This is a genomic window from Rhodococcus sp. NS-SX18, assembly GCF_057367935.1.
Window position 1 is genome coordinate 857,009 of the sequence record NZ_CM170633.1, and the last position, 56,130, is coordinate 913,138.

The window sequence follows — 56,130 nt, forward strand, 5'->3', positions numbered from 1 at the left end:
CGTCGTCGAGGCGGCCACCGAGAAGGTGCTCGGTACTTCCGCTCTGGCGTCCGAGGCCGACATCGACGACGCCGTTGCGGCCGCGCGCACAGCACTCGCCGGCCCGTGGAGCAGGCTGACCGACGTCGAGCGTGCGGACCTGCTCGACAGGTTCGCGGCCGCCCTCAAATCCCGCGGTCGCGACACGTCCCGACTGGTGAGCCGCGAGAACGGCATGCCGATCGCGCTGTCGGGCGGTGTCAACGGTTTCGGCCCCGCAGCGATGCTCTCGTACTACGCCGGGCTGATCCGCAACGCGTCCAACGAGGACGTGCGGCCGAGCGCATTCGGCGGTCGCACCGTCGTGCGACGCGAGCCGGTGGGTGTGGTCGCGGCCGTCACGCCGTGGAACTACCCCCAGCCGCTCGCCGCGATGAAGCTGGCTCCCGCGCTCGCGGCGGGATGCACGGTGGTGCTCAAGCCCGCACCCGAGACGGCACTCGACGCGTTCGCTTTCGCCGACGCCGCGCTCGAGGCCGGTCTGCCCGGCGGTGTGGTCAACGTCGTCCCGGCCGGCCGCGACGCCGGTGCCTACCTGGTCTCGCATCCGGGCGTCGACAAGGTGGCCTTCACCGGGTCCACGGCGGCAGGCCGTGCGATCGGTGAGGTCTGCGGGCGGCTGCTGCGTCCGGTCACGCTCGAGCTCGGCGGCAAGTCCGCGGCGCTCGTCACCGAACAGGCCGACCTCGACGTGTTCGCGAGGAACCTGCTCGAGGTGTCGCTGGTCAACAACGGCCAGACCTGCCACGCGAGCACTCGGATCCTGGCACCGCGTTCCCGGTACGACGAGGTCGTCGACGCGGTCACCGAGACCGTACGGGCACTGACCGTCGGCGATCCGCTCGACAAGGCCACCGACGTGGGGCCGCTGGTCTCGGCGGCCCAGCGCGACCGCGTCCTCGGTTACATCGAGTCGGGCCGCGCCGACGGATACCGCATCACCACCGGCGGCGGCGTCCCCGGCGATCAGCCGCAGGGGTGGTTCGTCGAGCCGACCGTGTTCGCCGGGGTCGACAACTCCGCGCGCATCGCGCAGGAGGAGATCTTCGGCCCGGTCCTGACCATCACCCCGTACGGCGACGAGGACGAAGCGGTGTCGATCGCGAACGATTCGGAGTACGGGCTCGGCGGCACGGTGTGGACGACGGACGAGCAGCACGGACACGAGCTCGCCTCACGAATCCACAGCGGCACCATCGGAGTCAACTACTACGCCCTCGACCTCGCCGCGCCGTTCGGCGGCGTGAAGTCGTCGGGTCTGGGCCGTGAACTCGGACCGGAGGGGCTTGCACCCTACTTCAACGTGAAGTCGGTTTACTTCGGAACTCGCTGATCGAGAACAGCTTTCGCAGCGAACACACTTTGGAGCTCAAGATGGCACTACCACTGCAGGGTGTCCGGGTACTCGAACTGACGGACGGATTCGGCGACACGGCCGGTCGATTCCTCGCCGACCTCGGCGCCGACGTCGTCCGGGTCGAATCTCCCGGCGGCTCGGCGTCGCGAGCCGAGGAACCGATCCGGAACGGCGTGAGCATCCCGTTCGCGCTTCGCAACGCGAACAAGCTCGGCGTCGTCCTGGACCTCGACACCGACGAGGGCCGCGACCGGCTGCGCACCCTGGTGCGCCACTCGGACATTCTGCTCGAGTCGTTCGCCCCCGGATACCTCGCCGCCCGCGGCGTGGGTGCTGCGGACCTGCGCGAAATCAATCCCGCGCTCGTGGTGGTGTCGATCACCGGGTTCGGCCAGGACGGTCCGTATCGCGACTGGGTGGCGACGGAACAGGTGCTCTACGCCCTGAGCGGTGTGCTGTCCCGGTCCGGGGAGCCGGGCGAGCCGCCGCTGCTGCCGCCCAACGGCCTCGTCGCGGAGTCGGTGGGTGTGCACACGGCGTGGTCGGCGCTGCTCGCCTACTTCGATCGGTTGCACACCGGACGGGGACAAACCGTCGATATCTCGGCGTTCGAGGTCGTCGTGCACGGCTTCGACCCCGGATTCGGTGTGCAGGGCTCCGCTGCCGCAGGCCGCTCCGAGGACTTCCCCCGTGGCCGGCCCGACGCCGCCAACTTCTACCCGGTGTACCGCTGTGCCGACGGGCAGGTGCGCATCTGCCTGCTCGCCAGGCGTCAGTGGCGGGGGATGTTCGAATGGCTCGGTGAGCCGGAGGAATTCGCCGATCCGAAGTACGACACGATCCCCGCACGTTTCGCCGCATCCGATCGGCTGAATCCGCTGATCGAGAAGCTGTTCAGCACCTACACCCGCGACGAACTCGTCGCGGAAGGCGCCGCCCGCGGGATTCCCATCGGCGGGCTCAACACGGTGTCGGAGGTCCTGAGGACCGAGCACTTCGATGCATCCGGCACATTCGTCGACGCCGAGATCGCGTCCGGGCTCGCCGCTCGGGTGCCCTCGGGCTACGCGAAGATCAACGGTGAGCGGGCCGGATTCCGCACTTGCGCACCGGAATTGGGTGAGCATAATCGAGTGCTGTTCGGTTCCGTCGCCGACGACGCTCCCGTTCGAATCCCCGCGCCGCTCCGCGAACCGGGTGCCCGTCCGTTCGAGGGACTGCGCGTCCTCGACATGGGCGTGGTGGTGTTCGGCGCGGAACTCGGGCGTCAGTTCGCGGACTACGGAGCCGATGTCATCAAGATCGAGAACTCCAATTTCCCGGACGGTCTGCGACAGTCGAAACGTGGCGCAGCCCTCGCGGCGTCCGTGGCGTGGGGTCACCGCAACCGTCGCAGCTTCGGCCTGAATCTGCGCAGTCCCGAAGGCATCCGCATCTTCAAGCGCCTGGCGGCCGAGGCAGACATCGTGCTCGCCAACTTCAAGCCCGGCACGCTGGCTTCGATGAGGCTCTCGTACGACGAGCTCGCCGCCGTCAACCCGCGGATCATCGTGTCCGAGAGCAGCGCTTTCGGCAGTGTCGGCCCGTGGAACAAGCGGCTCGGTTACGGACCGCTGGTGCGGGCAGCCTGTGGCGTGTCGGCACTGTGGCGGTACTCGGACACGGCCGACGGATTGTGCGACGGCTCGACCGTCTACCCGGATCACATCGCCGGGCAGGTCACCGCCACCACCATCCTGGCCGCGCTGATCGACCGACTGCGGACCGGGCGCGGTGCCGCGATCGAAGTGGCCCAGGCCGACGCCGCGATCGTGCAACTGGGCAACCAGCTCGTCGCCGAGCACCTCGAACCGGGGTCGATCGGTGCGCCCGGCAACGCCGATCCCTACTCGGCGCCGTCCGGCGTGTACGCGTGCGCAGGGGACGACGAATGGTGCGTCGTCACCGTCCGCGACGACGCGGACTGGGCGAGGCTGTGCGGTGTGCTCGGCCGGTCCGATCTCGTCGACGACTCTCGCTTCGCCACCGCCGAGCTCAGGATCGGCCACCGCGCCGAGGTCGACGAGGTGCTGGCGGAGTGGATGCTCCGGCACGCGCCGACCGAGGCGATGGAGACTCTGCAGGCGGCTGGAATACCGGCGGGCGCCATGGTCCGGCTGCCGGAGCTGCTCACCAACCCTCAGCTGATCGCGCGTGGTGCCTACACCGAGCTCGAGCATCCCATGCTGCCCGCTCCGCTGCCGACGGCAAAGCAGGTCGCGCACTTCGCTGCGCTGCCGGACTGGCCGTTGCGGCCCGCACCGCTGGCGGGTGAGCAGACACGTGAGATCGCCGAGGACACCCTCGCGCTGAGCACCGCGGAGATCGACTCACTCGTGCGTGACGGCGTGCTGCAACCGCCCGTGGACGATCGGGCGCTGTCGCCGGTTTCCTCCACGGCGTGACACGGCAGAGAAGGTCCCCGGAGTTTCCTCCGGGGACCTTCTGCTGTTCGGACCGACGTCCCGCGACCGAGCGGGATCAGCGCGACGACGGCGTGAACGTGATCGGCAGCTTCTCACATCCACGGACCTGGGACGAGTGGAAGACCGGGGGATTGTCCGGAACGAGGGCGTAGTCGGGGATCCGCTTGTGAATCTCCTCCAGGGCGAGCCTCAGCTCGAGCCGCGCGAGATGGGAGCCGAGGCAGCGATGCGGGCCGGCGCCGAACCCGATGTGGCGGTTGGGGTGCCGTTCGATCTGTAACTCGTCAGGGTTGTCGAACTCGTCGTCGTCACGGTTGGCGGAGGTCATCACCACCAATAGTTGGTCGCCGGCCCTGATCGAGACACCACCGATCTCGGTGTCTCGGGTCGCGCGACGGCCGCCGCTCGTGGCGGTCTCGATCCGCAGGATCTCTTCCACTGCCGACGGGATCAGCGTCGGGTCGTCGATGATCGCTTCGCGCTGCTCGGGGTTCCGCGACAGGTGGATGAGTCCCCAGGCGAGAGCGCCTTGGACGGTGTGGAGTCCCGCGACGAGAAGCAGGAAGAACATCCGGCACAGTTCCTCGTCGGTGAGCTGCCTGGGTGTTCCTTCGACATCGAGCGGGGTGTCGATGATCTGCGCCGTGAGGCTCTCGGAGTCGTCTTCGCCGGATCGGACCCGGTCGACCACTCGCCCGAAGTACTCGTAGATCTCGCCGGCGGCCTTCGCACGGGCCTCGGCCGATTCCTCCTCGCTCGCCCCGGGGATGCCCTGGAGCGTGATGTCGGTCCACTCCGTGAATCGCGGTGCGTCGCTCAGCGGCCAACCCATGAGCGCAAGAAAGATCCGCGTCGGCAGCTCGTGTGCGAACTCGGAGATGAACTCGCACTCGCCCTTTACTGCGAAGTCGTCGATCAGTGCGGTGATGATGCCCCGGATCTCGGGCTCGAGTGCCTTCATCTGCTTGGGGCTGAAGAGCGGCTGCAGTGCCTGCCGGTAGTAGCTGTGTTCGGGCGGGTCGAGCTCGAGCGGGAGGAACTTGCCCTGCGCCGCGTTCAGGAGATTGTTCGGGTAGCTCGAGAACGTCTCCGGATCCTGAAGGATCTGCAGGGCTTCCTTGTACCGCGTGACGACCCAATGCCCACCGTGGTGGGGGGAGTAGAGGATCGGACCCTGCTTGCGCAGGGCGGCGGCACGCTCCTGGAAGACGTCGCTCGGCACAGCCAGGGACGAGTCGTACACATCGAAGTCGGTGATCAGATGTGCGGGAATATCGATCGGTGTCGTGATCATCGGGGTCCTTCGCGAGGGGTGTGGTCCGGGAGATCGCCTCGGCGGTCGGGTGGTCCTCCGGCGAGTCAGGTGAGACGGCGCTGTGACGAGCGCAGACTGACGTGGGGGAGGGGGGATTGCCTTGGGCCGAAGGTGGATCAGCAGATTCCTACCGGCAACAGCGTATGTGCTCACGTCCGCATTTCGCAGGGAAATTGCCGTCGCGCAGTGCCCCTTGACCGATTAACCGATAGCCTTTAGATTGTTTGGTGTGATGCGCAGCACTCACGGACTGTGGGTGGAGCGCGTACCGCACGCAGCATGCCGTGGTTGTCGCGTGCGCTTGGACTGAGTTGAAATCCGTTATAGAAAAGTCTCTTTCGTTTCTACTCTCGTCTCTCTTCTCGTCACCGTTCGCCGTCGTAGAGCTATCTCCCGAAGGGCAATTATGAGCTTTCGCCGCGTCGTCACAGTCGAACAAGATGGTGTAGCCGTGCTCGTCGGAGACGAGAAGATCGAGAGGTTCGACGCCGCCGGCATCGATCCGATCTGGCGAACCGACTACGTTCCCGCGGTCCCCAATTCCGGGGTGGTGTCCGACACCGTGGGATTTCCGGATCCGGGCGGAGTGTGGGTGATCGGCTGGGTGCTCGAGCCTGGTCGCATCGGCGACAGCGACAACGGAATCGTCGTCATGGACGACGAGGATCCGGGATTCCACCGGACGGATTCCGTGGACGTGCATGTCCTCCTCGAGGGTTCGCTGGTGCTCGAACTCGACGACGGAGTGGAGATCGAACTGAATCCCGGCGACACGGTGGTGGTCAACGGGAACAGGCACCGATGGCACAACCGCGGAGAGGGGACCGCTCGGGCCGTTGTCACCATATGCGGCGCGTCACGCAACGACCGACAGGAGAACTGAAATGGAATCGGCAACCGAGAACATCGGGTCGGACGTGAACTGTGCGCCGGCTGCGAGGAAGGCTCCGCTCCGGTGCGGAGTGTTCCTTCCGCCGTACCACAACCCCCGGCGTAATCCCACGATGGCGATCGAACAGGATCTCCGACATGTCGAGGATCTCGATCGGCTCGGTTTCCACCAGGTGTGGTTCGGCGAGCATCACAGCGGTGGATACGAGGTCGGTCCGTCACCGGAACTGATGATCGCGGCAGCCGCGCAGCGGACCGAGCGCATCGAGCTGTGCAGCGGTGTCATCTCGCTCCCGTACCATCATCCGTTGATGGTGGCCGACCGAATCACGTTCTTGGATCATATGACTCGAGGACGAATCAGGATCGGCGTCGGGCCGGGCGCGCTCGTTGCCGACTCGCAGATGATGGGCATGGACTACAACCTTCTGCGGCCGCGGATGGAGGAATCCCTCGACGCCATCCTGGAACTGCTCGAGACACCGGGACCGGTCGACCGGAAGACCGAGTGGTTCTCCCTCGAGGATGCCCGGGTGCAGCTGGGCCCCTATTCGTACCCCGGCGTGCCGATCACCGTCGCGGCCGCGATGTCCCCGTCCGGGCCCAAGCTGGCCGGCAAGTACGGACTCGGTCTGCTGTCCATCGGAGGCACCAGCGACAAGTCGTTCGAACTGCTCGAGCGGACGTGGGGCATCACGACCCACGAGGCGAACGAACACGGTCGGTCGGTCGACCGTGCCGACTGGGCGATCGTCGGCAACATCCACATCGCCGACACCTTCGAGCAGGCCGTCGAGGACACCCGGTACGGGCTGCGCGACTTCATGGACTACCGCCACGTCGTCACCCCGATGAAAATGATCGAACCCGGCGAGGAAATCGCGCACGAGGAACTGGTCCGGCGCGTCAACAAGTCCGGATACGGCTGCATCGGCGATGCGAACGACGCCATCGACTACATCCAGAAGATCATCGACCGCACCGGGGGCTTCGGCACCTTCCTCGCGACGGCCCACGACTGGGCCGACACCGAGGCCACCTCTCGCATGTACCGCATTCTCATGCGCGACGTCATGCCGCGCTTCACGGGTACCTGCGAACCGCTGCTGAACTCCTATCACTGGACCCAAACGCGCAAGGACGGCTTCAGTGAGCGCTTCGCGACCGGCATCAGCCAAGCGACTCAGGACTACGAGCGTGTGAAGAGTGCACGGTAGTCCGTCCGGAAATTCCCCGCTCGACACCGCTATTTCGAATCCAGGAGAATCGATGACCTCACTCGACGGAAAAGTAGCAGTCATCACCGGCGGAGCTCGCGGTCAGGGTCGCTCGCACGCGCTCACCCTTGCCGCCGCCGGCGCCAAGATCGTGGTCTGCGACGTCGCCGCACCGATCAGGGATGTGCAGTACGCACTCGCGACACCGGAGGATCTCGAGGAGACGATCCAGCTGGTCAAGGACGCCGGGGGTGAGATCGCCGGCATGCAGGCGGATGTGCGGAGCAGTGCGGACATGAAGGCTGTCGCAGATCTGGCGGTATCGCAATTCGGACGGATCGACATCCTGCTGGCGAACGCCGGTATCCACGATCACTGCGAGTCGACGATCGAGATCGAGGACGACGCGTGGCAGACGATGCTCGACGTCAACCTCACCGGAGCGTGGAAGGCGTGCAAGGCTGTCGTACCGGTGATGATCGAGGGTGGACGAGGCGGATCCATCGTGATCACCTCGTCGGTCGACGGACTCGGCGCGTCTCCCTCGTGGGGGCACTACGGCGCAGCCAAGCACGGGCTTCGAGGATTGAAGGACACGCTCGCATTCGAGCTCGCCGAGCACAATATCCGCGTCAACACGGTCAACCCGACAGGCGTGAACTCGCCTATGGCAGAGGGGCTGTCGAAGGTCCTGCCGCACGTCGTACGCAAGTGGAAGCACAACGACCGGACGAATCTGCTGGACGTGATGATGCTCGAACCGCAGGACATCTCCGACGCCGTGCTGTGGCTCGTATCCGACGGCGCGAAGTACGTGACCGGGATCGACCTGCCGATCGACGCAGGCTACCTGACCAAGCACTGACCGACCAGGTCTCCCGCGAGACCCGCCCGCAGGGCGAAGGAGCGACATGCCGATTCACGACAGTGGAGTGATCCGATGACACCGGGTACCGGAGAGGTCCGCGAGTTCCCGGCCACCGCCCTGGCCGGACCGTACGCCGACGGCCTGGATCTGCCCTACTGGGAAGGCCTGCGAGCCGGTGAGCTGCGCCTGCAGAGATGCGACCAGTGTGGACTGTGGATCTGGGGGCCACGCTGGATGTGCGGGCAGTGCCGGACGTTCGATCCGGCATGGGTCGCCGTGGAACCGGTCGGACGGGTGTACTCGTGGTCGCGGACCTGGCACCCCTTCGTCTCCGAACTAGCCGGCGACCTGCCGTTCGTCACGGTTCTCGTCGAACTTCCGCACGCCGGGGGACGACGGGTGCTCGGTCTGCTGGCCGAGAACAGCGAAGCCGACATCGCCATCGGTGACGCGGTTGCGGGAATCATCCAGCAACCTGCCGACGCGCCCTGGCCGGTGCTCCGCTGGCACCGTGCAAGCACGTCGAATGCGACCGGACAGGGAGACAGGCGATGACCGGTACCTTCCTCCGCGGTGCCGCGGCCGTCGTAGGTGTCACCGAGTTCCACTACAAGCGTGGCGAATCGCCCGACAGCGAACTTCGGATGACGTTGCGGGCCATCGTCGAGGCGGCTGCCGACGCCGGGGTGTCGCCCCGCGAGATCGACGGCTTCGTCTCGTACGGCGGCGGTGACAACGACGGGACCGTCGTGGGGGCGTCACTCATGTCCCACCGGATCGGCTGGTCCACCATGATCTGGGGCGGTGGCGGTGGTGGGGCCGCCGCGGCGATCACCAACGCGGCGGTCGCCATCGCAGCGGGGCAAGCACGGTGCGTCGTAGTGTACCGCGCGATGGCACAGCGTGATTCCGGCCGACTCGGCTATGCCAAGCATCATTTCGACGGTCACATGCTCCCGCACGGAGTCGGATCCCCCGCCCAGGCCTGTGCACTGCGCACCCGACGGATGCTAGAGCACGACGGCGTTCCGGAATCCGCGATGAGGTCCCTGGTTCTCGCCGACTACTTCCACGCGCAGCGGAATCCGGATGCCGCGGCATTCGGCCGCCCACTCGACGAGCAGACCTACGAAGCCTCCCGGATGATTGTCGAGCCGTATCGGCTGTACGACTGTTCCCGCGAGAACGACGGAGCCGTTGCCCTGATCCTGGTCGCTGCCGATCGCGCCGAGCAACTCCATCCCAGTCCGGCCTACGTGCTGGCCGGCAGCCAGGGTGCGGTAGGGGGCTACGCCGTCGACACGGAGAACGATCTCGACTACACCTCGGCGGGATTCTCCGGGGCGGCGGGGGTCGCGGAGAATCTGTGGGCAGGTGCCGACCTCGGTCCCGACCAGGTCGATGTCGTCCAGGTCTACGAGAACTTCAGTGGTTCCGGGGTGGCTGCGCTGATCGACCACGGGCTGTGCCCACCCGGTGCCGAAGCCGGCAAGGTCATGACCCTCGAGAATCTGACGGCTCCGCACGGACTGCTCCCGGTGAATACCAGCGGGGGCAACCTCGCCGACTCGTTCGTCAACGGGATGGGGCTGGCAGTCGAGGCTGTGCGGCAGGTGCGGGGAACCTCGACCAACCAGGTTCCCGATGCAAAGGTCTCGCTCTTCATCGGCGGCCCCATGGCCGCGCTGTCGAGTTCGGTCCTTCTCTGCACGCGCGACGTGCTGTGAGCTGAAAGGAAGCATGACGTGAACATCGACGCCGACGGTCTCTCCATCGCCGACCGCATCGTCGGGGCCTGGGAACTCGTCGAGTATTCCACCACCTCCGACAGCGGGAAGGTCGACTACCCACTCGGCCCCGAGGCCCGCGGACTGATCGTCTACTCGGCGGACGGGTACATGTCGGCGCAGATCATGCGTCCCGACCGAACCCGGTACCGCTCGCGAAACGTGCACAGCGGCGAAACGAACGAACGAGCCGAGGCTGCCGGGGGATACCTCGCCTATTCGGGGCCCTACGACGTCGACGAGGACGACTCCGCCGTATGGCACGAGATGGCGGTCTCGCTGTACCCGAACTGGCTCGGTGAGAAACAGAAGCGAACCGTGCGCTTCGACGGTGACCGGATGACCCTGTCCTCGGATCCGCTCGTGTTCCGCACCACCACCCTGTCCCCGGCCCTGGTCTGGCGTCGGACCGCGCCCCGTGCGGAACGGGCCGCACCGTGAACGCGAAGGGCGTCACCGTCGCCACAGGCCTGTCGACACCAGCCGCGCCGGTTCGACAGCACGCCGGCTGAGACCCCACCCAACCATCGAGGGCGGAGGGATCCGTGCGCATCGTTCTCCACCGAAGGTCCGGCGACCCGCAGATCCGGCTCGAGGACACAGGGGAGTTCGGCTCCCTCCGCATCGAACCTGCCGACCCCGAGCACAGCATCTCGACGAATGCACATGCCTGCTTCGGCAGACCACCCCTCGAATGGATCAGTGCTGCAGTCGATATCAGGGTGCACATCGCACCGAGCGGATGAGAGGACGAGACATGTCGACCCGTTCGGACGGCAGCACCGGCCAGGTTACGGACACTCGGGCGCTCCGCGACGCCCTGGGACATTTCTGTTCCGGTGTGACGGTGGTGACGGCAATGGTGGGCGACGAACCGGCCGGATTCACCTGTCAGTCGTTTTCGGCGCTGTCGCTGGATCCGCCTCGGATCCTGCTGTGCCCGAGCCGGCGTTCGACGAGCTGGCCGGCGATCCGTACGGCCGAGACATTCTGTGTCAACGTGCTCTCCTCGGGCCAACACACGCTCAGCGACGGCTTTGCGAGATCGGGTGGATCGAAATTCGAGGGAGTCCGGTGGCGACCGGCCGTGCGCGGTGCGCCGATTCTCGACGGTGCGGCAGCGTGGTTCGAGGCGGCGCTGGTTGCGGAACACGACGGTGGCGATCACCTCGTCGCGGTTGCCGACCTCCTCGACTTCGAATCCGATTCGATCACGCAGCCACTGGTTTTCCATCGGAGCCGATACGGCGAGGTCGTAGAACTGAGGCCTGGGACGATCGAAGGTAGGAAGTGATGGGAAGACCGGCAAGGCCTCTGATCAGCCGGAGCGCGACGATCGCGGCAAGCATCGAGCTCATCGACACCGAGGGTTTCGATGCGTTCAGCCTGCCGCGGGTGGCCAGACAACTGAAGGTGAAAACCTCATCGCTGTACCACCATTTCGCCGATCGCCGTGAGCTCATGACCGAGGTGGCGAAGGAGCTGATGACCGAGGCCACGGTGCCCGAGTATTCACCGGGTACGGACTGGGTGGAATGGTTCGTCGAACTAAGTCTCAATTACCGCGACGCGATTCTTCGCCACCCCGACGCGGCCATCGTACTGGTGCAGTTTCTTCCGCGGGACGTCCTGACGAGAACGTACGAAATGTGTGCGCGAATCCTCGAGGACGGAGGGGTTCCGGCACGTCTGCACATCGTGATTCTGGACGGACTGGAGAAACTGGCACTCGCGACCACGCTGAGCGAACTCACACGCGAACCGGTCGGAAGCACAGAAGTTTTCCCGAACGTCGACGAGCGTAGACACCCGACGCTCGCCCGCGCGCTCGAAGCCAACCGATGGTCGTCGCGTGAGCTGTTCGTGGTCACCATCCGCGGATTCCTTGCCGGAGTGCTGGATTCGGCCCGCACGTCGGTCAGTGACGACAGCCTGCTCGGATCGTGATCGCCGAGTCGTTGCGTCCGACTTTTTCCCGGTACTCGAACGATTCGAAGCACCGGCAGATCCACCAACTCGATGATACGGAGAGAGAGCCCTCGTGACCCTGGACTTGTATGTGGACGGCAGGTGGACTGCGTCCGCGAGCACCGAGCGTATCGACGTCGTCGACCCGACTTCCGAGGAGTGCATCGGGAGCGTCCCCGCCGGAGCCGTCGATGATGTCGATACGGCCGTGGCTGCTGCCCGGCGGGCCTTCGGGCAGTGGTCGCAGACCGCGCCGAGCACACGGGCCGAGTTCGTGTCGCGGCTGGCCGACGAACTGGAGCGGCGACAGGATGAGATCACCGACATCGTCGTCGCGGAGGTCGGCACTCCGCGCAGGGTCGCTCGCTGGGCTCAGGTCGGACTGGGCATCGTCGATCTGCGGGAGGCAGTGGCCGCGGCGAAGGACTTCCCGTGGGAGGAACCGCTCCGCAATTCTCTGATCGTGCGGGAGCCGGTCGGTGTGATCGGGTGTATCACACCCTGGAACTACCCGTTGCACCAGATCACCGCCAAGATCGGCGCTGCGCTCGTGACCGGCTGCACGGTGGTCGTCAAGGCCAGCGAGGTTGCCCCGTTCACCGCCCACGCTCTGGCAGAAGCGGTCGACGCGGTCGGAATCCCCGCCGGCGTATTCAACCTGGTGCACGGGTACGGCCCGATAGTCGGCGAGGCCGTCGCCGTTCATCCGGACATCGACATGGTCAGCTTCACGGGCTCGAACTCGGTCGGTAAGCGAGTGCTCGAACTGGCCGCCGGGACCGTGAAGCGGGTGTCGGTCGAATTGGGCGGAAAGAGCGCTGCTGTGCTGCTCGACGACCTCAGCGACGAGGAGTTCGCGAAGGCCGTGCCGCACACCGTGCGCGCCTGCTACATGAACGGCGGACAGTCCTGCAATGCGCAGACTCGTCTGATCGTACCGCGCTCCCGCTTGGCCGAGGCGGAGGAGCTTGCCGCGAAGGCGGTCGTGGCATACGCGCCCGGCGATCCCACCGACGGCGACACGAAGCTCGGACCCATGGTGACCGCAGCCCAGCGTGAGCGGGTCCTCGACTACATCCGTGCCGGCGTCGAGGAGGGCGCGAAGCTCGTCGCCGGCTCGGTCGACGCACCGGCCCGTACCGGATTCTTCGTCGAACCGACCGTGTTCTCGGAGGTCGACCCGGACAGCACGATCGCACAGGAGGAGATCTTCGGCCCGGTGCTGTCGATCATCGCGTACGACACGCCCGAGCAGGCGGTCGAGATCGCGAACGGCACGATCTTCGGTATCGCCGGCGCTGTGTGGTCCGGCGACGCCGAGCGCGCGAAGTCGGTTGCGCGCAGACTGCGTGCCACGCAGATCGAGGTCAACGGCGGAAAGTTCAACGGCGCAGCACCCTTCGGCGGATTCAAGCAATCCGGCCATGGACGTGAAGGCGGGGCATTCGGTCTCGAGGAATTCGTCGAAATCAAGAGCTTGCAGCTTTAGCGACGTCTTACCGGGGCCCCTGTGGTCCCGCAAAGGAGTGAGCACGATGGTCTACACCGATCTGCCGTACGACGAGGCGACGAAGGCGGGCTTTGCCCGTGCGATGTTCGAGCACCTCGACAACGGCACCACCGATATGGCGCCCGAAATCCTCGAAGTCGACCCGCGCGTCTACACCGACCCGGAACTCGCGGCCCGCGAGCGCAGAGAACTGTTCGGACATGTGCCGATCATCGCCGCGCACAGCACCGAATTGCCCGGCAACCACGACTTTGCGACCGTCCAACTGCCGAACAACGAGATTGTTCTCGTTCGGCAGACAGATGGTGGGGTTCGCGGTTTCGTGAATACCTGCCGGCATCGAGGCGCCCGGCTCGTTCCCGAGGAGAAGGGCTCGAAGCGCTTCTTCTCGTGCCGCTACCACGGGTGGGCGTACGGCAACGACGGCAGCCTGCGGTCCGTCGCGGACGAGCCGACGTTCGGGAGCGTCGATCGTCGCTGCATGAGCTTGCTGGAGGTTCCGGTCGAGGAGCGGCACGGCTTCGTCTGGGTCGTCGACTCCGCCGCAGGGGATCGCACGATCGACATCGCGGAGTGGCTCGGCCGCGAGTTCGACGAGTCCCTCGCCGCCATGGAGATGGACAAGTACCACTGCCATATCGCCCGGAACTTCGATGTGGACATCAACTGGAAGGTGTTGATGGACGCCTTCCTCGACGGCTACCACATCACCTCGACCCACGCCGGGACCGTGGCGCCGTACTTCTACAACAATGCACAGGCATGGGAGCCGATGGGCAGGCACGGACGAATGGTCACCGCCCGCAAGAGCATCGACACGGTACGCGCTGTGGCGCCCGAGGACGCCCCGATCGATCGGCATATCACCGTGGCACATTTTCTGATGCCCAACATGTCGGTTCTGCGACAACCGGACCATCTGGAAGTGCTCAACTTCGTTCCTGCTCCGGGCACGCCCGTCGGGACTCGGATGCAGATGCGTCTTCTCACCCGGCAGCCCGCCGTGACCGACGAGCAGAAGGCGCGGTGGGACAAGAACTGGAACATTCTGATGGCCGTGCTTCGCGACGAGGACCTCGTCGTCAACGCGGGTCTGCAGAAGGCCGTCACGAACACGGACATCGGACCGCTCCATTTCGGGCGAAACGAGATTGCCAACCAGCACTTTCACCAGTGGATGGCGCGTGCGTTCGAGGATCCGAGGAAGTGGGGCTGAGTCTCGAATTGCCCGCTCCGGACTTGTCGCCATTATCGACAAGGATTAGATTAATGCCCGTGTGATGTACGACGTACCGCGGTGGCATGGGGTATCCCGCAACCCGGCCCCTCGACAGTCGCGACGAGGGTGCAATCGAACGATTCTGTCCGGTGTCGACGCACGTCGACAACCATCACCCGCGCGTTCACCGGCATCGAACCCAGTCCTCCCACAATCCGAAGGAACCAACATGTCCCAGATCTCCCGTCCCGGGAAGGAGAGGACCGTTTCGGGCGCCCGATCCGTGGTCCTCACCTGCTTGGCCATTACCATCCTCGACGGTGTCGACCTCATCATGTTCGGCGCGGTGCTTCCGACGTTGCTGGAAATCGAGCAGTGGGGGATCACCACCGCCTCGGCAGGGTTGATCGGCAGTTTGTCGCTGTTCGGCATGATGGCCGGCGCAATGCTGGCCGGCTACCTCACGGATCTCGTCGGCCGACGACCGATCGTGCTCGCCTGCATTGTGAGCTTCAGCTTGTTCACGGGGTTGTGTGCCGTAGCGCCGACTCTGGAGATCTTCGGCCTCTTCAGGCTGCTTGCCGGCCTCGGCTTCGGCGGAGCCCTCCCCACCCTGATTGCGCTCACCCAGGAATACGTGAAGGTAGAGCGTCGGCAGTTCTACAACGGTGTCATCCAAACCGGCTTTCCTATCGGGGGGTGCGTGGTTGCCGTGGCCGCCATTTTCATGATTCCGACCTTCGGCTGGGAATCGATGTTCGCAGTGGGCGGTCTGCTCGGAGTCGTGTTGTTTGTCATCGCCTACCGAAGCCTGCCCGAATCGATCGCCTTCCTCGTGAGCAAGGGCCGGCACGACGAGGCCCGGGCGTTGACGCAGCGGTACTCGGTCGACGACAGTGCCGAATCCGGCCTGGCCTTGGAGGAGCCGACGACCGCGAATGCCGGTTCCGAATCGGGACTGAAGCTTCTGTTCGCACCTGGCTACAGAATCGCGACGATCATGTTCCCGCTCATCACGTTCTTCGGCCTTCTCGTCTCGTACGGCATGAACACCTGGATTCCTCAGATGCTGAGGGCTTCCGGCTATGATCTCGGGTCTGCGTTGTCGTTCCTGCTCGCCTTCAACATCGGTAGCGGGTTCGGCATGGTGGTCATCACCGGTCTCGCGGATCGGTTGGGATCGCGTCCGGTGATTTCCCTGAGCTTTATCGGTGGAGCCCTCGCAGTGTCCGCCCTCACCCTGCAGCCTGCACAGGCCCTCGTGTTCGGGTTGGTTCTGCTGATCGGCTTCTGTGCGTCCTCCACGACGGGAGTCTACGGATTTGTCGGGATCTTCTACCCGCCCGCCGCGCGTGGCACAGCGCTCGGCCTGGCGGTGGGGCTGGGCCGGTTGGGCGGTGTCTGCGGACCGATTCTCACCGGCATTGTCATGAGCTCGTCACTCGGAGCGGACTGGGCCTACTACGCCTTCGCGTTCGCCGGCGTGGCTGCCGCAGTGCTGGTGTCGCTGGTTCCCCGACGAACCGAGGCAGTGCACCGGACGGATGCGACTGTCGAGAAGACCGCGGAGCCTGCCTGAGCAACTCCCGATATACGAGGGGGCCGAGAGCCGGTGGCGCAGTACATCCGGAAACCGTGGCTGCGCGGCGACCGTCATTGCCGGAGCCCTGACGAGACGGACGACGAGGACGCGAGCATTCGGTCCGGATCGGCCCTGTCGACAGCGGACGACCGGTACCAGGGCTCCGGCGGCTTGCGTAACCTATGTACGTTAGATATCGTGCTGTGACGTCGACCACACCAGACCCGGCGCGCCCCCGGCCTCTCGGTCGCCGAGGGCGGACATCGATGTCACCGATCGCGCGGATGGCGCAGAAGGGCCGACCCCTATGAGAGCGAAGACGAGATTGACCTGCCCGTGCGGGACGGTGGTCACGGGTGTGGACGAGGACGACCTGGTTGTGAAGGCCCGGTCGCACCTCGGCGAATCGCATCCCGGAATGGAGTACTCGCGCGACGAGATTCTCTTCATCGCGTACTAGGAGTCGCCTACCGGCGGTGTTGCCTACCGGCAGTGTCGCGTGCTGACGGTCCGTCGCGAATCGTCGAGCGAGTGCTCGTCGGCGACATCGCGGCGGTGAGGTGCCGGTTCCCGCGCACGGGTCCTGTCGACACCTCGATCCGGCTCGGTCATTTAACAAAATACGATTGACGTATCACTTCTCATGACTGTAAGTTGAATCACACGGAGACGCGGCCCTCTCGGAAAGTCGCCTTCCTCCAACATCTTCCATCCCTCTGTCACATGTTCGAACTGAGGAGCTTTGATGAAACTCGAAGGTAAGGTCGCGCTGATCACCGGTGCCGGGTCCGGGTTGGGGCGTGAGGCGTCGCAGTTGTTCGCGTCGGAGGGCGCAAAGATCGCGGTGGTCGATATCGATCCGGAGCGTGCGAAGGGCACGGTCGAGTTGGTCGAGCAGCAGGGTGGTTCGGCCATCGCTGTCACCGCGGATGTGCGGGTCGAGCAGCAGGTGGTCGATGCGGTGGCGGCGACGGTGGCGGCGTTCGGCAAGCTCGACATCGCGTGGGCCAATGCCGGGATCGTCTCGCGTGGTGGTGTGCCGTCCGTTGCGGGTGGTGAGCAGGTCGAATTCCAGGATCTGACGGACGCGGACTGGCAGGACGTCATCGGGGTGAACCTGTCGGGTGTGTTCTACACGGCGAAGGCGGCGGTGCCGGCGTTGCGGGCCAATGGCGGCGGTGTCATCCTGGCGACCTCGTCGGCGGCGTCGTTCGTGGCGTACCACAGCATCGCAGCGTATTCGGCGACGAAGGCCGGCGTGAACGGGATGGTTCGCGGTCTGAGCCTGGATTTGGGCAAGTACGGGATCCGCGTGAATGCGATCGCCCCGACGCACGGAATGTCGCCGAACTTTCTGGCGCCGGCCGGTGCTCCGGTGGTGGGGCAGTCGTACGAGGAGGTCGCCGGCCCGTGGGATCCGAGCGTCTCGCCGATCCCGCTGAAGCTCGATCGTCCGCCGTCACTGACGGACAATGCGCGGGCCGCGTTGTTCCTGGTGTCGGACGAGTCGGCGTACATCTCCGGCGTCACCCTGCCGACGACCGACGGCGGCACCCTGTCTCGTGTGGCGATGATGTTCCCGGAGGACGGGAACAACCCTCCGCCGATGGTCACCGGTGAAGAGTAACGATCATGGCTGCCCACGACACGGGAACCAAGCACGGTACGCGCCGCCTCGTCGTGGATCGGTCGGTGTGTGCGGGACACGGTCTGTGCTACGGCCGTTCTCCCGAGGTCGTCGACTGTGACGATTCCGGTTATCCGGTGATCCTCCAGGACGCACTCGAACTCGCCGGGCACGTCGCGGCGGCCGAGGAGGCCGTCGCGACGTGTCCCGAGCGAGCATTGACTCTCGAAATTTCCGAATCCTCTCGGAACCCATCTGCTTGACGAGGCGGACAGCATGACTGTTACCGACGACCGGTCGACACCTGTGGTCGACTTCGACATCTACGATCCGACACTTGCCTACCCGGTGGACACCGTTCAGGAGAAGGTCGCCGAACTGGCGGCCTGCGGTCCTGTCGTCTATTCGACCGCGCACGGCGGTCACTGGATCGTCACCCGCTACAAGGAAGTCCACGAGGTGCTCCGTAACCCGGAGACCTTCTCGAGCTATCCGAACAATCTCGTCAATGCGGGCGACGGCAAGTTCCTGCCGCTCGAACTCGATCCGCCGGAGCACACCGCCTACCGAGTGGCCTTGCAACCGCTGTTCTCGCCCAATCGGATGAAGGCGCTCACCGGGCAGATCCGCGCAGTGGTCAACGAGCTCATCGACGACTTCGCAGGTGACGGTGAGGCGGAATTCATTTCGGCATTCGCGCACGAGCTGCCCACGCGCGTGTTCCTGGCCCTGATGGACTGGCCGCTCGAGGACGCGCCCATGTTCACCGAGGCCACCGACATCGCACTGATGGGTAAGCCCGGTGCGAGTGAGGAAGAGTCCGCGCAGGCACGCGCCGAAGCCGCGCAACAGATGTTCGGGTACTTCCAGAAGATTGTCGACGAACGCCGCGCCGATCCGGGCGACGACGTCACGTCGACTCTCATCCACACCGAGATCGAACTCGCCGACGGCAAGCGTCTGCTCACGGACGAAGAACTCACCCGCATGTTCTTCCTCCTGCTCATCGCGGGATTGCACACCGTGCAGGGATCGTTGGCGTGGGCGATCATCCATCTGGTCAACCGCCCCGACCAGCGCGCGGCGCTGATCGCCGACGACGGGCTGATTCCCACTGCGGTGGAGGAGATCCTGCGGATCGAAGCCGCGGTCGTCATGGGTCGGCGCGCGACACGCGACGTCGAACTCGGGGGAGCTCGGATCAAGGAGGGCGACCAGCTCATCGTCATGCTGTGTTCGGCCAACCGCGACGCCGACGAGTTCGACGATCCGGACACGCTGGATCTCGAGCGGACCCCCAATCGTCACCTGTCGTTCGGTGCGGGGCCGCACCGATGCCTGGGCTCGCACCTTGCGCGCCTCGAGCTGTCGATTGCTCTCGAAGAACTGCACCGGCGAATCCCCGACTACGAACTGGTCGAATCCGATCCGCCGGTCCTGCACGCCACCCAGGTGCGCGGGTGCCTGCGGCTCCCGATCAAGTTCACTCCGACGTCCTGATCCGCCGAGATCACCGTCCCTTCCGAACGGCGCGTCGATCGCTCACGACCACGTGGATGATCTACGCGCCGTTCGGCTTTCGAAGGGTGTTCAACTTTGACTACTCGTGAAATCGCAGCCGATCTGATGGTGGACTTCGACGTCTACGACCCCACTCTTGCCGCCCCGGTCGACGTCTTCCAAGAGAAGGTCGCCGAACTCCGTGCCCGCGGACCGATCGTCTACTCCCCGCACTACGGAGGGCACTGGATAGTCACACGCTACGCGGACATCTTCCGCATCCTGCGCGATGCCGAGACGTTCTCCAGCTATCCGAACAACCTGGTCGATGCCGGCCAGGGCAAGTTCATCCCGGTCGAGATCGACCCGCCCGAGCACACGCAGTATCGTCAGGCGCTCCAGCCCCTGTTCGGTCCGGCGCGGATGACAGAGCTCGAGCCGAGGATCCGCCAGATCGTCAACCAACTGATCGACGGGTTCGCGGCCTCCGGCCGGTGCGAATTCGTTGCCGAGTTCGCCCACGCGCTGCCGACTCGTGTCTTCCTCAGTCTCATGGGGTGGCCTCTCGACGATGCCGAACAGTTCACGGAGTGGACGGATATCGCCCTCCAGGGGATACCGGGAGCCGGTGAGGAGGAGTCCGCCCGTGCCCGGGCAGAAGCGGCAACGAACGTGTTCGAGTACTTCGGTGCCTTCGTGGATCGGGTGCGTTCCGGGCACGAAGATGCGGAGAGCGTCACCGCGCAGATCATCGATACGCCGATCCGGATGGAGGGAGTCGAGCGGCATCTCACCGACGAGGAACTGCGCCGCATGTTCTTCCTGCTGCTCATCGCAGGACTGCACACGGTACAGGGTTCACTCGCGTGGGCAATGGTGCACCTTGCGAACAACCCGGTGCAACGGCAGGCGCTCATCGACGACAGCAGCCTGGTGCCGGACGCAGTGGAGGAGATCCTCCGCATCGAAGCGGCAGTCAGCATGGGCCGACGGGCCACCCGTGATGTCGAGATCGCCGGCGTCGACATCGAGGCCGGCGATCAACTGTTGCTCCTGCTGTGCTCGGCCAATCGCGACGATGCCGAGTTCGACGATCCGGAGGCGTTCGTGATCGATCGTGGCCCGAACCGGCATCTGTCGTTCGGCGCAGGGCCGCATCGGTGCCTCGGGTCTCATCTTGCCCGTCTCGAGCTCACCGTGGCGATGGAGGAGATACATCGGCGAATCCCCGACTACGCGCTGGTCGACAGTGATCCGCCGCTGATGCACGGCACGTCGGTGCGTGGTTGCGTGCGGCTACCGCTCACGTTCACACCGGAATCGCGAAGCTGAGACGAGGAAGGGGACCCGATTCGATCGGGTCCCCTTCCTCGTGTGCCGGGACTCAGGCCTTCATCAGATCACGATGGATGATCTCCTTCATGATCTCGTTGGTCCCGCCGTAGATCCGCTGGATCCGGGCGTCGATGAACGCCTTCGCAACCGGGTACTCCATCATGTAGCCGTAGCCGCCGTGGAACTGGAGGCCGGCATCGATCACCCGGCCCTGCAACTCGGTGGCCCACAGCTTCGCCTTGGACGCGTCGACCGCGGAGAGCGTGCCCTTGTTGTACTCGCGGACACAGCGGTCGATGTACGCGCGCGAGACCTCGACGGCCGTCTGCAGTTCGGCGAGCGTGAAACCCATACCCTGGAACTCGCCGATGCGCTTGCCGAACGCGGTGCGTTCCTTGACATAGTCGAGTGTCCAGCTCATGACAGCCTCGGCGGACACCTGCGCGGCGATGCCGATACCGAGCCGCTCGAGTGGAAGGCTCTGCATGAGGTAGCCGAAGCCCTGCCCCAGCTCGCCGAGGATGTTCTCGGCGGGGACGCGGACATCCTCGAAGAACAATTCGGCCGTGTCCTGGGCGTGCAGACCGACCTTGTCGAGCTTGCGGCCGCGAGAGAACCCGGGCGTTCCGTCTTCGACGACGAAGAGGCTGAACCCGCGCGAACCGGCTGCAGGATCGGTCTTGGCGAAGACGATGACGAGGTCGGCCAGGATGCCGCTCGTGATGAACGTCTTGGACCCGTTGAGGACCCAATGGTCGCCTTCGCGCACCGCGGTAGTCGTGATGCCGCGCAGGTCGCTGCCGGCGGCCGGTTCGCTCATCGCGATCGCGCCGATCGTCTCGCCCGTGACGAATCCGGGCAGCCACCGCTGCTTCTGCTCGTCGGTGGCATGGCGGAGCAGGTAGTTGAGGACGATGTCGTCGTTGGTCGAGAAGCCGGACTGCAGCGCAGACGCGCCCACCCGTGCGATCTCGGACTGGATCACGACGCGGAAGCGGTAATCGAGCTCGCCGGGTCCGCCGTACTGCTCAGGGACGCTCAGGCCCAGCAGCCCTTGCCTACCCGCAGCGAGCCAGGTTTCCCGGTCGATGAGCCGATCAGCGTCCCACTTCTCGAGGTTCGGGACGACGTGTTTGTCGACGAAGCTCCGCACGGAGTCGCGAAACAGTTCGTGGTCGTGTTCGAAGAGATCGCTCTCCATGTAATCCTCCTGGTGCGGGGTGCCTGCAGGCGCCCGCTGTGGTGTTCGGTGTCAGTTCTCGCCGACGAGCTTCTGGATCTCGCGGCGGAAGACCTGGTTGGCAACCTCGTTGCGGCCCAGGAGCATGTTGCCGGCGTTCGCGCTGTCCATGGCGACCTGCGAACCACGCAGGATCGGGAAGTCCTCGTTGTGGAGAACCGCGATCAGGATCTCGACGTTCTTGTCCCAGATCCGGTTCCAGCGCTCCTCCGTCATGCCGCTGTCTTCGAGCTTCGGGGCGATGAGACGGATCTCCATGTGGCAGCGCTGCGGATCACTCCGGTGCGGGCGGAAGGTGAGCAGCTGGAAATGGTCGGGTTGCTTGAGCAGGGTGCTGTTGGGACCCACCAGATGGCTCTCCGTCACATGTTCGGCGAGGCTGCGATCGCCGGGATCCTCTTCGATCCACCGGTCGATGGTCTTGCGGAGATTGAGGAACCGGCAGTGATGTCCGAAGTCCTCGAAGGCCATGACGTTGGTATGGATGTGCTTGGCGGCCGTGTTCGGGTGAGCGTACTGGATGTGGTAGCCGTCGAGGAACGCGTCTTGCATCAGCTTCCAGTTGACGGGCTCGTCGAAGCGTTGAACTCTGGTGGTCACCATCTTGTCCATGCCGTACGACCCCATGATCGAGTCCATCTCGGGGCCGAGCCAGTCCGCGACATCGATGGTGGCGTCGGCGTCGTCGACAACCCAGACGAATCCGTGACGTTCCTCGGTCGGGAGTTGCACGAGGTTCCGTTCGGAACGGTCGGCGTCACCGAACGTGTTGTCGCGGGTGATGGTGCGCAGCGCGCCGTCGGTGTCGTAGGACCAGCGATGGTACGGACAGGAGAACAGGCGGCAACGGCCCTTCTCCTCCTTCTCGACCATCGCGCCGCGGTGACGACATTGGTTCACCAGGGTCTTGACGCTCCCGTCGCGCTGACGGACGACGATGACATTGTTCCGCGGCAACTGGAGCGTGACGAAATCGCCCGCGCGGGGGATCTCGGAGCCGTGGACGATGATCGACGGAACCCGGCCGAAAACACGCTCGCGTTCGAGCTTGGCGATCTCCGGGTCGGTGAACTCGACGGGCTCGAACCACGTGACGTGCTCGAATTCGTCGGTGGTGTCGTTGCGCAGATGGTCGAGTGCGCGGCGAATGCGTTCCTCGCGGGGAATTCCGACCTCTGTCATGGCTGCCCTCCAGGCGGTGGTTCGGATCGATGACGCTAAATCTAACTAAAGTAGGTTTAAGTGTAAACCCCGGAGCGGTTGCGGGTGGCGCTTCGGCCGTTGCGGCCCTATACCGACTGGCATTAGATTTATGGAGACCGGCCCGCAGATGAGGAGCGAACAGGATGATCTCGTACCAGTGGTGTTCGGAACTGGATTCCAGCGATCGGGACGAGGTGTCGGCTCTTGTCGCGGCGGCCGCCGAGTACGACGAGGACGCCGGGTTCTCGCGGATCCCCCCCGGTGATGTGACCTCGACGAGTCGCGATGGTATCCGTGTCTTCCACCTGCCGATCAAGGCGCGCAAGGATCTGAGCGCGCGCGACGACGCGCCGCTTGTGATTGTGGCGTACCTGCACTTGCAGGTGGACGGCGAAGGGCTGGGCACCGTGCAATTCGTCGTCCATCCGGACTATCGGTCACGCGGGGTGGCCACGATGCTGGTCGAGGAGATCGGCCTCGGCACGACAGCGGACGGCGGCTGGGAGCGCACCGGTGCGGTGGCGCTGCGCTGCTGGGCATACAGCACGCACCCCGCGTCCGAACGTCTCGCACGACGGTTCGGCATCCGGGCGGTCAGCAGGCTGTGGACGTTGTTCCGCCATCTGTCCGGCCCGTTCGCGATCCCTCTCGACCCCGTCGCGGCGCCCGAGGGCATCACGGTGGGCGACGCGCGTCCGCTCGATGATCCGGCGGTGTCGCGGGCGATCGACGAGGTGCTGGACGCGGCGGCGCTCGTACCGGCGCAACGCGAGCGCCTCACCGACGAGATCCGCCGGGGTTCCGGCAGTGTGCTGTTCGCAACCGAGTCCCGGGGGGCGAAGGTAGGGTTCGTGTGGTTCGATCCGGCGCTGTCCGCCCACCTCGAGTTGGATGCGGCGACGGTCCGGGCGCTCGTGCTCACGAAGACCGCCCGCGGGGTGGGCCTCGGGACAGCACTGCTCACGGCGGCACTCGGGGCGCTGCGCGATGCGGGGGCGCAGATCGCCCTGATTCGTATCGACCCGGACGACGCGGGGGCGGTGCGCATGTGCCGGTTGGCGGCATTCGAGCAGGAGGACGAACATTCCTGCTATCAGGTCGGCGAGTGGGCCGAGGCGCCCAGCTTCTGAGTCCCCCAGGGTGAGACGAGTGACGAATCTTGTCCGACGTTGACCTAAAGGGTTTAGGCAACTACCGTCTGTGGTGCGCCTCACATTCAGGTAGAGGTCCCAACTTCACTACGTTCCCACGCACGGGCGCTTGCCCGCCCGTAGTCGGGGCGTGCAATCCGAGGAGAACACTCATGGGTCGACTCGAAGGCAAGGTCGCTTTCATCACCGGTGCGGCGCGAGGCCAGGGACGCTCGCACGCCGTCCGGCTCGCCGAAGAGGGGGCCTCCGTCGTCGCGATGGACATCTGCGGGCAGATCCCCACGGTCTTCTATCCGATGGCGACCAGCGACGACCTCGCCGAGACCGAGCGGCAGGTCAAGGAGGCCGGAGGCTCGATCGTCACGTCGATCGGCGACGTCCGCAACATCGAGGATGTCCAGCGGGCCTACGATGCGGGCATCGCACAGTTCGGGAAGGTCGACATCGTGCTGCCGAACGCCGGCATCATGCCGGTGATCGGCCCCGGGGAACAGCGCCGAGCATGGCACGACGCGATCGACACCATGCTCACCGGTGTATGGCACGTGCTCGAGGTGACGGTGCCGCACCTCGTCGAACGGGGGGAGGGCGGGTCGATCATCATCACAAGTTCTGCGGCCGGCCTGACGAGTATCGGGCTGAACACCTTCCCCGGTCAGGTCGGGTACAGCGCCGCGAAGCACGGTGTCGTCGGTCTCATGCGGATCTACGCGAAACAGCTCGCCCCGCACAGCATTCGGGTGAACACGGTGCATCCGACCGGCGTGAACACGCCGATGGTGGCGAACGCGGAGTACGGCGAGTTCGTCAACTCCCATCCCGAGGTTGCCGCCGACGAGTCGTACAAGAACCCGATGCCGGTCGAACTGATCGAGGCCGTCGACATCAGCAACGCGATCGTCTACCTCGCCTCCGACGAGGCTCGTTACGTCACCGGTGTCACGTTCCCGGTCGACGCCGGCTACAACATCCGCTGAAGCGAAGGAGCTTGCACATATGACCACCACCGAAGCCTCGACGGGTACCGCCCCGTCGATTGCCGACCGCGAACAGGTTTTCATCGGCGGCCGCTGGGTCGATTCGACCGGCGGCGAATGGGTCGACGTCGTCGACTCGTTCACCGAGGAGAAGGTCGCGCGGGTGCGCACTGCCACGGCCGAGGACGTCGCCAAAGCGGTTGCTGCAGCGCGTGAATCGTTCGACAAGGGTGAGTGGGCGTCGCGCACCATGGCAGAGCGCGCCGATGTCGTCGACGCCATCGCCGACCGCCTCGAACGGCGGGTGAACGAGCTCACCCCGATCGGGGTCGTCGAGGTCGGCGTGCCTGTGAGTGTCAGCCGGCCGACCCAGGAGATGGTCGGCGGGTTGTTCCGTGCGGTCGCCGCGGTGGCCCGCACGTTCGAGACCACCGAGGAGCGCCCGCGCGCAGCGGGCGGTATCTCGCGCATCGTGAAGGAACCGACGGGCGTCGTTGCCGCGATCATCCCCTGGAACGGCCCGGTCGGCACGATCGCGTTCAAGCTCGCCCCGGCGCTGGCCGCGGGTTGCTCGGTCGTGCTCAAGACCGCGCCGGAGGCACCGCTCTCGCCGTCGGTGTTCGCGGACATCATCGCCGAGTTGGTCGCGGAGGGCCGCATTCCCGAGGGCGTGGTCAGCGTGCTGTGCGCCGACCGCGAGGTGTCGGAGACGCTCGTGACCAACCCCGACGTCGACCACATCACCTTCACCGGCAGCACCGCGGCGGGCCGGCGCATCATGTCGCTGGCCGGCGAGCGCATCGCGCGTGTCTCGCTCGAACTCGGCGGCAAGTCCGCGGCGATCATCCTCGACGACGCCGACATCGACCACGTGGTGCAGACGCTCCCCATGGGGGGCTGCATGCAATCCGGTCAGGCGTGCATCGCCCTCTCGCGCGTGCTCGTCTCCCGCCAGCGTCACGACGAGGTGCTCGAGGCCCTGAAGGCCGCGTACGGCGCGCTGCCGATCGGCAACCCGTGGGAGCCGACCAATTTCCTCGGCCCGCTCGCGTCGAAGCGTCAACAGGACCGCGTCCTGGGCTACATCGACATCGCGAAGGAGGACGGCGCGAAGGTCGTGCTCGGCGGTGGTCGCCCGGAAGGATTCGACAGCGGCTTCTTCGTCGCCCCGACACTGCTCGACAACGTCGACCCCGACTCCCGGATCGCCCAGGAAGAGGTTTTCGGACCGGTCATCTCGGTGATCACCTACGAAGACGAAGAGGACGCCATCGCGATCGCCAACAATTCGATGTACGGGCTGTCGGGGGCGGTGTACACCGAGGACATCGACCACGGCTTCGAGGTTGCGCGGCGCATCCGTACCGGAACCATCAGCGTGAATACCGCGACGATGGACTTCACCCTGCCGTTCGGCGGCTACAAGCAGTCCGGCATGGGTCGTGAAGGCGGCATCGAAGGCCTCGAGGAGTTCTTCGAGATCAAGACCGTCCACTTGCCTGCTCCGGCACAGTAGGAGCAAGGACGACGGTGCCCCGCGGATTCGATCCGCGGGGCACCGTCGTCGTGGGTGGTCGTGCGACCGCCGTGCAGGGTCAGTGCGCCGACACGCTCAGTTCGCTCTTGTCTGCGACCTCTACCTCGGCGTTACGCACCACGCCGTGGAGGAAGCTGCGGATCATCTCCTCGAACAACTGCCGGGAGGTCATCCGGTTCTCGGCGAGAGCCCGCGCCAGTAGCGGCTGCGAATGAGGGTCGACGTTCGGGAAGATGGTGTTCTTCGTGCTCGGCTTGCGCATCGCCTCGGTGAGCACTGCGCCCAGGGTCAAACGCTCCATACCGTCGAGAATCTGGACGTGCAGGCGGGCCGGCACGCCGGACTCCTCCAGGAATCGGGCAGTGTCCTCGTAGGTGCCGATCAGCAGGTCTCGCGGAAGGTACTGGAGCAGGATCGGCGCGGCATTGCGGTGCTTGAGGATGGACTGACGGAGATTCATGCTCAGCGTCACGAAGTACTCGGGCCAGTCCGGGCCGGGCTTGCGGCGTGGCAGGGTACCCGCGCCGGCGATCTGCCGCGCGACAGCTTGAAGGATCTCCGTCTTGTCGGCGAAGTGGTAGTACAGGGAGGGCGCCCGCACCCCGAGGTGCTTCGCCAGCCGCGGCAGGCTGAAGGCATCGAGACCCTCGGAGTCGATGATCTCGATGGAGGCCGCCACCGCGGCCGCGCGACTGATGAGAGGCTTCGACGGTCGGGCCATCATCTACTTTCGGTTTCGTGCGGTCCACCGGGCGGTTTACCCGGAGGGTGACGTATCGATGCTATCTGTTCCGGTTTCACCCATGGTTACGCAGAGAGGACGGACTCGTCGAGGAATTCGACCAAGCCGCGGCTCAACACGTCGTTGTCGTCGCCGCTCACCATGTGTCCGGCACCACCCACGTCGATGTGCCGTGCCCCGGGAATCAGGTCCAGGAGTTCGCGGGCACCGTCGATGCTGACGACGTCGGACTGGGCACCACGAATCAGCAGGGTCGGAACCCCGACGGCGCGTGCTGCGGCCCGGGCACGCTCCTCGCGTTCTGCGGCAGCATCCGGAAGGTTCGTCCGGTGCGACAGCATCCGCGGGTCCCAATGCCAATACCAGCGGCCGTCTCGTTCGCGCATGTTCTTGCGCAATCCTTCCACCCGTGGCGCGCGGCTCCGGTGCGGGTTGTACGCGATCACGGCGTCGAGCGCGTCGTGCAGACTGTCGAAGCCGGCGAGCCCCGCGCGCATGAATCCGGTGATCTTGGCCAATCCCTCGGGCTCGGCCTTCGGGGTGATATCGACCAGCACCAGCGCCCGGGAGAGCCCCGGATTGTCGCCTTCGGCGACGAGTGAGGCCATACCCCCCATCGACGCTCCCACGAGCACCGGAGGCTCACCGAGGTCGGCGACGATCGCGCAGATGTCACGCGCGTGTGCGTCGGAGCTGTAGTCGCCGTCGTCGGCCCAGTCGCTGTGGCCGTGCCCGCGCGCGTCGATCGCGTAGGAGCGCCACCCGTGTTCCGAGAGGCGGATTCCGGTGCGTTGCCACGAGTGCCTCGTCTGCCCGCCGCCGTGCAACAGCAGGACGGTGCCTTTCCGTTCGGATGTGGGCTCCCAGACATCGGCGACCAGGGAGACGCCGTCGCCGCGAAATGTGGTCACGGTGCTCGAGATCGTCATCGTGTCGTCCTCTGCCGTCGGATTCAGTGGCCGGAAGTCCCACCGTCGACGGCGAGCGTCGAACCGGTGATGTAGCCGGATGCAGCGCTGGCGAGGAACACGACCGCGCCGTCGATCTCGCGCTGCGTGGCGGTGCGACCGAGCGAGCAGCCGCGCAGGAACTCCTCGAGCGTATCTGCCGACATCTCGGAGATCAGGTCGGTCTCGACGAAGCCGGGCGCGACGGCGTTCACGCGGATTCCTTTTCGGCGCGACCACTGATGGGACAGATCGCGGGTGAGGCCGACGAGACCGGCCTTGCTTGCGGCGTAGGCGGCTTGGGGGAGAACCGACTTGACCAGCCCGAGCATGCTCGCGATGTTGACGATGCTCGATCCGGGCTTCATCACGCGTCCGCATGCCTGCGCCGTCCAGTACGCCCCGAGCAGATTGACGTCCAGTACGGAACGAAAATCCTCGGGTCGCTCACGCGTGGCGGGTGCGGAATGGGTGACGCCGGCATTGTTGATCAGGATGTCGAGCCGACCGAACTCGGCGATGGTGGCCCGGGCGAGGGCGTCGCACTGTTCGGGGTCGGTGACATCGGTGGGGACGATGAGGCAACGGCGGCCGGCGGCCTCGATCGTGGGGGCGACGGCTTCCAGTCTCTCGCGACGGCGCGCGGCGATCACCACGTCCGCGCCGGCCTCGGCAAGGGCGCGCGCGAACCCTGCTCCGAGGCCGCTGCCGGCACCCGTGACGACGGCGACCGACCCGTCGAGCCGGAAGAGGTCGAGGATCGAGCCGGTGGCATGTGCGGTGTCTGTCGAGGTCATGTGGCTGCTCCCGGTGCTGCGTGTCGTGAGGCCGTCTGTGGGCCTTGCGTCCCTTAAATCTAATTACTTAAGATTAGAGCGTAGGTGATGTCCAGGGGAACGGAAACGCTGATGGCCGCAAGCACCGAGGTGGAGCACAGCAAGATGCGGGTGATCGGCAAGGACGCACTTGCAGACGGCGTCGTGGCAGTGCGGTTCGCCGATCCCGACGGGGGGACCGTCCCGGCGTGGGAACCCGGATCGCACATCGACATCGTCATCGACGAGTCGACGGTCCGGCAGTACTCGCTGTGCGGGGATCCGGATGACGGAACCTGCCTGACCGTCGCGGTCCTCCGTGAGGAGGACGGACGTGGAGGCTCGCGGTGGGTCCACGACTCGCTACAGGTCGGTGACCTCGTCAGCATCGCCGGCCCGCGCAACAACTTCAGCCTCGAGCCCGCGCAGTCGTATCTGTTCGTCGCGGGAGGCATCGGCATCACGCCGCTACTTCCGATGGTGCGGGCAGCCGACGCAGCAGGCGCCGACTGGAAGCTCCTGTACGGCGGACGTACCAGCGCGAGTATGGCTTTCGCGGACGAACTCGCTGCCCGGTATCCCGGCCGGGTCGAGCTACGCCCCCAGGACGAATGCGGGCTGCTCGACTTGGCGGCAGCGCTCGACTCTCTCGAGGACGGCACCGGCGTCTACTGCTGTGGACCGGAACCCCTGCTCCGAGCCATCGAGACCGCGTGCCGCAACCGCCCCGACGTCACCTTGCATGTCGAACGGTTCGCCGCGAAGGAACGGCCGTCCGACGCCGTCGACGAGGCCTTCGAGGTGGAGCTCCGGAAATCGGGCACGACGATCACTGTCGCCGCGGGCGACACATTGCTCGACGCGGTGCTCCGCTCGGGAGTCGATGCGCCGTTCTCGTGCCGCGAGGGAACGTGCGGTACATGTGAAGCCGCTGTCCTGGAGGGTGTTCCGGATCATCGCGACTCGGTCCTCACCGAGGACGAGCAGGCGGCGAACGACTGCATGATGATCTGCGTGTCCCGCAGCTGTACCCCCAAGCTCGCCCTGGATCTGTAGGTCCGGTCTGTGGTGACCCTACGTCTGTCCCCAGCGCGAAAACATGGGCGCACCAACGCCGTCCCGCCTGGGGTGCTCATTCCGGCGCTCTGCTTCGTCGTGATGATCACCGCGGTCATGCAGACCGCCGTCGTGCCGTTGATGCCCGACATCGCGACGCAGCTCGGCGTGAGTCCGAATGCGGTGGGATGGATCGTCACCGCGAATCTCCTGACCGCGACGGTCTGTACGCCGCTGCTGGGCAGGCTCGCCGACCGCCGCGGGCCCCGAAGAGTGCTGCTCTGCATCCTGGGCGTGGTGCTTGTCGGTTCGTTGCTGTGTGTCGCGTGGGACTCGCTTCCGGTGCTCATCGCCGGGCGAGCACTGCAGGGGACGTCGTTCGCGCTGTTCCCGATCGGCGTCGCTGTGCTGCGCAGTGCTCTCGGGCCGTATCGGCTCACGGCGGCGCTCGGCATCATGTCGGGAACCATGAGCGTCGGTGGGGGCGCGGGGATGATCGCCGCCGGCCTGCTGTATCGCGACGGCGACGACTATCGTCGCGTGTTCTGGCTGCTGGTTGTGCTCGCGGTGATCGCCACTGCACTTGCGTGGTTCGTCGTTCCCGATTCACCCGGTTCCGGAACCGGCTCCGGAGCCGATTTCTGGGGTGTGGTCGGGCTTGCGGTCGGCCTGTCCGCGTTGCTGCTGGCCCTCGCGCAGGGCGGGACGTGGGGCTGGGTGTCCGCGCCGACGATCGGGTGTGTCGTCGCTGGTGCGCTCGTGCTGGCCGTCTGGTATCGGCACGAGCGGCGGTTCGATGCGCCGATGGTGACCCCAGCCCTCTTGACCGCACGTGCGGTGGCGCCGGCGCACCTCGCCGCGTTCCTCGTGGGAATCGCGATGTTCGTACAGTTTCTGGCCATAGCAATGTTCGTGCAGGTTGCTCCCGAGCAAGCGGGGTACGGGTTCGGTGCGTCGGTGCTCGAGACGAGCCTGCTGTACCTGTTACCAGGGCAGGTCGTCGGCATCACCGCAGCCGGCGTGAGCGGGCTCCTGGTGCGGAAGTTCAGCGCCGACCGGGTGCTGATGGCGGCGTGCGCTGTCGGCGTGTGTGGATTCGCGTTCGTCGGGTTCGCCCACGACCACCCGTGGCAGGTGATCCTTGCGGTGGCGGTCCTCAACATTTTCGTCAGCGTTGCCTACGGTGCCCTGCCGGCCATGCTCGTCGAGCATGTGGCTCCGCACGACACCGGTGTGGCCAACGGTATCAACGCAATTGCACGGACATTCGGCAGTTCACTGGCCAGCGCGCTGGTGGGGATGCTCTTCGCGACGATCACGATCGCGGGTACCGACCTTCCCTCCGAGCGCGCGTTCGTGGCCGCATTCGCGATCGGCGGGGTGACCGCGCTGATCGCCGGGTTCACCGCTGCGGCGAGCCGCGCTTAGCAGTTGACAGAATTTGTTTGACGTCTCATCGATGAGGCTATAGCCTGAGTCGTACGCGATATGAGGACCCGCGCTCCTCTCGCGCCGAAAATTCTTGCGGAAACGGATTCGCATTCTCTCGGTCAAGGAAGGCAAGGGACACATGGCTGCCACCGTCGGCTCGGCCCTGTATTGGTGGGCGAAGACCAAGGGGGAACAGAACGCGATCATCGTCGCCGGTGAGGCTCTGACCTACCGTGAACTCCAGGACTGGTCCGGCCGCGTCGCTCGTGCGCTCGTCGGCCGGGGCATCAAGCCGGGCGAGCGCGTCGGAGTGCTCGGCCCGAATTCGTTGATGTGGCCTGTCGTGGCACTCGGCGTGCTCAAGGCCGGTGCGGTGCTCGTCCCCTTGAACCCCCGGTTCAAGCCCGCGGAACTCCGCAAGGTCGTCGATGACGCCGATGCCGTCCTGGTCCTCGCGCCGGAGCAGTTCACCGCGACGGTCGCCGAGGCGCGGGACCTCGGGGATTCCTTCGACACGATCGCATTCACCGACCTCGCGGCGCTGCGCGAAGGGGAGCACGACGACTTCCGTGTCGACGTCGCGCCCGACGAGCCCACGGCACTTCTGTTCACCAGTGGATCCACGGGGCTGTCGAAGGGCGTCATCTGCACCAACCGGACCCTGCTCAACATCGTGTTCGAGGCCTCCCTCACCGAGGAAGGCTTCCGCCCGGGTTCCACGTCGCTGCTGGTGTTGCCGCTCGTGTTCACCCCCGGCCTCGTGTGGGGACTGATCATGTCCACGGTGCTCGGTGGCACCCTCGTCATCGAGAAGGAACTCGATCCCGGTCGTGCCGCGGCACTGCTCGGCGAGCACAAGGTGCAGGCATTGTTCGGGGTTCCGCTGATCTTCGAGGCGATCTCGCGGTCGCCCGAATTCGAGAAGGTCGACCTGTCGTCGCTGCGCACCGCCATCGTCGGCGGCGCGGCCGTTGCGCCGGCCCTGTTGAAGAGGTGGGCCGACAAGGGCGTTGCGCTGCGTCAGATCTACGGCATGACCGAGGCGGGCGGTGTGGCAACGGCAACACTGGTCTCCGAGGCCTTCGACCACCCCGACACCTGCGGTTCGGGATCGATCTTCACCGAGCTGAAGGTGGTGCGCGAGGACGGCACCGATGCCGCTCCCGGCGAAGAGGGGGAGATCCTGCTGAGGGGGCCCGGCGTGTCCCCGGGCTACTGGAACGATCCTGAGTCCACGGCGTCCGCCCTGCGCGACGGCTGGCTGCACAGCGGGGATCTGGGCACCCTCGACATCGACGGACGCGTCAAGTTCGTCGATCGTCTGAAGGATCTCATCATCACCGGCGGCATCAACGTCTCGCCTGTCGAGATCGAGCGGGTCATCAGCGAGATCCCGGGTGTCGAGGAGGTTGCCGTCATCGCCGCGTCCGACGAGCGTTTCGGCGAGACGCCCGCGGCGATCGTCACTGTGAAGGACGGCGTGGACGAGGCGAGCATCGTCGAGCACTGCGACCGTCTCATGGCCGACTACAAAGTGCCCCGTTATGTCGTGATCCGCGACGAGCCGCTCCCTCGACTTCCCAGTGGCAAGCTGTCGAAGACGGCGATCCGGTCCGAGTACCGCGACGTCTCCGAACGATTCGACAAGGTGCGCTGACACACCCGTCGCGCAGAGAGGAGCCCCCGTGGCTCGGACCGGAACCGATGACTCGATAGTCCTCGAGCGGCACGGAGAAATCGCCGTCGTACGCTTGAACCGTCCCGATCGGCTCAACGCGTTCACCGACGCGATGTGCTACCGGCTCATCGAGATCTTCGACGAGACCGACACCGACGACGAGGTGCGCGCGGTCGTGCTCACCGGAACCGGCCGGGCGTTCTGCGCGGGGGCTGATCTCGCCGCAGGCGGCGACACGTTCGTCCTCGGCGAGGACCCGGCGACCGGCGGAGCCCCCGCCGACACGGGGGGACAGGTAACGCTGCGGATCTACCGTTCCCTGAAGCCGGTGATCGCAGCAATCAACGGCCCCGCAGCAGGCGTCGGTGTCACGATGACACTTCCGGCCGATATCCGCATCGCCTCGGACACGGCCAAGTTCGGATTCGTGTTCACTCGCCGCGGCTTGGTGCCGGAGGCATGCTCGACGTGGTTCCTCCCGCGGGCGGTCGGAATCTCCACCGCCGTCGAATGGGCGGTCGGGGGAAAGATGGTGCCGGCCAAAGAAGCTCTCGAACGCGGATTGGTACGTGAACTCGTGCCGGCCGATCAGGTGTCGGCTCGGGCCATCGAGATTGCTCGGGAACTCGTATCCGGCACGGCCCCTGTCTCCGCAGCACTGACACGGCAGCTGATGTGGCAGATGCTCGGAGCCTCCAGCCCCGAAGTCGCGCACCGCGCCGAGTCCGCCGGCATCTACGTGCGGGGCGTCTCCGATGACGTGCGCGAAGGGGTCGCTGCCTTCCTCGAAAAACGTGCACCGGAGTTTTCGGATCGCGTGTCGGACGGGCTACCGGACCTGTTCGAGTAACCCGGAAGTCGTGGTCGATCGTCCTTGCCGTCCTGACGGGTCGAGTATTTGACAAAGGTCAGCACTTGTATCATTGCCCGTACGGATACGGCGAGGGCGACTTCAGGAGTGACGAATGGCGCGACGGCGGGTGAATGTCCTCAGCGACGACGCCGAGGTGGCGCGCGGCCAGATCTTGAAGGCTGCCGAATCGATGTTCCAGCGGTACGGGCTGACGAAGACGACGATGGACGACATCGCCAAAGAGGCCGGTGTTTCGCGGCCGACGGTGTACCGCTACTTCGGGGACCGTGACACCCTGATCACGGCGCTGATCGAAGTGCGGTCACGCCGACTGTTCGACAAAGCCCGAGACTTCCTGCGTGAGCGGGAGACTTTTGCGGAGCAGATCGTCGACGGCTTGATCTTCCTCGTCGATCGTGGTCGCCACGATCCGATCATCCGGCTGATCGTCAGTCCCGAGCACATGGACCTGGCGACAGCGCTGGTCGGAAGCAGCGGCCTGGCGGCCAGGCTCACACAGGAAATGTGGGCTCCATTGCTCGAAGAGGCCCGCGAACGGGGTGAAATCCGCAACGGCCTCACCGACGAGGAGATCTGCCAGTGGATCGCACTGGTGCAGCTCATCCTCGTGGGGCGGATGGACTTCAGCTCCGAAGGCGACCCGGAGAACCGGCGGATGCTCACCAATTTCCTGCTGCCGGGGATCGTGACGGAGAAGTCCGCCAGGAAGCCGCGGTCCCGTGCGAAGACTGCCGCTCCGGCCCCCTAGATTCGCGGGTGCCGACGCCGGGATCGTCTCGGGTGAGCTCGGTGTGTCGGCGGAGGTCGGATCGACCGCTGTCGGAACCGTCCCGGACTGCGTGCTTGCGGCGTTCTGCTTCGGAGGTCCCGCCCCAGATCCCATGTCCTTCATCGGTGTCGAGTGCGAAATTCAGGCATGGGATCCGGACGGGGCAGGTTGTGCAGATCTGTCTTGCAATCCGTTCGCGCCGCAGCCGAACCCCGCGTGTTTCGTGATCGGGCGGATAGAAGACGGACGGGTCGACGAGACGGCAATCGGCGCGTGACTGCCACTCCCATCGGGTTGCACCCGACCGAGTCGGAGAATGGACGTGAAGTGAAAAGGTGCGTTCATGGCTCTTCGTCGCTCGGGTGACAAGGAGGCGGGGTATCGGAGTGCAGTGCCCCGCTGCGAGTGGCCTGGCGTGATCAGTGCATGTGGCTGCCGCCGTTGATGTCGACGGTGGTGCCGGTCAGGTAGGCGGCGTCCTCGGAGGAGAGGAACGTGATGACCGAGGCCACCTCGCGGGTGGTGGCGGTGCGCCCGAGCGGGATGTCGCGGCAGATGGCGGCTTCCTGTTCGGGGGTGCTGCCGACGCGGATTCCGGTGTCGACTGCTCCGGGGGTGACGGCATTGACGGTCACCCCGGTGTCACCGAGCTCGCGGGCGAGGGACTTGGTGAAGCCGAGGACGGCCGCCTTGGCAGACGAGTAGGGGACCTTGCCGAAGACACCGCCGCCGCGCTGCGCGGAAACGGAGGACATGTTCACGATCCGGCCCCAGCCGTTGTCGATCATCGCCGGGAGGAAGGCGCGGGTGACCAGGTAGGTGCCGGTGGCATTGACGGCCATGACCTTGTTCCACAGTTCGAGGGTGGTGTCGAGGAACGGCACCGGCGAGGTGATTCCGGCGATGTTGGCCAGGGCCCCGACGGGCGGGAGGGTGCCGGCGGCCACTTCGGCGGCGACGGCGTCGTGCGCGCGCCGGACGGACGATTCGTCTGCGACGTCGATCTCGTGGCCGAACGCCGGAACGGAGTATTCGCTGCCGATCTCCGCTGCGACCTTGGCGGACTTCTCGCCGTTCAGATCGAGAACGACGACGGCCCAGCCGTCCTCGGCGTAGCGGCGGGCGGTGGCGAGGCCGATACCGCGCTCGGAGGTGGCGCCGGTGACGACGGCGGTGCGCTGGGTGGAAGACATGGTTCTCCTTCGATGGCTGGGTCAGGGGATGAGCGGGGAAATGAAGCGGGCGGCCCGGGCGGTGCTGTCCGGGCGTCGATCGTGGGTGACGTCGCGGGTTTCGAGTTCGAGGCTGAAGTGGCCGGCGTAACCGAAGTCGGCAAGGGCCTCGATGCCGGCGGCGAAGTCGGCGGCACCGTTTCCGAGGCTGAGATTGATGTTCCCGGGGACGGCATCGCGCAGATGTACGTGGGAGATGCGCCGGCCGAACAGGTGGACGAAGTCGACCGGGTCGCCGCCGGAGGCGACGATGTGACTGAAATCCATCACAATCCCGATCTCGGGCGAGAGTCTGGCGGTCAGCTGCGTGGCACGGGCGATATCGCAGCACAGGCGGTGCACGTGCAACGACTCCGTCCACAGGGCCACCCCGAAGACCCGGGCGGTCTCGGCTGCCCACTCCAGTTGGGCGGCAACGACATCGAGATCCTCGTCGAGTGATCGGACCGGGGTGTGGTCGAGGGCTCCGCACGGCAGGACCAGCGCCCGCGCCTCGACGCCGGCAGCGAGGGCGAGCAACTGATCGAGATGGCGTTTCCGCTCGTCGCGCTGGGCGGGAGTCGGTGGCAGGTTGAGGTCGCCGATGTCGCCGTTGACGCTGCGCACGCGCAGTCCGGATGCGGCCACTTCCTCGATCACCTGCTCGACGCCGGGGGCGTCGAGGCCGAAGGGAACGTGGTCGCACACTCCGGGTAGGGCGCCGAGATCGATCTCGGCGAACCCGAGGCCGGAGATGGTCGAGAGGGCCTCGCTCAGGGCGAGGTGGCGGAAGCTGATCGATGAACAGCCGAGCCGGTCGTGGACCACGAGGACTCCTTCGAAGGAACGAGGTGATGCAGACCACGGTAGAACGATTGACTGTCAACAGTCAACGGTCGAACATTGACGGTTGACATGGACTGGTGGTGGGGGTCACACTCGGTGCACACTGTTGACAGTCGACATCCACGTTCCCGATCCCCCTACCGGTCCTCCCGGTTCGAAGAGGAGATGTTCATGAGCACCGATGCTCTCCGGATGCGCGGTCCCGTCCACGGCACGAAAGACGCCAAACGCGTCGCGATCGGCTCCTCGGTAGGGGCGGTCATCGAGACCTACGACTTCATCGGCTTCGGCACCGCCGCAGCCCTGTACTTCGGTACCGCCTTCTTTCCCAGCGGCGATCCGGTCATCGGTACCCTCGCCGCCTTCGCCACCCTCGGTGTCGGATTCGCGGCCAGGCCCCTCGGGGGCATCCTCGGCGGGCACCTCGGCGACAAGATCGGCCGCAAACCCGTCCTGGTCGCCTCCCTCATCGTCATGGGCCTGGCCACCTTCGCGATCGGGCTGCTGCCGACCTACACCCAGGTCGGACTCGTCGCGCCGGCCCTGCTGGTGACCGTGCGGATCGTCCAGGGTCTGGCCTTCGGCGCCGAGTGGGGCGGGGCGATCCTGATGAGCTACGAACACGCCCCCTGGAAGGCGAAGGGCCGCTATACCGGCATCGTCCAGGCCGGTTTCCCGGTCGGGCTGTTGCTGGCGAATCTCGTCTTCCTCTTCAGCGTGCACCTGGGTGGTGACTGGGCGTGGCGCGTGCCGTTCCTCGCCAGCATCGTCCTGGTTGCCGTCGGCCTGATCATCCGGTCCAAGGTGCCCGAGTCCCCGGTCTTCGAAGACGTCAAGGACAGCGGTGAGATCGCAGCCTCCCCGGTACTCGAGTCGATCAAGAAGGACTGGCGCGACATCCTGCGCGGCATCGGACTGCGAGTCGCCGAAACCGCCGGATACGCGGTCTCGATCACCTACATGATCTCGTATCTGCACACCAACGACCTGGCCGGAAAATCCGAAACACTGCTGGCGCTGTGCATCGCCTCCGCGATCGGCATCGTTGCCACCTTCGCCTGGGCCGCCCTGACGGACCGCATCGGACGCCGCCCGGTGTACCTGGGCGTGTGCGCCTTCGCCGCCTTGTTCGGCATGCCGATGTTCCTGTTGGTCAACACCGGCCTGTTCATCCTGATCGTCGCGACGATCGTCGTCGCCTACGCGGTGTGCCAGAACGCTCTCGCCGGCGCGCAGGGTGCCTGGTTCCCCGAACTGTTCCAGGCGGCGCGGCGCGCCTCGGGCGCTTCCCTGGCCTACCAGATCTCGGCCATGGTCTCCGGCTTCACCCCGTTCGTCACCACTCTGCTCTACGTCTCCCTCGGCTGGGTCGGCCCGGCCCTGTTGTTCAGTGCCTTCGGACTGATCGGCTTGATCACAGCCTGGTTCACCCGGGAGACGTGGGGCGCTACCGAGCGCCGGCTCGCCGACGAGGCCACGCGCTCAGAAGAACACGCCTCCGGCCACGGCGACGCAACGCCGCACCGCCACGCCGGAACGGCCTCGAACACCAAGGAAAAGGAACTGTTGTGACCACCACTGCGCACGTCGGCGCCCTCCCTCGCGACCGTCGCCTCGCCGCCGTCGACGAGTTCGCCTACCGCCTCAGGCACAACGTGCTCGACATGGGCCAGGAACAGGGTCAGGGCTATGTCGGACAGGCTCTCGGCGCGGCCGACATCCTGGCCACCGTCTACGCCGCACACCTGCGGTTTCGGGCCGACGACCCCGACTGGGTCGGCCGCGACCGGTTCCTGCTCTCGACCGGCCACTACGCCATCGGGCTCTACGCAGCGCTCGCCGAGGCCGGAACCATCCCGCGTGAGGAACTGCTGACGTACGGCTCGGACGATTCCCGCCTCCCGATGTCGGGGATGTCCTCCTACACCCCGGGCATGGAGATCTCCGGGGGTTCGCTCGGGCACGGTCTCCCCGTCGCCGTGGGAATGGCCCTGGGTCTGCGCCACCAGGACTCGCAGGCGCGGGTGTTCAACTTCCTGTCCGACGGGGAACTCGACGAAGGCTCGACGTGGGAAGCGGCGATGAGCGCGCACCACCACCAGCTCGGCAACCTGATCGCGATGGTCGACATCAACGCTCTGCAGGCCGACGGCGCGACCGCCGGGGTGCTCGGCACCGAACCCGTGCACGACAAGTGGACCGCCTGCGGTTGGCGCACCTACCGCGTCGACGGCAACGACACCGACGCCCTGCTCGGTGCCTTCGACGATGCCGTGGACGGTGCCGCCGCACACGGCGCGCCGGCGGTCGTCCTTTGCGACACGCGTGTCGGCAAGGGGGTGCCGTTGCTGGAAACCAGGGAGAAGGCGCACTTCATGCGGATCGACGAGCACGAATGGCAGATCTGCCGCGACCAGTTGACCGCCGGATACGACCTCGAGGATGCTCGATGACCACCACCGCTCCCAAACTCAAGACCTCGGCGATGATCGCCTCCTTCGTCGATCCCGGCCAGAAGACGACCGCCGCACCCTTCGGCCACGCACTGGTCGCGGCGGCGCAGTCGAACGACAAGATCGTCGGGCTGTCCGCGGATCTGGCCAAGTACACCGACATGCACATCTTCGCCGAGGCCTTCCCCGACCGCTTCTTCCAGATGGGCATGGCCGAACAACTGCTGTTCGGTGCCGCCGCCGGCATGGCGGAAACGGGACTGGTGCCGTTCGCTTCGACCTACTCGGTGTTCGCTGCCCGTCGCGCCTACGACTTCCTGTGCCTGGACATCGCCGAACCGAATCTGAACGTCAACATCGTCGGCGGTCTGCCGGGCCTGACCACCGGCTACGGCCCCAGCCACCAGGCCACCGAGGACATCGCCATCTTCCGCGGCATGCCGAACCTGACGATCGTCGACCCGTGCGATTCGGTAGACATCGAGCAAGCGGTCCCGCAGCTGGCCGCCTGCCCGGGACCGACCTATCTGCGCTTGCTCCGCGGCAAGGTCGCCACCGTCCTCGACGAGTACGGCTACAGCTTCGAACTGGGGAAGGCCAAGGTACTGCGCGACGGCAACGACGTCGTCTTCGTCACCAGCGGCCTGATGACGATGCGGGCCCTGCAGGCCGCCCAGGAGCTGTCCCGGCACAACGTCGACGTCGCCGTGGTCCACACCCCGACGATCAAGCCGTTCGACGCCGCCACCGTGCTCGCCGAGATCGACACGGACCGCCTCGCTGTCACTCTCGAGAACCACACCGTCGTCGGGGGGCTGTTCGAGACGGTGGCTGCCGCCGCCGTGGGTGTGGGCCTCGGGCGGAAGATCACACCGATCGCGCTGCCCGACCGCTTCCTCGACGCCGGCGCTCTGCCGACGCTGCACGATCGTTACGGTCTGAGCACCGACCGGATCGTCGCCCGCGTCCTGGCCGAGCTGGGCTGAGTCGGCGCTCCGAGTGAGCGGGCCCGCACCGTCGTCGGTGCGGGCCCGTATCATTGTCGACAGACTGTTGTCGACAGTTGCCCGCTGACACCGCCTGGAGGCATCAATGGCCGCACAACCCGCCGCGCTGCTCGGACTGGAGAAGACCAGTCTGCGCCAGCAGGCCGTCGCGGCCCTGCGCAGCGCCATCACCAGCGGCGCCCTCGCCCCGAGCAGTCCGCTCGTCGAAACCGAGCTGTCCGAGATGCTCCAGATCAGTCGCGGCACCCTGCGTGAGGCCATGCGCCAGCTTCAGCAGGAAGGGCTGATCTCCGCTGGTGCGCGGGGCCGGCTCTACGTCCGCCATCTCGACGCCAAGGAGATCCGCGACATCTTCGCCGTCCGCGCGGCCCTCGAGGCCCTCGCGGTCCGGGAGCTCGCGGAGCTACCCGACCGCTCGACCGTGGTCCCGGCCCTGCGTGAGGCGCTCGACGTGATGGCGCGTGCCGAGCACGATCTCGAGGCCCGCATCGAGGCAGATCTGAACTTCCACCGCATCCTCTGCCGGCTGACCGGCAACGAAACGCTGATGCACTCGTGGCAGTCCCTCGAAGGGTCGATCCGCATGTCCATCATGTTCGCCGGGCTGGAAAAGGCTGTCGGCAACATGGACGTCGGACGGCACAGCGCCATCGTCGACGCCATCGAAACCGGCGACTCCGACGAAGCAGCCGCCACCGTGCGCTCCCACATGAAATGGGCTGCAGCCAATCTCGTTTCCTGAGGCACCTCGGAAGCGTTCGGGCGGAGGCGATCGTGTCGCCTCCGCCCGAACGGTCTTCGAAGGATCCTCGAGGTGTGAGTCCTACGCCTTGGGGACGCGGACGATGAGGGCGTCGCCCTGCCCGCCGCCGCCGCACAGGGCCGCGGCCCCGACCCCGCCGCCGCGGCGGGCCAGCTCGAGGGCCAGGTGCAGCACGATCCGCGCCCCGGACATCCCCAGCGGGTGCCCCAGCGCGATCGCCCCGCCGTTGACGTTGACCCGCTCCGGGTCCAGGCCCAGCTCCCCGGTCGAGGCGATCCCCACCGCGGCGAACGCCTCGTTGATCTCCACCAGGTCCAGATCCTTCGGGTCGATGCCCTCCCGCTCACAGGCCTTCGCGATCGCCCGCGCCGGCTGCGACTGCAGCGTCGAGTCCGGACCGGCGACCACCCCGTGCGCGCCGATCTCGGCCAGCCAGGACAGCCCGAGTTCCTCGGCCTTGGCCTTGGACATCACCACCACCGCCGCCGCGCCGTCGGAGATCTGCGAGGCCGACCCGGCGGTGACGGTGCCGTCCGGGGCGAACGCCGGACGCAGCTTCGCCAGGGACTCGGCGGTGGTGTCCGGGCGGATGCCCTCGTCGGCGGCGACGACGAGCGGGTCGCCCTTGCGCTGCGGGATCGACACCGGCACCACCTCGGCGTCGAACAGCCCGTCCTTGTGCGCGCGGGCCGCCCGCTGGTGGCTGGCGGCGGCGAAGGCGTCCTGCTCGGCGCGCGAGACCGCCGCCGCGCCGGTGTTGGCGGACTCGGTCAGGGCGCCCATGGCCTGGTCGGTGAAGATGTCGTGCAGCCCGTCGAAGGCCAGGTGGTCGCGCAGGGTGACATCGCCGTACTTGAACCCGGCGCGGGACTTTTCGAGCAGGTGCGGGGCCTGGCTCATCGATTCCTGGCCGCCGGCGACGACGACGTCGAACTCGCCCGCGCGGATGAGCTGGTCGGCCATCGCGATCGCGTCGATGCCCGACAGGCACACCTTGTTGATCGTCAGGGCGGGGACGTCCATCGGGATGCCGGCGGCGACGGCGGCCTGCCGGGCCGGGATCTGCCCGGCGCCGGCGGTGAGCACCTGCCCCATGATCACGTACTCGACCTGCTCGGGGGCGACCCCGGCCTTGGCCAGGGCCCCGGCGATGGCGACCCCGCCGAGGTCCGAGCCGGAGAAGTCCTTCAAGGCGCCCTGCAGACGCCCCATCGGGGTCCGGGCTCCGGCAACGATGACAGAACTGGTCACAATGGCTTCTCCGATCCTGTTGGCGAGCAGTGGTATTCGATTACGTTCGTCTCAGACGAGCTCGTCGATGCGGACCTCGAGCGGCGCCGCGGTGGCCGCGAGGACCTCGTCGACGGTGACGCCGGGTGCGAGTTCACGCAGCGCGAGGGTCCCGTCACCCACGACGTCGATCACCGCGAGATCGGTGATGATCCGGTCTACGACACCCTGGCCGGTCAGGGGCAGCGAGCAGGTGTCGACGATCTTCGAATTGCCCTCGCGGTCGGTGTGTTCCATGACCACGATGACCCGGCTGGCGCCGTGCACCAGGTCCATGGCGCCGCCCATGCCCTTGACCATCTTGCCGGGGACCATCCAGTTGGCCAGGTCGCCCGTGCGGGAGACCTGCATGCCGCCGAGCACGGCGGTGTCGATGTGCCCGCCGCGGATCATCCCGAACGACAGTGCCGAATCGAAGAAGGCCGCACCGGGATTGACGGTCACCGTCTCCTTGCCCGCGTTGATCAGGTCCGGGTCGACGTTCTCCTCGGTGGGGTAGGGGCCGGTGCCGAGGATGCCGTTCTCCGAGTGCAACGTCACGTGCACGTCCGGCGGGAGATGGCCGGGGATGAGCGTCGGCAGTCCGATACCGAGATTGACGTACTCGCCGTCGATCATCTCCTCGGCCGCGCGGGCCGCCATCTGATCTCGGGTCCATCCCTTGGTGCCGGTCATCGTGCCGCCCCTTCCGTTGCCTGAACTGTCCGCTTCTCGATCCGCTTGTCCTGCGGACCGGTTTCGACGATGCGCTGCACGAAGATTCCCGGCAGGTGCACCTGGGCGGGATCGAGTTCGCCGGGCTCGACGAGTTCCTCGACCTGCGCGATGGTGACCTTGCCGGCCATCGCGGCCAGCGGATTGAAGTTCATCGCCGTCTTGTCGAAGATCAGGTTGCCCGCGGTGTCGCCCTTGACCGCGTGCACCAGCGCGAAGTCGGCGGTGATGCCCTGCTCCATCACGTACCGCTTGTCGCCGAAGGCCCGGGTCTCCTTCGGCGGGGACGCCACGGCCACCGAGCCGTCGACGTTGTACCGCCACGGCAGTCCGCCGTCGGCGACGGGGGTGCCGACGCCCGCGGGGGTGAAGAAGGCGGGGATGCCGGCGCCGCCGGCCCGCAGCCGCTCGGCGAGGGTGCCCTGCGGGGTGAGCTCGACCTCGAGCTCACCGGCGAGGTACTGACGGGCGAACTCCTTGTTCTCGCCGACGTAGGAGGCGGTCACCCGGCGGATCTGCCGTCCGTTGAGCAGCAGGCCGAGGCCGTGGTCGTCGACACCGCAGTTGTTGGAGAAGACCTCCAGGTCGCCGACGCCGGACTCGACGAGCGCGCGGATCAGGGCGTCGGGGATGCCGCACAACCCGAACCCGCCGACGGCGATCGTCGCGCCGTCGGACACGTCCGCGACGGCCGCCGCGGGCGTACCGAACACTTTCGTTCCCATCAAGACCCCTCTCGAGAATTCGGTCCGTGCGGACCCGGTGCAGGATGTGTTCACTCAATGGACGAGCGCACATCATGTGCTTACCACTACAAACGCCAGGTCCTTCGATTTCAAGACCTTGTCAGAGGCCTTTTCGAGATTGCTCGCCCATCGGAACGTCGTTGCGGCCGACGTTCACTGAGTGGACGTATTCTGGGGGCATGACGGACGAGCAGAGACCTCAGGTGATCGGGCGGGTCGGAGCCCTCCTGCGGGCGATCGCCGGGCACGAACCGGTCGGATCGTCGACGTCCGACCTCGCGCGGGCGACGAGCCTCGCACGGCCGACCGTGCACCGCCTGCTGACCTCGCTCGCCGACGAGGGGCTCGTCGACCGTGACCCGAAGACCGGACGATGGTCGCTGGGACCCGAGCTCTACCTCCTGGGCTCGCTCGCGGCCGGCCGGTACGACATCACCGACCTCGCCCGGGACGTGCTGCGCGATCTCGCGCGGGAGACCGGGGAGAGCGCGTTCCTGTCCGCCCGGCGCGGTGACGAGACCGTGTGCCTCGCCAGTGAGGAGGGCAGCTTCCCCCTGCGCTCCCACGTCCTGCACGTCGGCATCCGGCTGCCGCTCGGGGTCGCGTCCGCGGGACTGGTCATCCTGTCCCATCTCTCGGACCGCGACATCGACGAGTACCTGTCCCGCACCGACCTGACCGCGGAGTGGGGACCGGACCACACCCGGCAGGCGGTCGAGGAACGGATCGTCGCGACGCGCCTGGCCGGCTACTCCACCAATCCCGCTCTGCTCGTGGAAGGGAGCTGGGGGATGGGGGCCGCCGTCTTCGACCACCGCGACGCACCGGTCTGGGCGCTGAGCATCACCGGGGTCGAGAGCCGCTTCCGCGAGGATCGTCGCCCCGAACTCGGGGAACTGTTGCTCCGGCAGGCCCACCGGCTCACCCAGTTGCTGCGCCAGCGCCCCCGGCGCTCCGGGTGAGGGCCCCGAGGTGATCCGCGAGGGGCTGCGGCACCGGCTCGCCGTCCCGGCGTCCAGGCGGCCCGCATTGTCGTCGCGTCAGCCCGGCCCCCGTCCCGTGAGCACCTCGCGGGCCATCTCGGCCAGTTGCGCCGGCCGCCGGGCGAGGGCGTCGACGTCGACGTCCTGGCCGCCCATCGTCCCGGCGCGGAACCTCGCCGCCACACCCTCCGCAATGGCGGCGAGCTTCCACAGCGCGAAGGCCTGGTGGTAGCGCAGGTCGTCGAGATCGCGTCCGGTCGTGTCGGCATACCGGGTGGCGATCGTGTCGACGTCGAGGAAACCGTCGGCGGGATCGGGTGCCCAGCCGATCACGTCGGCCGACGCCCAGGTGGCGGTGAGCCACCCGAGGTCGGCCAGGACGTCGCCGACGGTCCACAGTTCCCAGTCGAGCACCGCCCGGACCTCACCGTCGGGCCCGATCAGCAGGTTGCCCGGCCGGAAGTCGCCGTGCACCAACCCGGTCCACCGTTCGGCGGGCAGATGCCGGGTCAGGAGGTCGTGGACGTCCCACAGGGGACCGGGACCGACACCGCCGTCGGCGAGCTGACGGCTCCAGCGGCGCAACTGGCGCTCGAGGTAGCTGCCGGGTCTGCGCATCTGCGCCAGCGGTCCGGTCGTGGTGTCCACCGCGTGGATCTTCGCGAGGGTGTCCACGATGCTGTGGGAGGCGGCCCGCCGGTGGCGCCGGGGGAGCGCGGCGACCGTCTCGGCATCGTCGAGGACGATGCCGTCGACGTGCGTCATGACGTAGAAGTCCGCCCCCGTCACCGCGTGGTCGGTGCAGTAGCCCAGTACCGGCGGTACCGGCACCGGGCCGCCGGCGAGCAGGTCGAGGATGCGCCACTCCCGCACGACGTCGTGGGCGGAGGAGAGCAGCGTCCCGGTCGGCGGCCGGCGCAGGACCCACCGCGTCCCTGCGTCGTCACGGACCCGGTAGGTCAGATTGGACCGGCCTCCGGTGATCAGTTCGAAGCGCAGCGGCGGTGCGACCGCCGGAAGGTTCTCGACGAACCACGCGGTGACGCGCGCGGCGTCGATTCCGATCGGCTCGCTCGCGGCATTCGACTGGGCCATCGCGCCCCTGCTCTCGGTGGGAAGGCGTGTGTGCGGATCCTTCATGCCTACCTGCCCCGCGCACCGATCGGTGCGTGCCGTGCCGGGCCGACCGAAAGTTCCGGAACACCGTCCACAGGGATGGGATCTCTGCGACCGTGCGAGTATGAGGCCCGTGAACGTCCTCACCAGAAACCACGTACGCGTCACCGGCCGGGCCGGCGCGCCCGTCGTGGTGCTGGCACACGGGTTCGGTTGCGACCAGAACCTGTGGCGGCTGGTGGTGCCGGACTTGGAACGCGACTTCACCGTGGTGCGGTTCGACCACGTGGGGGCGGGCCGATCGGATCTGTCTGCGTGGAGCGCGGAGCGGTACTCGGATCTCGACGGCTACGCCGACGACGTGCTGGCGGTGTGCCGGACGCTGGATCTCGGACCGGTCGTCTTCGTCGGGCATTCGGTGAGCGCGATGATGGGGGTGCTCGCCGCCGCACGCGACCCCGGCGCGTTCGCCGGGCTGGTGCTGCTGGCCCCGTCGCCGTGCTTCGTCGACGATCCCGCCGCCGGGTACCGGGGCGGGTTCAGCGTCGCCGACATCGAGGAGCTGCTGGAGTCGCTGGAGGCGAACTACCTGGGCTGGTCGGGTGCGATGGCGCCCGTCATCATGGGCAATCCGGAACGTCCCGAACTCGGCGAGGAACTGACCGCCGCCTTCTGCCGCACCGATCCGGCGATCGCCCGGGTCTTCGCCCGCGTGACCTTCCTCTCCGACAACCGGGCGGACCTGGCGAACGTGAGTGTTCCGACCGTGGTGGCCCAGTGCTCACGCGACGCGATCGCCCCACCGGAGGTGGGTGCGTTCGTCCATGCGCAGATTCCGAAAAGCCGATTGGTGACGCTGGACGCCACGGGGCACTGCCCGCAGCTCAGTGCTCCGGACGAGACCGTGGCCACGATCGCCGCCTTCGCCGGTTCGGTGGGGTGATGATCCCGACCCGGGAGACGGACGACGGCCGGAACCCGGGCGCCGGGGCGCCGGGGGGCGAGGATCGGGAGATTCGCGCCGCGCTGGCCGAGGACAGCGCCGAGAGCCTGTACGAGAACGCGCCCTGCGGCTACCTGTCCACCCTGCCGGACGGACGCATCGCGAAGATCAACGCGACTCTGCTGCAGTGGCTGGGACTCCGGCGCGACGAGGTGGTTGGCCGGCGGTACTTCTCCGACCTGCTCACGGTCGGCGGCCGCCTCTACCACGAGACCCACTTCGCCCCGCTGCTTCGCATGCAGGGTGAGATCAGCGGCATCGCACTGGAATTGAAGACGGCCGACGGTGCCCGTCTGCCCGTCCTGGTCACTTCGGTGGTCCGGTCCGACGACCACGGGCAGCCGCTGCTGATCCGCACCACCGTCTTCGACGCCCGGGAGCGCCGGGCCTACGAGATCGAGCTGCTGCGCGCCCGCCGGGAAGCCGAGGACGAACGTCGACGACTGCAGCGGCTGACCCGCACCCTCCAGGCGACGTTGCTGCCGCCCGACCTGCCACACGTGCCCGGTCTCGAGGTCGCCGCGCACTACCACATCGCGTCCCCGGACGAGGTCGGCGGCGACTTCTACGATCTGTTCCCGCTCGCTGCCGGCACCTGGGGCCTGTTCCTCGGCGACGTGTGCGGCAAGGGGGCGGCCGCGGCCGTGATGACCTCCGTCGCGCGCTACACCGTGCGTGCCGCGGCCGTCTACGCTTCCGGTCCGGCGGCGGTACTGGCCGACCTGAACACCGTCCTCGTCGAGCGGTACCGCATGCACGATCCGCGGTTCTGCACCGTCGTGTTCGGGACGCTCACCCCCGACGCGTCGCCGGGCAGCTTCCGCGTCACCCTGGCGTCGGGTGGGCACCCGCCGGCTCTGTTGCTGCGCGCCGACGGCAGCGCCGACTACGTACCCATTCCGGGTGGTCAGCTCATCGGGTTGCTACCGCGGGCCCACATCGCCAGCGCGGTCGTCCGGCTGGATCCCGGCGACACCCTGGTGCTCTACACCGACGGTCTCACCGAGGCCCGCAGCGCTCCGGGCGCCGACGAGCGCTACGGCGAGCAGGCTCTGCTCGACTTCGCCCGGAGGCTGGGTCCGGTCACCGCCGGGGAGGCCGTCACCGCCGTCCGCGAACTCCTCGACACCCTGGGCACCGGGGTGGAGGACGACACGGCCGTCCTCGCCGTCCACGCGCCGCGCCGCAGCGTCGGGTCCTGACCCCGGTTCCCGGTCACACGGGGCTGCCGGGAGCGATTGACATCACACCGTCCCCGGCGCACACTATGCAAGCGCTCAGCAACTTGAATCTGACGTCAAGTTATGTGACTCCCTGCTGTGAAGGAGCACCGGATGACCGACGCACCCGCCGCGACGACCCGCGGCGTGGCCACCACCGACGACCTGGTCCTCGCCGAGCGGCGCGGACCGGTCGTCCTGCTCACCCTCAACCGGCCGGCCAAGCTCAACGCCTGGAGCAACGCCCTCGAGGACCGCTACTTCGACCTGCTCGCGCAGGCCGACGACGACCCGCAGGTACGGGCCGTCGTCGTCACCGGCGCCGGCCGCGGATTCTGTTCCGGTGCCGACCTGGACGACCTGCGCCACGTCGCCGACGCCACGGACGACGACCTGGTGCGCCCGCGCCCGCGCGACTTCCCGCTGCACGTCCGCAAGCCGATCGTCGCCGCGATCCGCGGTCCCGTCGCTGGGCTCGGTCTGGTCGAGGCCCTCTACTGTGACGTCCGATTCGGCGACGCGACCGCCCGCTTCACCACAGCGTTCGCGCGCCGCGGACTCATCGCCGAGTACGGCGTCACCTGGCTGCTGCCCCGCGTCGTCGGCCACAGCCGCGCTACGGACCTGCTGCTGTCGAGTCGCATGATCGACGCCGACGAGGCCCACCGGATCGGTCTGCTCGACCACCTGGTCACCACCGGCAGCGTGGTCGACGCGGCCGTCGCCTACGCGACCGACCTCGCTGTCCACTGCTCACCGCGGTCGATGGCGACGATCAAGACGCAGCTGCGCGACGACGCAGACCGGTCCTACCCGGACGCCGTGGTCGCCGCGGACCGCCTGATGGTCGAGGCCTTCCGCGGCCCCGACGTCGCCGAGGGCGTCGCCAGCCACCTCGAGCGGCGCGCCCCCGAGTTCGCCGCCCTGCCCGGGAGCGCCCATGCCACTGCGTGAAACCGTCGGCATCGACCCGGACGCGATCCTGCGCTGGCTGGGCGATCTCGGCATCGAGCACACCGCACCGCTGACCTTCGATCGCATCGGCCTCGGGCAGTCGAACCTGACCTACCTCGTGCAGGACGGCGACGGGCGCCGGTGGGTGCTGCGGCGACCACCGCTCGGACATCTGCTGGCGTCCGCACACGACGTCGCGCGCGAGGCCCGCATCCTCTCGGCGCTCGAGTCCACCGACGTGCCGACACCGACAGTGTTCGGACTCACCGACGATCCGGCGATCAGCGACGTGCCGATGGTGCTCATGGAGTACGTCGACGGACAGGTGGTGGACCGGATGTCCGTCGCGGAGTCCCTGACGCCGGAGCGCCGCCGCCGGATCGGGCTGTCGCTCGCGCGGACGCTCGGCCGCATCCATGCCGTGGACCTCGACAGCACGGGCCTCGCCGCCCTGGCCCGCCCCAAGCCGTATGCCGAGCGGCAGCTGCACCGCTGGGCCGGCCAGTGGGAGAAGTCGAAGACCCGCGAGCTGCCCGAACTCGACGACCTGACCCGCCGGCTCCTGGCCGCGGTGCCTCCGCAGCACGAAACCACCCTGGTGCACGGCGATTTCCATTTGCGCAACGTCATCACCTCGTACGACAGCGGTGACGTCGTCGCGGCGCTGGACTGGGAGCTGTCCACCGTCGGCGACCCGCTCGCCGACGTCGGGTCGCTGTTCGCCTACTGGCCCGAGCCCGGGGAGGACACCGGCGGCGACTTTCCCGCCTCCACCCTCGAGGGTTTCCCCAGCCGCGCCGAACTCGCCGCCGTCTACCTGGACGAGACGGGCCGCGACCCGGCGGCACTGCAGTTCTGGCACGCGCTCGGATTGTGGAAGGTGGCGGTGATCGCGGAAGGCGTGATGCGCCGCGCGCTCGACGAACCGCAGAACAAGGCCGCGGCCGGCACTCCCACGATCGAACGCATCGACGCCCTGGTTCACAAGGCCCGCGAGATCGCCGACGACGCCGGCATCTGACGCCCCGACCCCTCGACACGCAGGAGACGACGATGTCCCCCGACGAGCAGACGACCGCACGCGACCTCTCCGCGCGTGTGAAGACGCTTCTGTCCGAACATGATCCGAGCACAACCCGGCCCGAGGACTTCCTCGGCGCACGATTCGACGCCGGCCTCGCCTGGGTGCACTTCCCGCCGGGCCACGGCGGGCTCGGCCTGCCGCAGAGCCACCAGGCGCAGGTCGAGGCCGAACTGGCCGCCGCCGGCGCGCCCCGGCCTGCCGCCGGCCGCAACGGCATCGGCCTGGGCATGGCCGCCCCCACCATCGCCGCCTTCGGCACCGAGGAACAGAAGAGCCGGTTCCTGCGCCCGATCTACACCGGACAGCACATCTACTGCCAGCTGTTCAGCGAGCCCGGCGCAGGCTCCGACCTGGCCGCCGTCGCGACCCGCGCCGTCCGCGACGGTGACGACTGGATCGTCGACGGCCAGAAGGTGTGGACCTCCGGCGCACAGAACGCGCAGATGGCGATCCTGGTGGCCCGCACCGATCCGTCCGTGCCCAAACACGCAGGGCTGACGTACTTCCTGCTCGACATGAGCGATCCCGGCGTCGACGTGCGGCCGCTGCGGCAGATCACCGGTGAGGCCGAGTTCAACGAGGTGTTCCTCACCGGAGTGCGGGTACCCGACGCCGATCGGCTCGGTGACGAAGGGCAGGGCTGGCGCGTCGCCACCACCACCCTCAACAACGAACGCGTCGCGATCGGCTCCGGTGCGCCCCGCGAGGGCGGCATGATCGGCAAGGTCACCGAGGCCTGGCGCGAGCGCCCCGAGGTGCGCGACCCGGCGCGGCACGACGAGCTGATGCGGCTGTGGGTCGAGGCCGAGGTGACCCGGCTGACCGGCGAACGCCTGCGCCAGCAGCTCGCCGCGGGTCAGCCCGGCCCGGAAGGCTCCGGCATGAAACTCGCATTCGCCCGCCTCGCCCAGACGATCTCCGGCTTCGAGGTGGAACTGCACGGCGAGCAGGGCCTGCGCTACGACGACTGGACCCTGCGCCGGCCCGAATCGGTGGACTTCACCGGCCGCGAACCCGGATACCGGTACCTGCGCGCCAAGGGCAACTCGATCGAGGGCGGCACGTCGGAGATCCTGCGCAACGTCGTCGCCGAGCGGGTGCTCGGGCTGCCGCCGGAACACCGTGTGGACAAGGACATTCCGTGGAAGGACCTGGCGCGATGACCGACCTGCTGTACTCCGACACCGAGGACGCCCTGCGCGACAGCGTCCGTCGCATGCTCACCGAACGCTGCCCTGCGTCCGTCGTGACGACCGCGTACGACGCTGCGCCCGATGACTTCTCGGGCGTGTGGAAGACCGTGGCCGTCGAACTCGGACTGGCCGGACTGCTGGTCCCCGAATCTCTCGGCGGCGGCGGCGCGAGCACCCGCGAGGCCGCGGTCGTCATGGAGGAGATCGGCCGGGCCGCCGCCCCGGTGCCGTACCTGTCGAGCGCGGTGCTCGCCACCGTCGCGCTGCTGCGTGCCGGCGACACCGGGACTGTGCCGGACCTGGCGACCGGTGCCGTCACCGGCGCCCTCGCGGTCCCGCTGTCGACGGGGCCGGACGCCGCGATCACCGGGGTGCGTCGCACCGGCGACGGCCTGACCGGCCGGGTCACCAGCGTTGCCGGAGCACACGAGGCCGACGTGCTCGTCGTCCCCGTCGCGGGCGCTGACGGCCTCGAACTGCACACCGTCCGGTCGGACGCCGCCGGCGTCACCGTGACCCCCGTGCTGTCACTGGACATGACCCGGCCGATCGCCGACATCGAGTTCACCGGGGCAGCCTCCACCCGCGTCGACGACGGCGACGCGGCAGCGGCGGTGGCCGAGGCGCTCCGGTGCGGGGCGGTGCTGCTCGCCTCCGAGCAACTCGGGGTGGCCCAGTGGTGCCTCGAGACGACCGTCGCCTACGTCAAGGAGCGCCGCCAGTTCGGTCGCGCCGTCGGCTCGTACCAGGCGATCAAGCACCGGCTCGCCGACCTGTGGCTCGAGGTGGGCGCCGCGCAGTCGGCCGCCCGGTACGCGGCCGACGCGTACGCGCGCGGCGACGACGACACCGCGATCGCGACCGCCGTCGCCCAGTCGTACTGCAGCGACGTCGCGGTGCACGCCGCCGAGGAGTGCATCCAGTTGCACGGCGGCATCGGAATGACCTGGGAGTACCCGGCGCACCTCTACCTCAAGCGGGCCAAGGCCGATCAGCTCGCGCTCGGCGTCCCGTCCCGGCACCGCGCCCGCCTGGCCGAGCTCGTCGACCTGCCGGTCGCATGAACTCGACTGCGCTGCAACCACACACGAGAGGACAGGTGTCGCGACGATGAGCTGGTACGACGACAGGCCCTGGATGGCGCAGTACGATCCCCGCGTAGCCGAGGCCGGGCCCGTCCCGCGGCGGACCACCCTCGAGGTGTTCGCGGACGCCGTCGCCACGGCGCCGGACGGGCCGGCGATCACGTATCTCGGTGCGGCGCTGACGTATCGGGAGGTCGACGAGCTCAGCGACGGGGTGGCGGCGTACCTGCTCGCGCAGGGATTCCGCAAGGGTGACCGGCTCGCCGTGTACCTGCAGAACGTGCCACAGTTCGTCCTCGCGCTGTTCGGTGCGTGGAAGGCCGGCGGCGCGGTGGTGCCGCTGAACCCGATGTACAAGGACGAGCTCGACCACATCCTCACCGACGCAGGCGTCGTCGCCGTCGTGTGCGGTGAACAGGCGTGGGCGGACCGGGTGGCGGAGCGGTCCGCCGGGGCGGGCGTGACGATCGCGTTGACGGCGAGCGAGCTGGACCTGCAGACCTCGAACGACGAGCGGCTCTTCGCCGGTGTCGAGCGCCGCCGGACCCCGGGTGTCCCCGATCTGCTCGAGGTCGCCCGCGAGTGGGCCGGCCGCCCCGTCCCCGACCCTGGCCTGGTCCCCGACGACATCGCGCTCGTCTCCTACACGTCCGGGACGAGCGGACTGCCCAAGGGTGCCACCAACACCCACGCGAACCTCACCGTCAACTGCGTACTGCTGCGCCTGTACGACGAAATCCCGGCGGGTTCGCCGATCTTCGCGCTCGCGCCGCTGTTCCACATCACCGGGATGGTCGTGCAGCTGCTCACGGCGGTGGATCTGGCCGGTCCGCTGGTCCTGGCTTACCGCTTCGACGCCGGGGTGGTGCTCGACGTCCTGAAGCGGGAGCGGCCCGCGTTCATGGTCGGCCCGTCGACCGCGTTCATGGCGCTGCTGGCACATCCGTCGTTCTCGTCGGACGCGTTCGAGTCGCTGCTGACTCTCAATTCCGGTGGCGCGCCGCTGCCGCCGGCCATCGTCGAACGCTTCCGCGAGCGGACCGGCCTCTACATCCGCAACGGGTACGGCCTGACGGAGACCAGTGCGCCCTGCGTCGTCGTGCCTTCCGGTCGTGAGGCGCCGGTGGATCCGGACTCGGGCACACTGTCCATCGGTCTGCCGCTGCCCACCGCGACGGTGCGCATCGTCGACGAGGACGGCAAGGACCTCGGACCGGGCGAGGTCGGGGAGATCGCCGTCGAGGGGCCGATGGTCGTCCCCGCCTACTGGAATCTGCCCGAGGCCACTGCCCAGTCCATTCCGGGCGGACGGTTGCTGACCGGTGACGTCGGCTTCATGGACGCACAGGGCTGGGTGTACGTCGTCGACCGCAAGAAGGACATGATCAACGCCTCCGGGTTCAAGGTCTGGCCCCGCGAGGTCGAGGACGTGCTCTACCGGCATCCGGCGGTCCGGGAGGCCGCGGTCGTCGGCGTGCCCGACTCCTACCGCGGCGAGTCGGTCGCCGCGTTCGTGAGCCTGCGCCCGGACCAGCAGGTCGACCCGGACGAACTGGTGACCTGGTGCCGCGAGCGGCTGGCCGCATACAAGGCACCCCGGTCGGTCGAGATCCTCGACGAGCTGCCCAAGACCACCAGCGGGAAGATCCTGCGCCGCGAGATGCGCAGGGTCGCATCGTCCTGACCCGAGGAGGAGACACGTGCCGAGCATCGACGAGATCCTGCGCCTGCGCGAGATCGCCCCGGCGACGTTCCGCGCCGCCCCGGTGCCGACCGAGATGGAGCGCACCTTCGGCGGTCAGGTCGCGGGGCAGGCGCTCGCCGCGGCGGCACGGACCGTGCCGCAGGAGTTCGGCGTGCACTCGGTGCACGGCCACTTCCTGCGCCCCGGCCGGCCGCTCGAGCCCGCCGACTATCACGTGGACGCCGTGCGGGACGGCGGCAGCTTCCGCACCCGCTACGTCACCGCGGTCCAGGACGGCGAGACCGTGTTCACCCTGACCGCCTCGTTCCACCGCGGTGACGACGGGCACGCCCACCAGACGGCCATGCCGCCCACGACCGGACCGGAGGAGGTCACGGAGAACGGGCGCCCGTGGGCCGCGTGGTACGACTTCCCGGAGTGGGACGACTGGGAACGTCGCTGGCTCCCGGCGGACGAGGCCACACCCGACGCGCCGGCGCGCCGGCGGCTGTGGATCCGGCACCGCACCCCGCTGCCCGACGACCCGGTCCTGCACGCCTGTGCCCTGACCTACTGCAGCGACATGGCGCTGCTCGACATCGCCGTCCTGCCGCATCCCGAAAGGCCGATCCAGGGGGCGTCGCTCGACCACGCGGTGTGGTTCCTGCGGCCGTTCCGGGTGGACGAATGGCTGCTGTTCGATCAGGTGTCGCCGTCGTCCGATTCGGGACGCGCCCTGATCCAGGGACAGATCTTCGACACGACCGGACGACTGGTCGCCGCCGTCGCGCAGGAAGGCATGGTGCGGTTCCACACCGAGCGCGCCGCGGCCGTCGGTGCCGGACGCTCAGAAGGGCGGGATCGATGAACCGCGCCGCGCCCGAGCGCTCGGCCGTCCTCGTCGACTTCGGTGGCGTGCTCACCACGAGCGTGTTCGCCGCGTTCGAGCAGTTCGGCGCGGCACTCGGCGATCCGGGACTGCCGCTGCGGCTGCTCGGCGGCGACCCGGACTCGCGACGGCTGCTCGCCGACCACGAGTCGGGGCGCATCGACGCGGAGGAGTTCGAGCAGGGCTTCGCCGGACGGCTCCGCGCCCACGGAGCTGCCGTGACCGCGGAAGGACTCGCCGCCCGGATGCAGGCCGGGCTGCGGCGCGACGACCGGACGGTGGCCCTCCTCGACGATCTGCGGGCCGCCGGCGTGCCGGTGGCGCTGGTGTCCAACGCCTTCGGACGGGACTGCTACGCGGGCTTCGAGCTGACCGCACTCGCGGACGAGGTGGTGATCTCCGCCGAGGTCGGCATCCGTAAGCCGTCACGCCGGATCTACGCCCTCGCGTGCGAGCGCCTGGGGGTCGCCCCCGAACAGGCCGTCATGATCGACGACCTGCAGCAGAACCTCGACGGAGCGGCGCGGATCGGCATCGCCGGTGTGCTGCACACCGACGCCGACCGCACCCGCTCCGAGCTCGCCGAGCGATTCGGCTTCGTGACGGGGCAGGTGCCCGGCCAGGTGTGAGCCCCGGGCGCGCGGGTACCCGCCACCCATGACCAACGCACATCCTCACGGTCTCGATGCCGCGCCGTCCGGCGCTGCGGGCTCGTCGGACGAGTCGGTCAAGGAGAGGCAGCTGCTGCAGGTGCTGACGAAGGCGGTGAACACCCTCGGTGAGGCCGGG

The 56,130-nt window shown here is 67.4% G+C and carries 54 protein-coding genes (2 of these 54 only partly in view); 41 read left to right on the forward strand and 13 right to left on the reverse strand.

The annotated features are described in order from the left end of the window. Both AC2IPW_RS03960 and AC2IPW_RS03965 read left to right on the forward strand, forming a co-directional pair. Positions 1-1,372, forward strand: partial view of an aldehyde dehydrogenase gene (locus tag AC2IPW_RS03960; RefSeq protein ID WP_416062700.1) — the 3' portion only. The gene continues 74 nt to the left of window position 1, outside the view; 1,372 of the gene's 1,446 nt are visible here — the last part of the coding sequence; its start codon lies off the left edge, out of view; its stop codon occupies positions 1,370-1,372. A 41-nt stretch (positions 1,373-1,413) separates the two neighbouring features. Beyond that, positions 1,414-3,840, forward strand: a complete 2,427-nt coding sequence (locus AC2IPW_RS03965) for a CaiB/BaiF CoA transferase family protein (protein WP_486376346.1) — start codon at positions 1,414-1,416, stop codon at positions 3,838-3,840. Positions 3,841-3,916: 76 nt separating this feature from the next. Here the strand turns inward: AC2IPW_RS03965 and AC2IPW_RS03970 are convergent, their stop codons facing one another. After that, a complete protein-coding gene (locus AC2IPW_RS03970) occupies positions 3,917-5,155 on the reverse strand; it encodes a cytochrome P450 (RefSeq protein WP_486376347.1) in 1,239 nt (412 codons plus the stop codon). A gap of 472 nt (positions 5,156-5,627) precedes the next feature. On the opposite strand from AC2IPW_RS03970, the gene AC2IPW_RS03975 reads away from it, so the two are divergent. The 16 genes from AC2IPW_RS03975 (at position 5,628) to AC2IPW_RS04050 (ending at position 20,677) form a co-directional block, all read left to right on the forward strand. Next, complete coding sequence (locus tag AC2IPW_RS03975) at positions 5,628-6,059, forward strand: cupin domain-containing protein (RefSeq protein WP_416062703.1); 432 nt, start codon at positions 5,628-5,630, stop codon at positions 6,057-6,059. 1 nt (position 6,060) lies between these two features. Beyond that, positions 6,061-7,284 carry an LLM class flavin-dependent oxidoreductase gene (locus tag AC2IPW_RS03980; RefSeq protein ID WP_486376348.1) on the forward strand — a complete coding sequence of 408 codons (1,224 nt, stop codon included), beginning with the start codon at positions 6,061-6,063 and terminating at the stop codon, positions 7,282-7,284. Positions 7,285-7,336: 52 nt separating this feature from the next. Beyond that, entirely contained in the window at positions 7,337-8,149 is an 813-nt protein-coding gene (locus AC2IPW_RS03985) for a mycofactocin-coupled SDR family oxidoreductase (protein ID WP_416062705.1), read from the forward strand. A gap of 75 nt (positions 8,150-8,224) precedes the next feature. Then, positions 8,225-8,707, forward strand: a complete 483-nt coding sequence (locus AC2IPW_RS03990) for a Zn-ribbon domain-containing OB-fold protein (RefSeq protein WP_416062706.1) — start codon at positions 8,225-8,227, stop codon at positions 8,705-8,707. Continuing rightward, positions 8,704-9,879, forward strand: coding sequence for a thiolase C-terminal domain-containing protein (locus AC2IPW_RS03995; RefSeq protein WP_371384384.1), 1,176 nt, complete (start codon positions 8,704-8,706; stop codon positions 9,877-9,879). The genes AC2IPW_RS03990 and AC2IPW_RS03995 overlap by 4 nt, the downstream gene beginning before the upstream one ends. An 18-nt stretch (positions 9,880-9,897) precedes the next feature. Continuing rightward, positions 9,898-10,380, forward strand: coding sequence for a lipocalin-like domain-containing protein (locus AC2IPW_RS04000; protein ID WP_416062708.1), 483 nt, complete (start codon positions 9,898-9,900; stop codon positions 10,378-10,380). 316 nt (positions 10,381-10,696) lie between these two features. Then, entirely contained in the window at positions 10,697-11,233 is a 537-nt protein-coding gene (locus tag AC2IPW_RS04005; protein WP_371384386.1) for a flavin reductase family protein, read from the forward strand. Beyond that, on the forward strand, positions 11,233-11,886 hold the full coding sequence (locus AC2IPW_RS04010; protein ID WP_371384387.1) for a TetR/AcrR family transcriptional regulator: 654 nt from the start codon (positions 11,233-11,235) through the stop codon (positions 11,884-11,886). Before AC2IPW_RS04005 ends, AC2IPW_RS04010 begins: the two co-directional genes overlap by 1 nt. A gap of 94 nt (positions 11,887-11,980) precedes the next feature. Further along, on the forward strand, positions 11,981-13,396 hold the full coding sequence (locus AC2IPW_RS04015; RefSeq protein WP_486376349.1) for an aldehyde dehydrogenase family protein: 1,416 nt from the start codon (positions 11,981-11,983) through the stop codon (positions 13,394-13,396). A 46-nt stretch (positions 13,397-13,442) separates the two neighbouring features. After that, positions 13,443-14,633, forward strand: a complete 1,191-nt coding sequence (locus AC2IPW_RS04020; protein ID WP_486376350.1) for an aromatic ring-hydroxylating oxygenase subunit alpha — start codon at positions 13,443-13,445, stop codon at positions 14,631-14,633. 232 nt (positions 14,634-14,865) lie between these two features. Next, positions 14,866-16,215 carry an MFS transporter gene (locus tag AC2IPW_RS04025; RefSeq protein WP_371384390.1) on the forward strand — a complete coding sequence of 450 codons (1,350 nt, stop codon included), beginning with the start codon at positions 14,866-14,868 and terminating at the stop codon, positions 16,213-16,215. 310 nt (positions 16,216-16,525) lie between these two features. Next, positions 16,526-16,678, forward strand: a complete 153-nt coding sequence (locus tag AC2IPW_RS04030) for a DUF1059 domain-containing protein (protein ID WP_081608820.1) — start codon at positions 16,526-16,528, stop codon at positions 16,676-16,678. Positions 16,679-16,963: 285 nt separating this feature from the next. Further along, positions 16,964-17,845, forward strand: a complete 882-nt coding sequence (locus AC2IPW_RS04035; protein ID WP_003939645.1) for an SDR family NAD(P)-dependent oxidoreductase — start codon at positions 16,964-16,966, stop codon at positions 17,843-17,845. Positions 17,846-17,850: 5 nt separating this feature from the next. Further along, positions 17,851-18,108 (forward strand): ferredoxin, encoded by a 258-nt coding sequence (locus tag AC2IPW_RS04040; RefSeq protein ID WP_486376351.1) that lies wholly within the window; start codon positions 17,851-17,853, stop codon positions 18,106-18,108. 13 nt (positions 18,109-18,121) lie between these two features. After that, positions 18,122-19,345, forward strand: a complete 1,224-nt coding sequence (locus AC2IPW_RS04045; protein ID WP_371384392.1) for a cytochrome P450 — start codon at positions 18,122-18,124, stop codon at positions 19,343-19,345. 126 nt (positions 19,346-19,471) lie between these two features. Then, a complete protein-coding gene (locus AC2IPW_RS04050) occupies positions 19,472-20,677 on the forward strand; it encodes a cytochrome P450 (RefSeq protein WP_371384397.1) in 1,206 nt (401 codons plus the stop codon). 52 nt (positions 20,678-20,729) lie between these two features. On the opposite strand, the gene AC2IPW_RS04055 is transcribed toward AC2IPW_RS04050, so the two are convergent. Together AC2IPW_RS04055 and AC2IPW_RS04060 are read right to left on the reverse strand one after the other, a co-directional pair. Further along, positions 20,730-21,881: an acyl-CoA dehydrogenase family protein gene (locus tag AC2IPW_RS04055; protein ID WP_003939649.1), complete on the reverse strand. Its 1,152-nt coding sequence runs from the start codon at positions 21,879-21,881 to the stop codon at positions 20,730-20,732. Between the two features lie 51 nt (positions 21,882-21,932). Beyond that, positions 21,933-23,102, reverse strand: a complete 1,170-nt coding sequence (locus AC2IPW_RS04060; RefSeq protein WP_416062714.1) for an aromatic ring-hydroxylating oxygenase subunit alpha — start codon at positions 23,100-23,102, stop codon at positions 21,933-21,935. A 164-nt stretch (positions 23,103-23,266) separates the two neighbouring features. Here AC2IPW_RS04060 and AC2IPW_RS04065 point away from each other — a divergent pair, with 164 nt between their 5' ends. The 3 genes from AC2IPW_RS04065 to AC2IPW_RS04075 all read left to right on the forward strand — a co-directional run bounded on the left by AC2IPW_RS04065 (position 23,267) and on the right by AC2IPW_RS04075 (position 26,767). Next, the gene (locus AC2IPW_RS04065) at positions 23,267-24,253 is read left to right on the forward strand and encodes a GNAT family N-acetyltransferase (protein ID WP_416062715.1); all 987 of its coding nucleotides are present in this window, start codon (positions 23,267-23,269) and stop codon (positions 24,251-24,253) included. A gap of 173 nt (positions 24,254-24,426) precedes the next feature. Continuing rightward, on the forward strand, positions 24,427-25,251 hold the full coding sequence (locus tag AC2IPW_RS04070; protein ID WP_416062716.1) for a mycofactocin-coupled SDR family oxidoreductase: 825 nt from the start codon (positions 24,427-24,429) through the stop codon (positions 25,249-25,251). Between the two features lie 19 nt (positions 25,252-25,270). After that, entirely contained in the window at positions 25,271-26,767 is a 1,497-nt protein-coding gene (locus AC2IPW_RS04075; RefSeq protein WP_416062717.1) for an aldehyde dehydrogenase, read from the forward strand. Between the two features lie 79 nt (positions 26,768-26,846). Here the strand turns inward: AC2IPW_RS04075 and AC2IPW_RS04080 are convergent, their stop codons facing one another. The 3 genes from AC2IPW_RS04080 to AC2IPW_RS04090 all read right to left on the reverse strand — a co-directional run bounded on the left by AC2IPW_RS04080 (position 26,847) and on the right by AC2IPW_RS04090 (position 29,274). Then, the gene (locus AC2IPW_RS04080) at positions 26,847-27,509 is read right to left on the reverse strand and encodes a TetR family transcriptional regulator (RefSeq protein ID WP_054373124.1); all 663 of its coding nucleotides are present in this window, start codon (positions 27,507-27,509) and stop codon (positions 26,847-26,849) included. A gap of 86 nt (positions 27,510-27,595) precedes the next feature. Then, the gene (locus AC2IPW_RS04085; RefSeq protein ID WP_054373093.1) at positions 27,596-28,459 is read right to left on the reverse strand and encodes an alpha/beta fold hydrolase; all 864 of its coding nucleotides are present in this window, start codon (positions 28,457-28,459) and stop codon (positions 27,596-27,598) included. A 23-nt stretch (positions 28,460-28,482) separates the two neighbouring features. Beyond that, positions 28,483-29,274 (reverse strand): SDR family NAD(P)-dependent oxidoreductase, encoded by a 792-nt coding sequence (locus tag AC2IPW_RS04090; RefSeq protein WP_416062719.1) that lies wholly within the window; start codon positions 29,272-29,274, stop codon positions 28,483-28,485. Between the two features lie 111 nt (positions 29,275-29,385). On the opposite strand from AC2IPW_RS04090, the gene AC2IPW_RS04095 reads away from it, so the two are divergent. The 5 genes from AC2IPW_RS04095 (at position 29,386) to AC2IPW_RS04115 (ending at position 35,079) form a co-directional block, all read left to right on the forward strand. Next, on the forward strand, positions 29,386-30,348 hold the full coding sequence (locus AC2IPW_RS04095) for a PDR/VanB family oxidoreductase (protein WP_486376352.1): 963 nt from the start codon (positions 29,386-29,388) through the stop codon (positions 30,346-30,348). Positions 30,349-30,420: 72 nt separating this feature from the next. Beyond that, on the forward strand, positions 30,421-31,776 hold the full coding sequence (locus AC2IPW_RS04100) for an MFS transporter (protein WP_486376967.1): 1,356 nt from the start codon (positions 30,421-30,423) through the stop codon (positions 31,774-31,776). 142 nt (positions 31,777-31,918) lie between these two features. After that, entirely contained in the window at positions 31,919-33,436 is a 1,518-nt protein-coding gene (locus AC2IPW_RS04105; RefSeq protein WP_416062721.1) for a class I adenylate-forming enzyme family protein, read from the forward strand. A 28-nt stretch (positions 33,437-33,464) separates the two neighbouring features. After that, positions 33,465-34,307, forward strand: coding sequence for an enoyl-CoA hydratase-related protein (locus AC2IPW_RS04110; protein ID WP_486376353.1), 843 nt, complete (start codon positions 33,465-33,467; stop codon positions 34,305-34,307). A 115-nt stretch (positions 34,308-34,422) separates the two neighbouring features. Beyond that, a complete protein-coding gene (locus AC2IPW_RS04115; RefSeq protein WP_371384402.1) occupies positions 34,423-35,079 on the forward strand; it encodes a TetR/AcrR family transcriptional regulator in 657 nt (218 codons plus the stop codon). Here AC2IPW_RS04115 and AC2IPW_RS04120 read toward each other — a convergent pair. The 3 genes from AC2IPW_RS04120 to AC2IPW_RS04130 are packed head-to-tail and all read right to left on the reverse strand — an operon-like array spanning position 34,991 to position 37,139. Continuing rightward, positions 34,991-35,482: a WhiB family transcriptional regulator gene (locus AC2IPW_RS04120; protein ID WP_486376968.1), complete on the reverse strand. Its 492-nt coding sequence runs from the start codon at positions 35,480-35,482 to the stop codon at positions 34,991-34,993. The two genes, AC2IPW_RS04115 and AC2IPW_RS04120, sit on opposite strands and share 89 nt — an antisense overlap. A gap of 37 nt (positions 35,483-35,519) precedes the next feature. After that, positions 35,520-36,293, reverse strand: coding sequence for an SDR family NAD(P)-dependent oxidoreductase (locus AC2IPW_RS04125; RefSeq protein ID WP_371384404.1), 774 nt, complete (start codon positions 36,291-36,293; stop codon positions 35,520-35,522). Positions 36,294-36,314: 21 nt separating this feature from the next. After that, the gene (locus AC2IPW_RS04130; protein ID WP_371384405.1) at positions 36,315-37,139 is read right to left on the reverse strand and encodes a sugar phosphate isomerase/epimerase family protein; all 825 of its coding nucleotides are present in this window, start codon (positions 37,137-37,139) and stop codon (positions 36,315-36,317) included. 189 nt (positions 37,140-37,328) lie between these two features. Between AC2IPW_RS04130 and AC2IPW_RS04135 the strand changes: the two genes are divergently transcribed. From AC2IPW_RS04135 to AC2IPW_RS04150, 4 genes are all read left to right on the forward strand, one after another. After that, positions 37,329-38,729: an MFS transporter gene (locus AC2IPW_RS04135; RefSeq protein ID WP_371384406.1), complete on the forward strand. Its 1,401-nt coding sequence runs from the start codon at positions 37,329-37,331 to the stop codon at positions 38,727-38,729. Then, a complete protein-coding gene (locus AC2IPW_RS04140; RefSeq protein ID WP_003939664.1) occupies positions 38,726-39,610 on the forward strand; it encodes a transketolase in 885 nt (294 codons plus the stop codon). The genes AC2IPW_RS04135 and AC2IPW_RS04140 overlap by 4 nt, the downstream gene beginning before the upstream one ends. Then, on the forward strand, positions 39,607-40,596 hold the full coding sequence (locus tag AC2IPW_RS04145) for a transketolase family protein (RefSeq protein ID WP_371384407.1): 990 nt from the start codon (positions 39,607-39,609) through the stop codon (positions 40,594-40,596). The genes AC2IPW_RS04140 and AC2IPW_RS04145 overlap by 4 nt, the downstream gene beginning before the upstream one ends. Positions 40,597-40,702: 106 nt before the next feature. Next, positions 40,703-41,359, forward strand: coding sequence for a GntR family transcriptional regulator (locus AC2IPW_RS04150; protein ID WP_003939666.1), 657 nt, complete (start codon positions 40,703-40,705; stop codon positions 41,357-41,359). Positions 41,360-41,440: 81 nt separating this feature from the next. Here the strand turns inward: AC2IPW_RS04150 and AC2IPW_RS04155 are convergent, their stop codons facing one another. Genes AC2IPW_RS04155 through AC2IPW_RS04165 form a run of 3 tightly spaced genes read right to left on the reverse strand, consistent with a single transcriptional unit; the run spans position 41,441 to position 44,109 of the window. Further along, the gene (locus AC2IPW_RS04155) at positions 41,441-42,631 is read right to left on the reverse strand and encodes an acetyl-CoA C-acetyltransferase (RefSeq protein WP_486376354.1); all 1,191 of its coding nucleotides are present in this window, start codon (positions 42,629-42,631) and stop codon (positions 41,441-41,443) included. A gap of 51 nt (positions 42,632-42,682) precedes the next feature. Next, the gene (locus AC2IPW_RS04160; protein WP_003938908.1) at positions 42,683-43,345 is read right to left on the reverse strand and encodes a CoA transferase subunit B; all 663 of its coding nucleotides are present in this window, start codon (positions 43,343-43,345) and stop codon (positions 42,683-42,685) included. Then, positions 43,342-44,109, reverse strand: coding sequence for a CoA transferase subunit A (locus AC2IPW_RS04165; RefSeq protein WP_040784110.1), 768 nt, complete (start codon positions 44,107-44,109; stop codon positions 43,342-43,344). Before AC2IPW_RS04165 ends, AC2IPW_RS04160 begins: the two co-directional genes overlap by 4 nt. A gap of 200 nt (positions 44,110-44,309) precedes the next feature. Here AC2IPW_RS04165 and AC2IPW_RS04170 point away from each other — a divergent pair, with 200 nt between their 5' ends. Then, the gene (locus AC2IPW_RS04170) at positions 44,310-45,092 is read left to right on the forward strand and encodes an IclR family transcriptional regulator (RefSeq protein WP_124258957.1); all 783 of its coding nucleotides are present in this window, start codon (positions 44,310-44,312) and stop codon (positions 45,090-45,092) included. 78 nt (positions 45,093-45,170) lie between these two features. On the opposite strand, the gene AC2IPW_RS04175 is transcribed toward AC2IPW_RS04170, so the two are convergent. Further along, positions 45,171-46,208, reverse strand: a complete 1,038-nt coding sequence (locus AC2IPW_RS04175) for a phosphotransferase family protein (protein ID WP_486376355.1) — start codon at positions 46,206-46,208, stop codon at positions 45,171-45,173. A gap of 154 nt (positions 46,209-46,362) precedes the next feature. Between AC2IPW_RS04175 and AC2IPW_RS04180 the strand changes: the two genes are divergently transcribed. The 10 genes from AC2IPW_RS04180 to AC2IPW_RS04225 all read left to right on the forward strand — a co-directional run. After that, positions 46,363-47,172: an alpha/beta fold hydrolase gene (locus AC2IPW_RS04180; RefSeq protein ID WP_124258960.1), complete on the forward strand. Its 810-nt coding sequence runs from the start codon at positions 46,363-46,365 to the stop codon at positions 47,170-47,172. Further along, entirely contained in the window at positions 47,172-48,434 is a 1,263-nt protein-coding gene (locus AC2IPW_RS04185) for a SpoIIE family protein phosphatase (protein ID WP_416062726.1), read from the forward strand. Before AC2IPW_RS04180 ends, AC2IPW_RS04185 begins: the two co-directional genes overlap by 1 nt. A 132-nt stretch (positions 48,435-48,566) precedes the next feature. Then, positions 48,567-49,406 carry an enoyl-CoA hydratase-related protein gene (locus AC2IPW_RS04190; RefSeq protein ID WP_268966319.1) on the forward strand — a complete coding sequence of 280 codons (840 nt, stop codon included), beginning with the start codon at positions 48,567-48,569 and terminating at the stop codon, positions 49,404-49,406. Next, positions 49,393-50,427, forward strand: a complete 1,035-nt coding sequence (locus tag AC2IPW_RS04195) for a phosphotransferase family protein (protein WP_268966320.1) — start codon at positions 49,393-49,395, stop codon at positions 50,425-50,427. Before AC2IPW_RS04190 ends, AC2IPW_RS04195 begins: the two co-directional genes overlap by 14 nt. Before the next feature lie 32 nt (positions 50,428-50,459). Beyond that, entirely contained in the window at positions 50,460-51,653 is a 1,194-nt protein-coding gene (locus AC2IPW_RS04200) for an acyl-CoA dehydrogenase family protein (protein WP_371383396.1), read from the forward strand. After that, positions 51,650-52,747 (forward strand): acyl-CoA dehydrogenase family protein, encoded by a 1,098-nt coding sequence (locus tag AC2IPW_RS04205; protein ID WP_486376356.1) that lies wholly within the window; start codon positions 51,650-51,652, stop codon positions 52,745-52,747. The genes AC2IPW_RS04200 and AC2IPW_RS04205 overlap by 4 nt, the downstream gene beginning before the upstream one ends. 46 nt (positions 52,748-52,793) lie before the next feature. After that, a complete protein-coding gene (locus AC2IPW_RS04210) occupies positions 52,794-54,452 on the forward strand; it encodes an AMP-binding protein (RefSeq protein WP_416062729.1) in 1,659 nt (552 codons plus the stop codon). Between the two features lie 16 nt (positions 54,453-54,468). Then, positions 54,469-55,320: an acyl-CoA thioesterase gene (locus AC2IPW_RS04215; RefSeq protein ID WP_017682262.1), complete on the forward strand. Its 852-nt coding sequence runs from the start codon at positions 54,469-54,471 to the stop codon at positions 55,318-55,320. Beyond that, positions 55,317-55,970: an HAD family hydrolase gene (locus AC2IPW_RS04220; protein WP_048773323.1), complete on the forward strand. Its 654-nt coding sequence runs from the start codon at positions 55,317-55,319 to the stop codon at positions 55,968-55,970. The genes AC2IPW_RS04215 and AC2IPW_RS04220 overlap by 4 nt, the downstream gene beginning before the upstream one ends. 28 nt (positions 55,971-55,998) lie before the next feature. Beyond that, positions 55,999-56,130, forward strand: partial view of a nucleotidyltransferase family protein gene (locus tag AC2IPW_RS04225; RefSeq protein WP_029539981.1) — the 5' portion only. The gene runs 501 nt beyond the window's last position; 132 of the gene's 633 nt are visible here — the first part of the coding sequence; the start codon lies at positions 55,999-56,001; its stop codon lies off the right edge, out of view.

What these genes read in the sequence shown, in the direction of transcription:
- AC2IPW_RS03965 (WP_486376346.1), top strand. Translation starts at nt 1,414, where the DNA reads ATGGCACTACCACTGCAGGGTGTCCGGGTACTCGAACTGACGGACGGA.
- AC2IPW_RS03970 (WP_486376347.1), bottom strand. Translation starts at nt 5,155, where the DNA reads ATGATCACGACACCGATCGATATTCCCGCACATCTGATCACCGACTTC.
- AC2IPW_RS03980 (WP_486376348.1), top strand. Translation starts at nt 6,061, where the DNA reads ATGGAATCGGCAACCGAGAACATCGGGTCGGACGTGAACTGTGCGCCG.
- AC2IPW_RS03985 (WP_416062705.1), top strand. Translation starts at nt 7,337, where the DNA reads ATGACCTCACTCGACGGAAAAGTAGCAGTCATCACCGGCGGAGCTCGC.
- AC2IPW_RS03990 (WP_416062706.1), top strand. Translation starts at nt 8,225, where the DNA reads ATGACACCGGGTACCGGAGAGGTCCGCGAGTTCCCGGCCACCGCCCTG.
- AC2IPW_RS03995 (WP_371384384.1), top strand. Translation starts at nt 8,704, where the DNA reads ATGACCGGTACCTTCCTCCGCGGTGCCGCGGCCGTCGTAGGTGTCACC.
- AC2IPW_RS04005 (WP_371384386.1), top strand. Translation starts at nt 10,697, where the DNA reads ATGTCGACCCGTTCGGACGGCAGCACCGGCCAGGTTACGGACACTCGG.
- AC2IPW_RS04010 (WP_371384387.1), top strand. Translation starts at nt 11,233, where the DNA reads ATGGGAAGACCGGCAAGGCCTCTGATCAGCCGGAGCGCGACGATCGCG.
- AC2IPW_RS04020 (WP_486376350.1), top strand. Translation starts at nt 13,443, where the DNA reads ATGGTCTACACCGATCTGCCGTACGACGAGGCGACGAAGGCGGGCTTT.
- AC2IPW_RS04025 (WP_371384390.1), top strand. Translation starts at nt 14,866, where the DNA reads ATGTCCCAGATCTCCCGTCCCGGGAAGGAGAGGACCGTTTCGGGCGCC.
- AC2IPW_RS04030 (WP_081608820.1), top strand. Translation starts at nt 16,526, where the DNA reads ATGAGAGCGAAGACGAGATTGACCTGCCCGTGCGGGACGGTGGTCACG.
- AC2IPW_RS04035 (WP_003939645.1), top strand. Translation starts at nt 16,964, where the DNA reads ATGAAACTCGAAGGTAAGGTCGCGCTGATCACCGGTGCCGGGTCCGGG.
- AC2IPW_RS04040 (WP_486376351.1), top strand. Translation starts at nt 17,851, where the DNA reads ATGGCTGCCCACGACACGGGAACCAAGCACGGTACGCGCCGCCTCGTC.
- AC2IPW_RS04045 (WP_371384392.1), top strand. Translation starts at nt 18,122, where the DNA reads ATGACTGTTACCGACGACCGGTCGACACCTGTGGTCGACTTCGACATC.
- AC2IPW_RS04050 (WP_371384397.1), top strand. Translation starts at nt 19,472, where the DNA reads ATGGTGGACTTCGACGTCTACGACCCCACTCTTGCCGCCCCGGTCGAC.
- AC2IPW_RS04055 (WP_003939649.1), bottom strand. Translation starts at nt 21,881, where the DNA reads ATGGAGAGCGATCTCTTCGAACACGACCACGAACTGTTTCGCGACTCC.
- AC2IPW_RS04060 (WP_416062714.1), bottom strand. Translation starts at nt 23,102, where the DNA reads ATGACAGAGGTCGGAATTCCCCGCGAGGAACGCATTCGCCGCGCACTC.
- AC2IPW_RS04065 (WP_416062715.1), top strand. Translation starts at nt 23,267, where the DNA reads ATGATCTCGTACCAGTGGTGTTCGGAACTGGATTCCAGCGATCGGGAC.
- AC2IPW_RS04070 (WP_416062716.1), top strand. Translation starts at nt 24,427, where the DNA reads ATGGGTCGACTCGAAGGCAAGGTCGCTTTCATCACCGGTGCGGCGCGA.
- AC2IPW_RS04075 (WP_416062717.1), top strand. Translation starts at nt 25,271, where the DNA reads ATGACCACCACCGAAGCCTCGACGGGTACCGCCCCGTCGATTGCCGAC.
- AC2IPW_RS04080 (WP_054373124.1), bottom strand. Translation starts at nt 27,509, where the DNA reads ATGGCCCGACCGTCGAAGCCTCTCATCAGTCGCGCGGCCGCGGTGGCG.
- AC2IPW_RS04085 (WP_054373093.1), bottom strand. Translation starts at nt 28,459, where the DNA reads ATGACGATCTCGAGCACCGTGACCACATTTCGCGGCGACGGCGTCTCC.
- AC2IPW_RS04090 (WP_416062719.1), bottom strand. Translation starts at nt 29,274, where the DNA reads ATGACCTCGACAGACACCGCACATGCCACCGGCTCGATCCTCGACCTC.
- AC2IPW_RS04095 (WP_486376352.1), top strand. Translation starts at nt 29,386, where the DNA reads ATGGCCGCAAGCACCGAGGTGGAGCACAGCAAGATGCGGGTGATCGGC.
- AC2IPW_RS04105 (WP_416062721.1), top strand. Translation starts at nt 31,919, where the DNA reads ATGGCTGCCACCGTCGGCTCGGCCCTGTATTGGTGGGCGAAGACCAAG.
- AC2IPW_RS04115 (WP_371384402.1), top strand. Translation starts at nt 34,423, where the DNA reads ATGGCGCGACGGCGGGTGAATGTCCTCAGCGACGACGCCGAGGTGGCG.
- AC2IPW_RS04125 (WP_371384404.1), bottom strand. Translation starts at nt 36,293, where the DNA reads ATGTCTTCCACCCAGCGCACCGCCGTCGTCACCGGCGCCACCTCCGAG.
- AC2IPW_RS04135 (WP_371384406.1), top strand. Translation starts at nt 37,329, where the DNA reads ATGAGCACCGATGCTCTCCGGATGCGCGGTCCCGTCCACGGCACGAAA.
- AC2IPW_RS04145 (WP_371384407.1), top strand. Translation starts at nt 39,607, where the DNA reads ATGACCACCACCGCTCCCAAACTCAAGACCTCGGCGATGATCGCCTCC.
- AC2IPW_RS04150 (WP_003939666.1), top strand. Translation starts at nt 40,703, where the DNA reads ATGGCCGCACAACCCGCCGCGCTGCTCGGACTGGAGAAGACCAGTCTG.
- AC2IPW_RS04160 (WP_003938908.1), bottom strand. Translation starts at nt 43,345, where the DNA reads ATGACCGGCACCAAGGGATGGACCCGAGATCAGATGGCGGCCCGCGCG.
- AC2IPW_RS04165 (WP_040784110.1), bottom strand. Translation starts at nt 44,109, where the DNA reads ATGGGAACGAAAGTGTTCGGTACGCCCGCGGCGGCCGTCGCGGACGTG.
- AC2IPW_RS04170 (WP_124258957.1), top strand. Translation starts at nt 44,310, where the DNA reads ATGACGGACGAGCAGAGACCTCAGGTGATCGGGCGGGTCGGAGCCCTC.
- AC2IPW_RS04175 (WP_486376355.1), bottom strand. Translation starts at nt 46,208, where the DNA reads ATGGCCCAGTCGAATGCCGCGAGCGAGCCGATCGGAATCGACGCCGCG.
- AC2IPW_RS04185 (WP_416062726.1), top strand. Translation starts at nt 47,172, where the DNA reads ATGATCCCGACCCGGGAGACGGACGACGGCCGGAACCCGGGCGCCGGG.
- AC2IPW_RS04190 (WP_268966319.1), top strand. Translation starts at nt 48,567, where the DNA reads ATGACCGACGCACCCGCCGCGACGACCCGCGGCGTGGCCACCACCGAC.
- AC2IPW_RS04195 (WP_268966320.1), top strand. Translation starts at nt 49,393, where the DNA reads ATGCCACTGCGTGAAACCGTCGGCATCGACCCGGACGCGATCCTGCGC.
- AC2IPW_RS04200 (WP_371383396.1), top strand. Translation starts at nt 50,460, where the DNA reads ATGTCCCCCGACGAGCAGACGACCGCACGCGACCTCTCCGCGCGTGTG.
- AC2IPW_RS04205 (WP_486376356.1), top strand. Translation starts at nt 51,650, where the DNA reads ATGACCGACCTGCTGTACTCCGACACCGAGGACGCCCTGCGCGACAGC.
- AC2IPW_RS04210 (WP_416062729.1), top strand. Translation starts at nt 52,794, where the DNA reads ATGAGCTGGTACGACGACAGGCCCTGGATGGCGCAGTACGATCCCCGC.
- AC2IPW_RS04220 (WP_048773323.1), top strand. Translation starts at nt 55,317, where the DNA reads ATGAACCGCGCCGCGCCCGAGCGCTCGGCCGTCCTCGTCGACTTCGGT.